The sequence below is a fragment of the Nonomuraea sp. 3-1Str genome, from assembly GCF_031570565.1.
Taxonomy (GTDB): Bacteria; Actinomycetota; Actinomycetes; order Streptosporangiales; family Streptosporangiaceae; genus Nonomuraea.
The window spans coordinates 1-57,671 of the sequence record NZ_JALHBK010000023.1; the positions used below are offsets into that span (position 1 = coordinate 1).

At 75.4% G+C, this 57,671-nt stretch carries 29 protein-coding genes (1 of these 29 running past the window's edge); 24 read left to right on the top strand and 5 right to left on the bottom strand.

All coding sequences use genetic code 11. From position 1 onward, the window contains the following. The first annotated feature begins 17 nt into the window (after positions 1 to 17). The 15 genes from MTP10_RS29760 (at position 18) to MTP10_RS29830 (ending at position 13,183) form a co-directional block, all read left to right on the top strand. Positions 18 to 281: a hypothetical protein gene (locus MTP10_RS29760; protein WP_310713237.1), complete on the top strand. Its 264-nt coding sequence runs from the start codon at positions 18 to 20 to the stop codon at positions 279 to 281. Continuing rightward, positions 278 to 1,045 (top strand): nitroreductase family protein, encoded by a 768-nt coding sequence (locus tag MTP10_RS29765; RefSeq protein ID WP_310713238.1) that lies wholly within the window; start codon positions 278 to 280, stop codon positions 1,043 to 1,045. The genes MTP10_RS29760 and MTP10_RS29765 overlap by 4 nt, the downstream gene beginning before the upstream one ends. Further along, positions 1,042 to 2,289 carry an NAD(P)/FAD-dependent oxidoreductase gene (locus tag MTP10_RS29770; RefSeq protein ID WP_310713239.1) on the top strand — a complete coding sequence of 416 codons (1,248 nt, stop codon included), beginning with the start codon at positions 1,042 to 1,044 and terminating at the stop codon, positions 2,287 to 2,289. The genes MTP10_RS29765 and MTP10_RS29770 overlap by 4 nt, the downstream gene beginning before the upstream one ends. Beyond that, positions 2,286 to 3,155, top strand: coding sequence for an alpha/beta fold hydrolase (locus MTP10_RS29775; protein ID WP_310713240.1), 870 nt, complete (start codon positions 2,286 to 2,288; stop codon positions 3,153 to 3,155). Before MTP10_RS29770 ends, MTP10_RS29775 begins: the two co-directional genes overlap by 4 nt. Before the next feature lie 80 nt (positions 3,156 to 3,235). Then, positions 3,236 to 4,141, top strand: coding sequence for an ACP S-malonyltransferase (locus MTP10_RS29780; RefSeq protein WP_310713241.1), 906 nt, complete (start codon positions 3,236 to 3,238; stop codon positions 4,139 to 4,141). Further along, the gene (locus tag MTP10_RS29785) at positions 4,138 to 4,572 is read left to right on the top strand and encodes a phosphopantetheinyl transferase (protein ID WP_310713242.1); all 435 of its coding nucleotides are present in this window, start codon (positions 4,138 to 4,140) and stop codon (positions 4,570 to 4,572) included. Before MTP10_RS29780 ends, MTP10_RS29785 begins: the two co-directional genes overlap by 4 nt. 1 nt (position 4,573) lies before the next feature. Next, positions 4,574 to 5,461: an ester cyclase gene (locus MTP10_RS29790; RefSeq protein WP_310713243.1), complete on the top strand. Its 888-nt coding sequence runs from the start codon at positions 4,574 to 4,576 to the stop codon at positions 5,459 to 5,461. A gap of 29 nt (positions 5,462 to 5,490) precedes the next feature. After that, positions 5,491 to 6,345, top strand: a complete 855-nt coding sequence (locus tag MTP10_RS29795; protein WP_310713244.1) for an alpha/beta hydrolase — start codon at positions 5,491 to 5,493, stop codon at positions 6,343 to 6,345. After that, the gene (locus MTP10_RS29800) at positions 6,342 to 6,872 is read left to right on the top strand and encodes a 4'-phosphopantetheinyl transferase superfamily protein (RefSeq protein ID WP_310713245.1); all 531 of its coding nucleotides are present in this window, start codon (positions 6,342 to 6,344) and stop codon (positions 6,870 to 6,872) included. The genes MTP10_RS29795 and MTP10_RS29800 overlap by 4 nt, the downstream gene beginning before the upstream one ends. An 11-nt stretch (positions 6,873 to 6,883) precedes the next feature. After that, positions 6,884 to 7,912 carry a right-handed parallel beta-helix repeat-containing protein gene (locus tag MTP10_RS29805; protein WP_310713246.1) on the top strand — a complete coding sequence of 343 codons (1,029 nt, stop codon included), beginning with the start codon at positions 6,884 to 6,886 and terminating at the stop codon, positions 7,910 to 7,912. Then, on the top strand, positions 7,909 to 8,853 hold the full coding sequence (locus MTP10_RS29810) for an ABC transporter ATP-binding protein (RefSeq protein ID WP_310713247.1): 945 nt from the start codon (positions 7,909 to 7,911) through the stop codon (positions 8,851 to 8,853). Before MTP10_RS29805 ends, MTP10_RS29810 begins: the two co-directional genes overlap by 4 nt. A gap of 26 nt (positions 8,854 to 8,879) precedes the next feature. Continuing rightward, positions 8,880 to 10,058, top strand: coding sequence for an ABC transporter permease (locus tag MTP10_RS29815; protein WP_310713248.1), 1,179 nt, complete (start codon positions 8,880 to 8,882; stop codon positions 10,056 to 10,058). Next, on the top strand, positions 10,055 to 11,239 hold the full coding sequence (locus MTP10_RS29820) for an ABC transporter permease (protein ID WP_310713250.1): 1,185 nt from the start codon (positions 10,055 to 10,057) through the stop codon (positions 11,237 to 11,239). Before MTP10_RS29815 ends, MTP10_RS29820 begins: the two co-directional genes overlap by 4 nt. Positions 11,240 to 11,280: 41 nt before the next feature. Next, positions 11,281 to 12,159 (top strand): glucose-1-phosphate thymidylyltransferase RfbA, encoded by an 879-nt coding sequence (gene rfbA / locus MTP10_RS29825; RefSeq protein WP_310713251.1) that lies wholly within the window; start codon positions 11,281 to 11,283, stop codon positions 12,157 to 12,159. A 22-nt stretch (positions 12,160 to 12,181) separates the two neighbouring features. Beyond that, positions 12,182 to 13,183: a hypothetical protein gene (locus MTP10_RS29830; protein WP_310713252.1), complete on the top strand. Its 1,002-nt coding sequence runs from the start codon at positions 12,182 to 12,184 to the stop codon at positions 13,181 to 13,183. A 21-nt stretch (positions 13,184 to 13,204) separates the two neighbouring features. Here the strand turns inward: MTP10_RS29830 and MTP10_RS29835 are convergent, their stop codons facing one another. From MTP10_RS29835 to MTP10_RS29845, 3 genes are all read right to left on the bottom strand, one after another. Continuing rightward, on the bottom strand, positions 13,205 to 14,374 hold the full coding sequence (locus tag MTP10_RS29835; protein WP_310713254.1) for a cysteine desulfurase family protein: 1,170 nt from the start codon (positions 14,372 to 14,374) through the stop codon (positions 13,205 to 13,207). Positions 14,375 to 14,380: 6 nt separating this feature from the next. Then, on the bottom strand, positions 14,381 to 15,283 hold the full coding sequence (locus MTP10_RS29840; RefSeq protein WP_310713257.1) for an LPD16 domain-containing protein: 903 nt from the start codon (positions 15,281 to 15,283) through the stop codon (positions 14,381 to 14,383). Between the two features lie 79 nt (positions 15,284 to 15,362). Continuing rightward, positions 15,363 to 17,105 carry a condensation domain-containing protein gene (locus tag MTP10_RS29845; protein ID WP_310713431.1) on the bottom strand — a complete coding sequence of 581 codons (1,743 nt, stop codon included), beginning with the start codon at positions 17,103 to 17,105 and terminating at the stop codon, positions 15,363 to 15,365. A gap of 212 nt (positions 17,106 to 17,317) precedes the next feature. Between MTP10_RS29845 and MTP10_RS29850 the strand changes: the two genes are divergently transcribed. Next, positions 17,318 to 17,575: a phosphopantetheine-binding protein gene (locus MTP10_RS29850; protein WP_310713259.1), complete on the top strand. Its 258-nt coding sequence runs from the start codon at positions 17,318 to 17,320 to the stop codon at positions 17,573 to 17,575. A 68-nt stretch (positions 17,576 to 17,643) separates the two neighbouring features. Here MTP10_RS29850 and MTP10_RS29855 read toward each other — a convergent pair whose 3' ends face one another. Together MTP10_RS29855 and MTP10_RS29860 are read right to left on the bottom strand one after the other, a co-directional pair. After that, positions 17,644 to 19,200, bottom strand: a complete 1,557-nt coding sequence (locus MTP10_RS29855) for an amino acid adenylation domain-containing protein (protein WP_310713261.1) — start codon at positions 19,198 to 19,200, stop codon at positions 17,644 to 17,646. 33 nt (positions 19,201 to 19,233) lie between these two features. Then, positions 19,234 to 20,628, bottom strand: a complete 1,395-nt coding sequence (locus MTP10_RS29860; protein ID WP_310713262.1) for a condensation domain-containing protein — start codon at positions 20,626 to 20,628, stop codon at positions 19,234 to 19,236. 274 nt (positions 20,629 to 20,902) lie between these two features. Here MTP10_RS29860 and MTP10_RS29865 point away from each other — a divergent pair, with 274 nt between their 5' ends. The 8 genes from MTP10_RS29865 to MTP10_RS29900 all read left to right on the top strand — a co-directional run. Next, positions 20,903 to 29,608: a type I polyketide synthase gene (locus MTP10_RS29865; protein WP_310713264.1), complete on the top strand. Its 8,706-nt coding sequence runs from the start codon at positions 20,903 to 20,905 to the stop codon at positions 29,606 to 29,608. After that, on the top strand, positions 29,598 to 34,994 hold the full coding sequence (locus MTP10_RS29870) for a type I polyketide synthase (RefSeq protein ID WP_310713266.1): 5,397 nt from the start codon (positions 29,598 to 29,600) through the stop codon (positions 34,992 to 34,994). Before MTP10_RS29865 ends, MTP10_RS29870 begins: the two co-directional genes overlap by 11 nt. 31 nt (positions 34,995 to 35,025) lie before the next feature. Further along, the gene (locus MTP10_RS29875; RefSeq protein ID WP_310713268.1) at positions 35,026 to 40,359 is read left to right on the top strand and encodes a type I polyketide synthase; all 5,334 of its coding nucleotides are present in this window, start codon (positions 35,026 to 35,028) and stop codon (positions 40,357 to 40,359) included. A gap of 33 nt (positions 40,360 to 40,392) precedes the next feature. Next, positions 40,393 to 45,525: a polyketide synthase gene (locus MTP10_RS29880; RefSeq protein WP_310713270.1), complete on the top strand. Its 5,133-nt coding sequence runs from the start codon at positions 40,393 to 40,395 to the stop codon at positions 45,523 to 45,525. A 74-nt stretch (positions 45,526 to 45,599) separates the two neighbouring features. Continuing rightward, on the top strand, positions 45,600 to 55,412 hold the full coding sequence (locus tag MTP10_RS29885) for an SDR family NAD(P)-dependent oxidoreductase (protein WP_310713272.1): 9,813 nt from the start codon (positions 45,600 to 45,602) through the stop codon (positions 55,410 to 55,412). Positions 55,413 to 55,496: 84 nt separating this feature from the next. Beyond that, a complete protein-coding gene (locus MTP10_RS29890; RefSeq protein ID WP_310713274.1) occupies positions 55,497 to 56,342 on the top strand; it encodes an FAD-dependent oxidoreductase in 846 nt (281 codons plus the stop codon). A 19-nt stretch (positions 56,343 to 56,361) separates the two neighbouring features. Then, positions 56,362 to 56,613, top strand: a complete 252-nt coding sequence (locus tag MTP10_RS29895; protein WP_310713276.1) for an acyl carrier protein — start codon at positions 56,362 to 56,364, stop codon at positions 56,611 to 56,613. Continuing rightward, positions 56,610 to 57,671 carry the 5' portion of an acyl-CoA dehydrogenase family protein gene (locus tag MTP10_RS29900; RefSeq protein ID WP_310713278.1) on the top strand. It continues 114 nt past the right edge of the window, so only the first 1,062 of its 1,176 coding nucleotides appear in the window; the start codon lies at positions 56,610 to 56,612; its stop codon lies off the right edge, out of view. The genes MTP10_RS29895 and MTP10_RS29900 overlap by 4 nt, the downstream gene beginning before the upstream one ends.

A 57,671-nucleotide genomic window follows, 5' to 3' on the forward strand; every position in this document is an offset into this window, starting at 1 on the left:
GAAAGACATGAAGGTGCGTGTCACAACTCCGGTTGGCGTCGGCCTCCACCGCGCTGGCCGGCGACTGCCAGGCCGCCACCGGCGCCATGAACATCGCCCTCGGCGCCCTCGCCGTCCGCGACGGCGTCGCCCCCGCGCTGACCGGCCTCGCCGACCCGCTCGCCGGCGACCTCACCGCGTACGTGACCAAACCGGGCCTGGACGGTCCGGTGGAGCGGGCGCTGGCGCTCACGGCGGCACCCGGCTCGGTCCGCGGCGCGGTCCTCCTGGGGTTGGCGTGAACGGCCCGCCCGCCTCCGCGGCGCTCCCAGGACACCTCACCGGCCTGCCGTTCGACGTCGCCGAGACCGACCGGCTGCTGACCACCACCCGGTCCGTGCGCCGCCGCCTCGACGTGGAGCGGCCCGTGCCCCGCGAGGTGGTGCAGGAGGCGCTGGAGGTCGCCGTGCAGGCGCCCACCGCCAACAACCACCAGAACTGGCGGTGGCTCGTCATCAGCGACGCCGCCGTCAAGCAGGAGCTGGCCGGGATGATCCAGTCGTCCTGGACGTTCCACCGCAACGACATGTGGACCAACGCCGGCCGCCGCCGCAACGACGCCCAGGCGCGCCGCAACTACGCCTCCGCGCAGGCGCTGACAGAGACCATCGCGGCGGTGCCGATCCTCGTCATCCCGTGCGTCCTCGGCCGCCCGCCCGACATCACGGCCATCAACGAGGCCTGGCGCAGGCGGATGTCCGACAAGGTCGCCGAGGACCCGGGCCACCAGGTCCAGCACGGCGAGACGCGGGCCAGCATCTTCTACGGCTCGATCTTCCCGGCCATCTGGTCCTTCCAGCTCGCGCTGCGCAGCCGCGGGCTCGGCAGCACGATCACCTGCCTGCACGTCCCGCACGAGCGGCAGGTCGCGCGGATGCTCGGCATCCCCTCGGGGGTGACCCAGGTGTGCATGATCCCCGTCGCGTACACCGTGGGCACCGACTTCCGCCCCGCAGAGCGCTACAGCGCCAAGGAACGCACCTACTGGGAGAGGTGGGGGATGTGACCGTACGACCCGAGCAGCCCGACGTCGTCATCGTCGGAGGCGGCATCTCCGGGGCGTCCGCGGCGTGCCGGCTCGCCGCGGGCGGCCTGTCCGTGGTGCTGCTGGAGAAGCAGGACGCCTACAAGGACCTCGTGCGCGGCGAGTGGCTCGCGCCCTGGGGCATCCGGGAGGCCCAGCGCCTCGGCGTCTACGACTGCTTCTCGGCCGGCGGCGCCTGGGAGATCCGCGAGTGGATGACCTGGGACGAGGCCGTGACCGACGACGAGGTCGAGGCCGTGGACATGACCAGGTTCATCCCCGGCATCGGCGGGCCGATGTCGTTCCCGCACCACGCGGTGTGCGAGCTGATGGCCGAGCAGGCCGTGGCGAGCGGCGCCCGGCTGGTGATGGACGCCTCCCGCATCGGCGTCACCGCCGGCACGCCGCCCGTGGTGACGTACCGGACGCCCGACGGCGACCACGAGCTGCGGCCCCGCCTGGTGATCGGCGCCACCGGCCGCGGCTGCACCGTCGGCCGCCAGGTCGGCATCACCATGAGCAACTCCATGCACCACTGGGGCGGCGGCATGATGGTGGAGGGCATGGCGGGCTGGCCGCCCGACGTGCAGGCCATGGGCACCGAGGGCGACGTCATGTTCATGGTGTTCCCCCAGGGCTACGGCCGGGCCCGCCTCTACCTGAACTTCCCCACGGTCAACAAGCACCGCTACCGGGGGCCGGGCGGCGTCGAGCGGTTCCTCGCCGCGTTCGAGCTGAACTGCCTGCCCGACCGCGGCAAGGCCGTCACCGAGGCGATCCCGGCCGGACCGCTGTCGGTGTGGCCGTCCGTGTCCAGCGTGCCCGAGGGGCCGCCGCTGGCCGAGGGCGTCGTGCTCATCGGCGACGAGGCCGGCAACGCCGACACGGTCCTCGGCACCGGCCTGTCGTGCGCCATGCGCGACTCGCGGACCGTCTGCGAGATCCTGCTCGCCTCCGACGACTGGTCGCACGAGGCGTTCGCCCCGTACGTGAAGGAGCGCGAGTTCCGCCTGGAACGGCTGGACTTCGGCGCCTCCATCATCAGCAGGCTGCACGTCGAGTTCGGGCCCGCGGCGGTCGAGCGGCGCCGCCGCGTCCGCAGGCTGATGGCGAAGAACTTCGCCGCCCAGGTGACGGGGCTGCTCAACATGGTCGCCCCGGAGGACGTACCGGAGTTCGGCTTCAGCGAGTTCTTCGCTGAGCGGCTGTTCAGGGAGACGGCATGACCGAGAAGAAGACCGTACACATCAACGGTGTCGACATCGCCTACGTCGACGAGGGCGAGGGCGACCCCGTCATCCTGCTGCACGGCTTCCCCGACTCCTCCTACCTGTGGCGGCATCAGATCCCGGCGCTGGTCGAGGGCGGGTTCCGGGTCATCGCGCCCGACCTGCGCGGCTTCGGCGACTCCGGCAAGCCGCAGGAGATCGAGGCGTACGGCATGCAGACGATCGTCAACGACGTCGTCGCCCTCACCATGCAGCTCGGCGTCAAGCGGCCGCACATCGTCGGCCACGACTGGGGCGCGGCCATCGCCTGGATGTACGCCTTCATGATGCCGCGCCGGCTCGACCACCTCGTCGTGCTGTCCGTCGGGCACCCCGGCGTCTTCGCCACCCCGTCGATCGAGCAGCGGGCGGCGTCCTGGTACATGCTCTTCTACCAGTTCCCCGGGGTCAGCGAGGAGCTGCTGCGCCGCAACGGCTGGCGGCTGTTCAAGGAGATCATGGGGCGGGACGGCGACTACGACCGCTACCTGCGCGACCTGGCCCGGCCCGGCGCGCTGACCGCCGGGCTCAACTGGTACCGCGCCAACCGCTCGCCCGCCTCCGAGCTGCGGCCCGCCCGCCCGTTCCCGCCGGTGCTCGCGCCCACCCTGGGCATCTGGGGCGCCGGTGACAAGGCGCTGCTGGAGGAGGGCATGACGGGCTCCGGCAAGTTCGTCAAGGGGCCGTGGCGCTACGAGCGCGTCGAGGACGCCGGGCACTGGCTGCCGCTCGACGCGCCCGACGAGGTGAACAAGCTGCTGCTCGGCTTCCTCGGCACGGAGCGGCCCGCCCACGAGGAGCGGCGGCCCCGGCGCCGGTTGTAGCCGGCGACCGGCTCGTGGAGCGACTGGCCTGTTGATGTGGCCGGCTGGTGGAACGGCCGGCCCGTGAAGGGAGCGACGTCATGCTGGGCTACCTCTTCCCCGGGCAGGGGACGGTGCGAGTCGGCATGGGCGCGTGGCTGCGCCGCCGGCCGGCCGCGCGCGACCGGCTGGAGGAGGTGGACGCGCTGCTGTCGCGCCCCATCTCGCCGCTGTGCGCGCGGGGGCCGCTCGACCGGCTGGTCGCCACGGAGCACGCGCAGATCGCGGTCACGGCCTGCAACCTCGCGGCGCTCGCCGTCCTGGAGGAGGAGGGCTACGAGCCCGCGATCGTGGCCGGGCACAGCGTCGGCGAGCTGACCGCGCTGCACGCGGCCGGCGTCCTGGGGCTGGCCGACACGGTCCGCCTGGTCGAGACCCGGTCCCGGCTCATGGCCTCGGTCGGCGTCATCGGCGGGATGCGGGCCGTGATGGGCCTGCCCGTGGAGGACGTCGAGGCCCTCGCCGCCGCGGCCTCCGCGCCGGGCGAGCCGGCCGTCGTCGGGCTGGAGAACGCCCCGGGCCACGTCGTGGTCTCGGGCGCGCTGCCGGCGCTCGACCGGCTGACGGAGCTCGCCACGGCGGCCAGCAAGATCGTGCCGCTCTCGGTGGGCAACGCCTTCCACTCGCCGCTCATGGGGCCCGCGGTGGCGGGGTGGGCGGCGGCGGTGGCGGCCGTGCCGATGCGGGAGCCGCGGGTTCCCGTCGTCCCCAACGTCACGGGCGAGCCCACCACGGACCTGGGCACGCTCCGGGAGGCGCTGGTGGCCCAGCTCACCGGGCGGGTCCGGTGGACGCGCACGATCGCCGCGGTGGACGCCACGGCCTCGGGCGTGGAGGTCGGCGACAGCAAGGTCCTCACGGGCCTGTCGCGGCGCGCGGAGGCGCGCTGCCTCAGCATGGCCGACCCGGCCACCCTGCGCCGCCTGGCCAAGGCGGTGGCGGCATGACGGGCGGCGGCCCCCTCCGGTGGGGGAGCGCGCTGGTCGGCTTCGCGGGGCTCACCCGGCCGCAGGAGCTCGTCGGCGCGATGCCGCTGGACGAGGTCTACACGGCCGCCGAGCGCGTCCGGTCCGGCGGCGCCACCGTGCAGCACTGGGCGGGCCGGCTGGCGGGCAAGCGGGCGGTCCTTCGCCTGCTCGGCCTGGCGCCCACGGCCGCGCGTCTCGGCCAGGTCGAGGTGCTGCCCCGGCCCACCGCGGCCTGCCGCGCGACGGCCGCGTGCCGCGACGGCCACCCGCCGGCCGTACGCCTGGCACCGGCGCTGGCCGAGCTGGTACGGCCGGACGGCCGCGTCCGCGTCTCCATCAGCCACACGGACCGGCGGGCGCTGGCCATGGCGATCTGCTCCACCCGCCTCCCCGAGGACGAGGAGACCTGACATGACCGCCCAACCCCCCACTCCTGCCCCTGAAGCCGCCGCGGACGTGCGGAAGGCGGCGGAGGCGCATCTGGACGCGTGGCGGGCCGGTGACGCCGGGGCCGTGGCGGCGGCGGTGGCCACCTACGAGGACCCCGACTCCGGCGGCGCGCTGGCCGGCGCTGCGCTCGCCGAGCACGTGACCCGGACGACGGCCCGCTTCCGTAACGCGCGCTTCGCCGTGGACCGCGTGACCGGCGACGCCGACGCGGCCACCGTCTCCTGGACGCTGCTGGCCGACCACCGCGAGTCCTACCTCGGCATGCCCGCCACCGGCGGCGCCGTCACCGTGAGCGGCGCCGACCTGGTCACCCGGGACGAGCGCGGAGTCCACGTGCGCCGGCTCTTCGACCGGCTCGCCCTGGCCGAGGCGCTCGGCTACACGGCCCGGTTCGTGCCCGGGGCGGACGAGGCCCGGGAGTTCGGGGTCAGCGCCCGCGCCGCCACCGGCCGCACCGACAAGCCGGGCGCGCTCGTGCTGACCTGGCTGGAGATCCGCGACGACGCCGAGGCCGCCGACGTGGACCTGCTCAGCGTGGAGATCGTCAAGTCGCTGCGGTCCTCGAAGGGGTTCCTCGGCGTGACCACGTTCGACATCGGCGCCCGCAAGTTCACGCTGAGCGCCTTCGACCGGCCCGAGTCGCTGCGCGCGGTCCACGCCCGGCCGCACCAGCGGGCCATGCGCCGCTTCTTCAAGGGCGGACTGTGCACACGGGTGCACACCAGCGTCTGGTACCCCGCCACCATCCGCGACTACGCCCGCTGCCCCGCCTGCGGAACGGTCGTGGCGGCGGGCAAGGACGCGGCCTGCGCGTGCGGATGGGCGCCGGAGGACGCGTCCACGCTGTGATCCACCCTCGCGAACCACGGGAGCACCTGATGATCGACTTCACCGCCGAGTACAGGATCGGCGACAGGACCGGCTCCGTCCCGGAGCCGCCCGGCGACGCCGGGCACGCCGCCGGCGGGCTCAGGGGCGGCGGCGACGGCAGGCCCGCGGTGGCGTTCATGTCCGCGCTGTTCGCGGGCGGCTGGATCTGGGAGCACCCGTACCGGCGCCTCGGGGCGGCCGGGTGGCCGGTGATCCGTACGCACGAGGCGATCTGCGCCCTCGACCGGCAGGTGGCCGGGTCGATCGAGCAGCTCGGCGACGCGCTGCTGCGCGCCTGCGACGCCGCCGGAGCGGACGACGTCATCGTCTGCGCCAACTCCCTCGGCGGTCTCGTCGCCATCGACCTGGCGGGCCGGTACCCCGACCGGGTCCGGGGCATCGTCGTGAGCGGCGCGCCCGGCCTCACCGCCGACCCCGACGTCGGGCTCAGCTTCGACCGGCGGGGCAGCGTGCGGCCGTTCGGCGACGAGTTCGGCGAGCGGATGGTGGCCGCGCTCTTCCACGGCGGTCGCAGCCTGTTCTCCGACGAGCGGATGTCCGAGGTGGGCGAGATGCTGCGCCGCCCCGAGGCCATGGTGAGCATGGCGCGCAGCCTCAAGGCCACCCGCCGCTACTCGGTGCGGCCCGCGATGGACAAGGTGCGGTGCCCGTCCCTGTACGCCTGGGGGCGGCACGACCGGATGACGCCCGTGGACCCGTGGCTGGAGCTGCTGGCCGACTACCCGGGCAACGAGGTGCTGGTCGTGGAGGGCAGCGGGCACATCCCGATGGTCGAGCGGGCCGAGGAGTACACCGGGGCCCTGGAGTCCTTCGTGACGCGCTGCGCGGGTGCCCTGGCATGAGCACCGTCGTCGCCCCCGCCGCCCTTCCCCGGGCCGCCGCGCCCGCTCCCGGCGAGCCGGCCGTGCTCCTCGGCGTGGACATCGTGGAGGCCGGGCGGCTGGCGCGGGCGGTGGAGCGGGGCGGCGAGGTGTTCGCGCGGCACGTCACCACCGCGGCCGAGCGGGAGGCCGCCCCCGAGGCTCCGGCGTTCGCCGTCAAGGAGTGCCTGATCAAGGCGGTCGGCGGGCGGGCGACGGGGTTCGCGTGGCACGACTTCGAGGCGGTGGCCGCGGCGCCGGACGCCTGGGCGCTCCGCCTGCTGGACGAGGCCGCCGCCGAGCTGGCCGCCTCGACCGGCGTCCGGCTGGACGGGTGCGCCGCGTACGCGGTCCGCGGCGCCTCCCGCGACGCGGCCCTGCAGCGCCTCCATCGGGGCGAGCCCGCCGAGGTGGCCGGGGTGGCTCGGTGGGGGAGCGGGGGCGGGTTGTCCGCAGCGCTGGCGATCGTCTACGTCGACAGGAAGGGAAGTGCCCGATGTCCCAGGTGAGGACGGCCCAGGTGAGGACGGTAAGACCGGGGGAGTCGATCCAGCGGGCGCTGGACGAGGCCGGTCCGGGAGCGAGCGTCGTGCTGACGGAGGGCACGTACACCGAGAGCGTGTGGATCCGGCACGGCGGCGTGTCGCTGACCGGCGCCGGCCCCGGCCGGACCGTGCTGGCGCCCGGCGGCGGCGTCCCGGCGGACGTGCCGAGGCTGCACGACGCCACCGAGGACGTCGTCAGCGGCGTCACCGTCTTCGGCGACGCGGTCGCGGGCGTGCGCGTCGAGGGGCTGACCGTCGCCGGGTTCACCGGCGCCGGCGTTTACGCGCACTCGGCCGCCGGGGTGAGCGTCCGCGACGTGGAGGCCCGCGGCAACGCCGTCTGGGGTGTCTACCTGCGGGAGTCCAGCGGCTGCGAGGTGACCGGCTGCCGCGCCTCCGGCAGCCAGTACGGCGGCGTCGCGCTGAGCTTCTGCCCTGACTCGGACGGCTTGGTCGCGGACAACGAGACCACCGCCAACGCCTTCGGGATCTTCATCGACAACTCGTCGGGCGCCCAGGTGGTGCGCAACGACTGCCACGGCAACGCGATCGGCATGCTCCTGCTCAACCAGGTGTACGAGGGCGAGCCGGCGGGCGGCGTCCGGGACTGCCTGGTGGCGGGCAACGACCTGCACGGCAACGACCTGGCAGCCGGGGCGGAGCCCGACGGGCTGGGCGCGGCCGGGCCGCCCATCTCCGGTGTCGGCCTCGCGCTCATCGGCACGCATCGGGTCACCGTCGTCGACAACCACATCCACGACAACCACCCGAGCGGCGAGTCCGTCATGGGCGCGGGCTTCGTCATCGGCTCCTCCAAGGACTGGGGCGGCGACGACGCCCTGGACAACCACGTCCTGTGGAACCGGATCACCGGCAACACCCCGCTCGACTTCCAGCTCGGCGCGGACCTGGCCCGGCAGACCTGCGCCGGGAACGTGGCCGGCAAGGGCGACCCGGCCGAGCTCCTGGACCGCGACGACGCCGCCGGGGGGTGGCGCCGATGACCGCGCCGGCCGCCCTGTCCTGCCAGGGGTTGAGCAAGCGCTACGGCGACGTCGTCGCCGTCGAGGACGTCGGCTTCGCCATCGCGCCCGGCCAGGCGTACGGGCTGCTGGGCCCCAACGGCGCCGGCAAGACCACCACGATCTCCATGCTCGTCGGCCTGCTGCGCCCCGACTCCGGCACCGTGCTGGTCGGCGGCGTGGACCTGGCGGCCGAACCGACCCGCGCCAAGGCGAGGATCGGGTACGTCCCCCAGGAGATCGCCCTCTACCCGGAGCTGACCGGCCGGGAGAACCTGCGCTTCTTCGGCCGCCTGTTCGGCCTGTCGCGCCGGCGGCTGGCGGCCCGCATCGACGAGGTGCTCGGCCTCATCGGCCTGACCGACCGGGCCGACACGAAGCTCAGCACGTACTCCGGAGGCATGAAGCGCCGCATCAACATCGGCGCCGCGCTGCTGCACCGGCCCGAGGTGCTGATCCTGGACGAGCCGACCGTCGGCGTCGACCCGCAGAGCCGCAAGGCCATCCTCGACGGCGTGGAGCGCCTGGTCCAGGACGGCATGGCGCTGCTGTACACCTCCCACTACATGGAGGAGATCGAGCGCGTCTGCGACCGCGCGGCGATCATCGACCACGGCCGGATCATCGCCGACGGCACCCGCCACGAGCTGGTCTCCCTGGTCGGCAGCGCCGACAAGGTGGAGCTGGTGCTCGACGGGGACGTGGAGACGGCCTTCGCCAAGCTGCGCGCCGTCGAGGGCGTGGTCGAGGCGGCCCGGACGGGCGCCTCGTCGGTACGGCTGATCGCCGAGGGCGGCAGGTACCTGCTGCCGGCCCTGATCACCGCGGTGGAGGGCAGCGCCACCGTCACGGCCACCCAGGTCATCGAGCCCGACCTGGAGGCCACATTCCTGCACCTCACCGGCAGCACACTCAGGGACTGACGATGGGGTCGGAAAGGGGACGGGCCATGTGGCGGGCGATGTGGACGGTGAGCGCGCTGGAGCTGCGCGCCCGGTTGCGCGACGGCACGGCGATCGTGATCGCGCTGATCGTGCCGGTGACGCTGGCGACCCTGTTCGGCCTCGCCCTGGGCGGCGACGACCCGCCGCTCAAGGCCACGGTGGGCTTCGTGGACCTGGACGGCGGCGAGTTCCCGGCGAGCGTGCGGCGCGAGGTGCTGGCCGCCAAGGAGCTGAAGGGCTCCGTGACGCTGCGCGACCTGCCGAGCAGGGACGAGGCCCGGCGGGCGCTGGACTCGGGCGCCATCGGGTCGGCGATCGTGTTCCCGGCCGGGTTCAGTCAGAGCGTGGGAGCCGGCAAGGGGGGCGACGTGGCGGTGCTGAAGACGCCCGAGTCGCCGCTGGCCGGGGTGGTGGCGGGGGCCATCGTGGACCGCATCTCGGCCGTGGTGGACGCCCGCACCCTGGCCGTACGGGCCGTGCTGCGCGCCGGGGTGCCCGGTGACCAGGTCAAGGAGCTGGTGGAGCGGAACGGCGCGGCCGGTGCCGCCCTCAGCCTGGCCGACGACCCGCTGGCCGGCGGCAAGATCGACCTGTCGGTCTACTACGGCTCCGGCATGGCGGCGCTGTTCGCGTTCTTCGTCGTGGGGGCGTCGTTCCGTGGGCTGCTGACCGAGCGGAAGCTCGGCACGCTCGACCGGATCCGCGCGGCCCCGGTCGCGGCCTGGGTGCCGGTCGCCGGCAAGGCCGTGGTCGGCTTCGCGCTGGCCGTCGTCGGGGTGTTCCTCAACTGGGGCGCCTCGGTGCTCATCTTCGGCTCCACGTGGGGCGACCCGGCGGCCGTGGCCGTGGTGCTGGTCACGCACGTGCTGGCCGCCGCGGCGATCACCATGCTGGTGACCAGCCGGGTCAGGACCGACGCCCAGGCCGACGGCGTGATCATGGTCGTGTCGTTCGTGATGGCGTTCTTCGGCGGCAGCCTGGTGCCGATCTACAACCTGCCCGGCGCGCTCCAGACGGTCGCGCTGCTCACCCCGAACGGCTGGACGTCCAAGGCGCTGACCGAGCTGGCCGGCTCGGGCGCGGGCCTCGCGGCCGTGGCCCTCCCGGTGGGCGTGCTGTGCGGGATCGCGCTGGCGGCGGGCGGCCTCGCCGTCCTCGGCTTCCGGAGAGGACTGCTGTTATGACCCCCGTGGACGTGCCCGTGGAGGCCGAGAAGCTGCGGCCGCGGCCCGTGCTGGCGCTCGTGGCCGCGAACCTGCGCCGCCACACCCGCGACCGCGTCGGCCTGTTCTTCATGGTCGTCATGCCGTTCGTCTCCATCGTCTTCGTCGGCATGGCGCTCGGCGGCGGCACGGCGGGCTCGTCCCGGCTGCCGGTCGGCGTGGTCGCCGAGGACTCCGGACCGGTGACGACCGCGCTGCTGGCCGAGCTGCGCCGCCACCCCGACCTGGAGGTCACCACCATGACCTCGGCCGCCGACCTGCGCTCCGGCGTGCGGGAGGGCTCGCTCGCGGCGGGCCTGGTCATCCCGGCCGGCTCCACGAAGCTGGACCTGGTCGTCACCGAGACCAACGGCAGCGGCATGGCCGCCCGCAGCGCCATCGACGTCGCCGTGGGCAAGGTCGCCGCCGTCGAGGAGGCCACCCGCGCCGCCAGGACCGCGGGCGCCACCCCGGAGCAGGCCGCCCAATACGTACGGCAGGCGCAGGCCGAGTCCGGCCGCGTCGCCGTGACCGACAGCTCCACCTCGGCCGGCGACCCCCGCGGCTTCGCCTACACCGCCCCCGCGAACCTGCTGCTGTTCACCTTCATCAACTCCATGGCCGTGGCCGCCGCGCTGGTGGAGAGCCGCCGGCTCGGCATGCTCCAGCGGGCGCTGACCGCCCCCGTGCGGCGGCGGTCGGTGCTGCTCGGCGAGGCGCTGAGCCGGTTCCTCGTGGCCATCGCGCAGGCCACGCTGATCATGGTGGTGAGCTCGCTCGCGTTCGGCGTCCGCTGGGGCGACCCGCTCGGAGTGGCGGCGGTCGTGGGGACGTTCGCGCTGGTCGCGACCGGCGCGGCGATCCTCGTCGGTACGCTGCTGCGCACCCCCGACCAGGCCCCGGCCATCGGGCCGCCGCTCGGCGTCGTGCTCGGCATGCTGGGCGGCTGCCTGTGGCCGCGGGAGTCCTCGGGCGACCTGATCAACGCCGTCGGTCACCTCTTCCCGCACGCGTGGGGGATGGACGCGCTGCTGGCGCTGGCCGTGCCCGGCACGGGCATCGGCGCGGTGCTGCCGCAGCTCGCCGTGCTCGCCGGGATGGCCGTCCTGCTGTTGGGCGCCTCCCTCGTCCTGTTCAGCCGCCGCACCCGGGCCCTGGGGTGAGCGCCATGCGCGACGTACCGCACCGACCACAAGGGGGACACATGAAGGGCATCTTGCTCGCCGGGGGCAGGGGCACGCGGCTGCTGCCCACGACGCTGGCGGTGTCCAAGCAGTTGCTGCCGGTCAACGACAAGCCGCTCATCTACTTCCCGCTCTCGGTGCTGATGCTGGCCGAGATCCGGGACATCCTGGTCATCTCCACGCCCGAGGACCTGCCGCAGATCCGCCGCCTGCTCGGCGACGGCTCCCACCTCGGGCTGCGCATCACCTACACCGAGCAGGACGAGCCGAACGGCATCGCCGAGGCGCTCGTCATCGGGGCCGACCACATCGGCGACGACTCGGTGGCCCTCATCCTCGGCGACAACGTCTTCCACGGCTACTCCTTCCAGGAGATCCTCCGCCAGGAGTGCCGCGACATCGACGGCTGCGTGCTGTTCGGCTACCCGGTGCGCGACCCGGAGAGGTACGGCATCGCCGAGACCGACGCGGACGGCCGGTTGCTGTCCGTCGAGGAGAAGCCCGCGGCGCCCCGCTCCAACCGGGCGGTCGTCGGCTTCTACCTGTACGACAACGAGGCGGTCGACATCGCCAAGAACCTCTCCCCGTCGGCGCGCGGCGAGCTGGAGATCACCGACGTCAACCGCGCCTACCTGGAGCGGGGCCGGGCGAAGCTGGTCGACCTCGGCCGGGGCTTCGCCTGGCTCGACGCCGGCACCCCGGAGTCGCTGCTCCAGGCCGGGCAGTACGTCCAGCTCCTGGAGCAGCGGCAGGGCGTCCGGATCGCGTGCCTGGAGGAGATCGCCCTGCGGATGGGCTACATCGACGCGGCGGCCTGCCACCGGCTGGGCGTCGAGCTGGAGAAGTCGGCCTACGGCCAGTACGTGATCTCCGTGGCGGAGCAGTTCGCCGCCCGGTGACTCGTGAGCAAGGAGGCAAGCCATGACCATGACAGCACTGTTCACCGGCCGTTCGGCGGCCGGCGGCGACCATGTGACGGACGTGTACCGCTACGCCGCCCGCAAGGGCGCGATCGAGACGGTCGAGGCGGCGGCCGAGGACCTCGGCCTGGCCGTGCGCGAGGTGCGCGAGGCGGTGGAGCACCTGGTGGAGAGCCGGCTGCTCCGCATCGACGACAACGCGGGCCTGCGGTTCGTGCCCGTGGACCCGGAGCTGGCCGCGGCCTCCCTGGTGTCCTCGGTCGAGCGGGAGATCTACCAGCGGCGCGAGCTGATCGACCAGATCAGGGAGCGGATCGGGGTGTTCCAGCAGGACTACCCCGCGGTGGAGGCGGGCACCGCGCCGCGCGCCGTGGACTACCTGGTGGGCTCCATGGAGGTGCGCGGCTTCCTGAAGACGGCCGGCGACGCCTGCCGCGACGAAGTGCTGGTGCTCCAGGCGTCCGGCGGCGTGACCGGCGACCTGTCGGAGACGTTCCTCACGCTGCTGGCGCGGGGAGTGGTGGTGCGCATCATCTGCCAGCACCGCAACCGCGGGGACGTGTCCACCCGGATGCGGATGAAGCGGCTGACCGATGCCGGCGCCGTCGTCTACACGCTGAGCCACATCCCGCGCTCGGCGGTGGTCTTCGACCGGTCGCTGGTCGTCATGTTCGGGGCGAACGGCGAGGAGGCGAACGTGGCGCGGGTGCGCGACCACGGCATCGCGCAGTTCTTCCTCGACCTGTTCAACCACCTGTGGGAGATGGCCACCCCGCTGGAGGGCATCGAGTTCGGCTACGCCGACGTGGCCGACGACCTCCAGCAGGCCATCGCCGCGCTGATGGCCAAGGGCTACACCGACGAGGTGGTGGCCAGGAAGCTCGGCATGTCGGTCCGGAGCTGCCGCCGGCACATCGCCTCGCTGATGCGCGACCTGGAGGCGACGAGCAGGTTCCAGGCGGGGGTGGCGGCGGCCAGGAGCTTCCTGCGCAACGCCGGCTGACCGCCACCCGTGGAACAGATCTCAGACGACCTGGTGACCGCGCATCGCGGCGGCCACCCCGGCCAGCCCCCGGGCCCGCTCGACGACCGTCTCGACGCCGGCCACCAGGTCCTCGTACGGCATCCGCGGGTCCAGGCAGATCCGGACGGAGCTGTTGGCGTCCTCCGCCTCCACCCCGATGGCGGTCAGCACGTACGACGGCTCCTGGGAGCCGGAGTTGCACGCCGACCCGGTGGACAGCGCGACCGTGGTCAGGCTGGAGACCAGGCTTTCGCCGCGTACCCCCGGCAGGACCACGTTCAGCACGTGCGGCACGCCGCCCCGGGGGTCGCCGTTGAGCCGCGCGCCGGGGATGCCCGCGAGGAGGATGTCCAGCGCCGTCGCGCGCAGCTCGCGCACCCGCCGCAGATCCGCCTCGGCCCGCGCCAGCGCCAGCTCCGCCGCCTTCCCCATGCCCACCACGAGGTGGGTGGGGATCGTGCCGCTGCGCAGCTCGTACTGCCCGCCGCCGAACATCACCGGCCGCAGCCGGTGCCGGATCTCCGGCCGGACGTACAGGGCGCCGACGCCCTTCGGGCCGCGCAGCTTGTGCGCCGACAGCGACAGCAGGTCGATCTCCGCCTCGCGCACGGCGACGGGCACCCGGCCGGCCGCCTGCGCCGCGTCCACGTGCAGCAGGGCGCCCACGTCGTGGCAGATCGAGGCCATCGCGTGGACCGGCTGCACGGTGCCGATCTCGCTGTTCACCCACGCGGCGGTGGCCACGCGCGTGTGCAGGTCGAGCAGCTCGGCCAGGTGCACCAGGTCCACCTGGCCGTCCCGGCCGACCCGCACGGTCCGCGCGTCCACGCCGCGGGCCGCCAGCGCGCGCCCGATCGACAGCGACGACTTGTGGTCGGTCGGGCAGAACACCCCGTTGACCGGCGCCCGGTCGTCGTGGCCGAACGCGCCCAGCAGCGCGATGTTGTTGCTCTCGGTCGCGCCGGAGGTGAACAGCACCGCGTCCGGGTCGGCCCCGATCAGCCGCGCCACCGACTCGGCCGCCGCGTCCACGGCCCGGCGGGCCCGCTTGCCGAGCACGTGCGGCGACGACGGGTTGCCGAACTCCTCACGCAGGTACGGCAGCATCGCGTCCAGCACCTCGTCGTCGACGCGGGTCGTGGCGCAGCCGTCCAGGTAGATGACCTTCATGGCGCGTCAGCTCCTCAGGGTGCTGACCGTGACGAGCTTGGCGTAGATCTCGTCGGTGGACGTCTCGCCGCTGCCGCCCGGGTCGGCGATGACCACGCGCATGTCCGGCAGGCCGTACAGGTTGAGCGCGATGTCCACGCCCGTCTGGACCGGCATGAGGCACTCGCCGGGCGCGAAGATCAGCAGGTTGCGGTAGCCGGCCTTGTGGACCTCCGACACCATCTCGGTGATCTCGCCCGCGCAGCCGGTGATGCCGCAACTGATCAGCGTGCGGTAGTTGCCGTCGGCGTCCACGAACGCCACCTCGGCGTCGCGCCGCCCGGAGCCGCCGGCGGGGTCGAGGTAGCGCTTCTCCAGCAGCCCCTGCTTGACGAACTTGTCGGCGGCCTTCTGGAAGCGGTACTTCAGCCACGTCTCGGGGAAGGCGAGATGGTGCTTGCGGCTCGGCAGCACCAGCTCCGCCGGCAGGCCGTAGTCGCACAGCGCCTTCTCGTACGAGGTCGGCAGCGTGGTGAACCGCTCGAAGAACTCGGCCCGCAGCTCGCCGGCCGGGCGGTCGTGGGCCGGCACGTACTGCCAGTCGTTGATCAGCAGCAGCAGCCGGCCGGAGACCCCCGCCTCGGCGTACTCGCCGAGCAGGTCGAGCGACAGCTCCCAGGTGTAGCCGGGGAAGATGCCGACGCGGCCGGCGACGCGGCGGCGCATGGTCTCGTCCTTCTGCTCCTCGACGACGCCCGGCACGAGCCGGCCGGTGGCCTCGTCCTCGAACAGCATGAAGTGCCCGCCCATGACGACGAGGTCGCCGAGCTCGGAGGCGGGCAGCTCGTGGGCGATCGCGTCCCGGAGCTCCTGCTCGGAGGCGACCAGCCGGTGGGTCTTGGTCACTCGGTCGGTGACGGCGTGGTTCATCGAAACTCCTTGAGGCTGAGGCTTCAGTCCTGGGGGGAAGCCGGACACCATCTCCGGGCCTTCAGGCAGGGGGAGATGGTCAAGGCTTCACTCCGAGGCGCATGAGATCTGATGGACGGTGGTCATCCGCGAGCGGCCGGATCGGGACGAGCAGGCCGGCGAGGACGCCGAGCGGGACCGGTCCGGCGAGCTGCTGGAGGGTCAGGCCCTCCCAGCCGCTCTCGCGCAGCTCGGCCAGCACCCGGGGGATGCGCAGGGCGCGGCCTCCGGCGAGGGTGTAGCTGTCGGAGAGGTCGAGAGGGGGCAGCGCGTGGACGAGCCGCACGGCGCCGGCGAGCGCGCGGGCGGCCTCATCGGCCGGGGCGCGGTCCCAGGAGGGAAGCGCGGCCGTCCCAGGAGCGGCCACCAGGGGCGGATCGGGCAGCCCGGCCAGCCGGGCCACGTCACCGAGGCGGGGACCAGCCGTCGCACTGTCGTCGCAGGCGAGGATCAGGGCCTCGTGGCCGCGCAGGAACGCCTCCACGGCCGCGCCGTCCATGACCGCGGACGACGCCTGGAGGGACACGGCGACCGCGTCGCGCCACTCGTCCACCCGCAGGTACGTCTCGGACCCGGCGTGCGCCCACGCCTCCGGCACCGGATGCCAGGCGACGGCGGTGCGCCGGCCCCCGTAGTCCTTGGTGCGCTGCTTGATGAAGTTGACCTCCGAGCCGAGGCGCACCGCCTGGCCACGCCGCGAGCCCTCCCGGGACACCAGCTCGGTCACCTCGTCGTAGGGGAGGTAGGAGTGCTCCTTGGCCCGCTCGAAGGCGGCCGCCACCCGGGCGAGCAGCTCGGCGAACGTGGGATCGCCGGAGCAGTCCACCCGCACCAGCGTCGGCGAGAACATGCAGGTCAGGACGTCCGGGTACGGGTGGGACTCGCGGTTGCTGACGAACGACAGGAGGCCGGCGGAGTCAAGGCCGGTGTAGGCGGCGGTCAGCGCGGTGTGGGCGGCCAGGTGGACCAGCGACGGCCACACGCCGTACCGGGCGGCGACCCGCCGGGTGGCCTCCAGCAGGGAGGGGGAGGTCAGCGTCGCGTGCCTGGCCGGCGGCTCATCGGTCGCACCCGGGCCGTCCCGGAGCGCGGCGAAGGGGTCCCGGCCCGCGCCTTCCCGTCGGCGCGCGCCTTCCCGGCGGCGTGCGGCGAAGGGGTCCGAGGGGAGCGCGGCGACCTGCTCCTGCCAGTACGCGACGGAGCGGGCGGCCACCACGGTGGCGTCGGCCGACGTCTCGTGACGGGCCAGGTCCGACGGCCGGTGGCGGACCGGCATGAGCGTGGCGGGCCGGCGCGCGGCCAGACCGGCGGCCTGCGTGCGCAGCTCCCGCTTCAGCTCGCCCAGCGTCCACACGTCCACCGCCAGGTGGTTGAGCACCACGACGGCGCGCTTGGCCACTCCGCCCGCCGTGATGACGACCGCCCGGACGGGCCACTCGCCGGCCAGGTCGAACGGCCGCGTGCTCAGCTCCTCGATCACCTCGGCGGGCGCGGCGGTGCCGTCCCGCTCCGCGGTGACCTCCATGACCTTCAGGGCGCCCGGCGGGTGGATCCGCTGCACGGGCCCGGTCCCGGGCTCTCCGGCGTCGAGGTGGTACGTGGTCCGCAGCGTCTCGTGCCGGCGGACCAGAGAGGTGATCATCGCGCGGCAGTGGGCGAGCGTCACACCGGGGGGCACGTCGAAGGTGAGGACGACGTGCGTCTCGTGCTGGTGCCCGGGCGGGAGCTGGTGGACGCGCAGCCACATGTAGCGCTGCCCCCAGCACAGGTTCGCGGATCTCACAGTGGACAACTCGGCCTCCACCGCCGGCGATAGTCGGACTACCGAACAAACCGAGGATTGGCTTTTCCTGGGACCGTGACAAGCGGTCCGCGCTGGCATGTTGGGCGCGCCACAAGCTGCCAGCGTGCTCTTTCCCGGCCTTCTTGACCGCTGCTCCGCCATTCCCCGAAGCTTTGTATGAATGGATTTTTCTGGCAGATCGGCGGATGACGATGTCTGAAATTCCGAACCAGTTCCAGAGCCTTCTGCGCGCGCACCTGCCGTACGCGGACGCGGCGGAGCTCTCCGCCCGGGACGAGCTCGCCGGTCTCGGCCTCGACTCGATGGGCGTCGTGCGGCTGCTGGTCGACATCGAGAACGGCTACGCGGTCGAGCTGCCCGACGAGATCCTGGACGAGACGACGTTCGCCACGGTCGGCTCGCTCTGGCAGGCGCTGACCACGCTCCCGGCGTTCCCGCCGGTCCACTGACGCACGGATGTCAGAAGGGCGGGGGCCGGTTTCGCCGGCCCCCGCCCTCTCCCGTTCCAGGCTCCTTTTCAGGCCTTCAGGGTTGTGGCCAGCGCGCGGCGGTCCACCTTCCCGTTGGCGTTGAGCGGCAGCTCGCCCAGCACGGTCACCGCGCGCGGCACCATGTAGCCCGGCAGCACCTCGGCGACGCCCTTGACCAGCGCCACCGGGTCGAGCGCCGTCCCGGTGCAGGCGGCCTCCAGCTCCAGCTCGCCGTCCGCCCCGGGCAGCGCCAGGACCACTGCCTCGTCCACTCCGGGCCTGGCCCGCAGGGCGGCCTCCACCTCGCCCAGCTCGACCCGGTGCCCTGAGATCTTCACCTGCTGGTCCAGCCGCCCGAGGTGGACGAGCAGCCCGTCGCGCCAGGCGACCCGGTCGCCGGTGCGGTACCAGAGCTCGCCGGCCATGGTGGCGGCGGCCGGGGCGGGCACCGCACGGACGCCGTCGAAGGCGACGAAGCGGCCCTCGTTGACCTCCGGGTCCGTGTACCCCGGGAAGCGCTGCGGGCCGCGCAGGCACAGCTCGCCCTCCGCCGCCGGCCGGCCGTCCGCGTCCAGCACCACGTGCTCCACCCCCCGGTACGGCAGGCCGATCGGCACGGTGCCGTTGGGCGTCTCCGGCCAGCGGGTCCGGTCGGCGGGCAGGCGGTACTCGGCGCAGGAGATGGTCAGCTCCGTCGGGCCGTACAGGTTCTCCAGCACGCTGTGCGGCGCCGCCTCCCGCCACGCGTCCGCCTGCCGCAGCGTCAGCGGCTCGCCGCAGAACAGGCTCCAGCGCAGCGACGGCATCGAGCCCGGGGCCAGCCGGCGCAGGCGCAGCGCCAGCGAGACCACCGACGGCACCGAGAACCAGTGCGTCAGCCGCTCCCTGGCCACGAACGCCACCGGCTTGAGCAGGTCGTACCGGCTCGGGACGACGAGCGTCGCCCCGCCGCCCCAGGTGGCGAACATGTCGAAGACCGACAGGTCGAAGGTCAGGTCGAACGTCTGCGACGTCCGGTCGCCCGGCCCCAGCCCGTAGCGGGGGACGACGTGCGACAGGTACGCGCCGACGGAGCGGTGGCGCAGCGGCACACCCTTGGGCGCGCCGGTCGAGCCCGAGGTGAACAGGACATAGGCGAGCCCGTCCACCCCGTCCGGCGGCGCCAGCGGCTCCGCCCGGTCGCCGCCCGGGTCGTCCAGGGTGACGGCGAGCGTTCGCGAGGGGAACGGCGGCAGCGGGCCGCGGGCGGCGTCGGCCAGGACGACGTCCAGGCGGGCGGCCCGGGCGACGGCGAGGTTGCGCGCCGCGGGCATGGCGGGGTTGAGGGGGACCGCGGTGGCGCCGATCCGCTGGACGGCCAGGTACCCGGCGTAGGCCAGGGTGTCGCGGGCCGCGTACAGGCCGACCCGCGACGGGCGCCCGCCGGGGCAGGACGCCAGGATCCGCGCGGCCAGGCGCGCCGCCAGGTCGTCCAGCTCGGCGTAGGTGTGGCGGGCGCCGCCCGCCTCCAGCGCCACCCGGTCGCCGAAGCGCGCCACCGAGCCGGCGAACCACTGGTGAAGGGTGCGTTCCACGCGGGTGCGTTCCACAAGGGTGCGTTCCACAGTCGTCTCCATGGTCGTCCCGGGCCCCCGGGACTACCCGGGGTGCCGCGGCGGGTCGGGGAGGTCGCGGGGGAAGAGCGACGGCGGGAGGTCCTGCCCGGAGCGGCCGGAGCCCTCCCACAGGTCGGCCAGCCGCCGGTCAGGGTCGGCGACGGCGAGCTGGGTGCCCAGCGCGAGCGTCCGCATGATGTCCACCATCGCCTCCGCGGGCAGGACGTCCGGGTCCGCCAGCATGAGCACGCTGGTACGGCCCCCCTGCACCGCCACCCGCACCCGGAACGCCTGCCCGTACTGCTGCGCCAGCGGCGTCCAGGCCAGCTCCGCCGGGCTCTGGTCGGCCGGGTCCGAGGGACGGCGGTCCACCTGGATGTAGTTGAACCAGGCCCGGAACAGGTGGTTGACCCAGCAGTCGTGCCCCGGGTCCCGGCCGGTCCTGGCCGCGTCGCCCGCGGCCAGCTCGGCGACGCGGTCGAAGTCGTAGCAGGAGTACCGGTACGACTTCGCGCCCGCCCAGTGCAGCCGCCTGATGTGCTCGGCGAGCGTGGCGCCGGGGTCCACGCCGGTGACGAAGGGGATGAGCTGGTTCATCGTGCCCACGTTGTGCTGGTCCTCCTGGGCGAACCGGTTGGAGGACATCAGGCTCATCGTCACCCGGTCGGTGCCCAGGTGGCGGGCCAGCCCGGCGGCGATGAACGCCATGACCACGGCCGGCGCGGTGACCCCGTGCCGGCGACCCGCCTCCGCCGCGAGCCCGCCGAGCCGCCGCGAGTGCAGCGTGAGCTCCAGCCGGTTGCGCTTGACGCGGGCCGGCAGCGTGGGCAGCCGGTCCATGAGCCCCTCGGCCAGCACGTCCTGCCAGTACCGCTCGGAGCTCTCCTGCCGGGGCCGCCACGCCTCCTCCCGCTGCCGCCGCGCCAGCTCGCGCGGGGCGAGGCCCCTCGCGGCCGTGGCGTCCGGGTCGGCCACCAGCGCCTTGAACTGGTCCTGCAGGTGGTGGATCGACCACAGGTCGAGGATGAGATGGGAGAAGGCCAGGCTGATGTAGAGGGGCGCGCCGTCGGGGGAGCGGACCAGCCGGCCCCGCCAGTTCAGGTCGCCGCTCATGGCGAACGGCCGCGCCACCAGCTCCGCCTTCGTCTGCTCGTGCTCGGCGGGGTCGGTGACGACCCGGTCCACCGTCTCGACGGGCAGCGGCGCGTCGTCGTGGACCACCTGGACCGGCCGGTCGCCGCCCGGACGGTAGGTCGTCCGCAGCGCCTCGTGCCGGTCGGCCAGCCGCCGCAGGGCGGTCGTGACCTGCCCGTTCGACAGGCCGCGCAGGTCCCATGTCGTCGCCAGGTTCGCCTCGTGCAGCCAGTCCTCCGGATACCGCTCGATCTCACGCCAGCTGAAGAGCTGGCCGTTGCTGAGAGGCGCCTCGACGGACATGTGGTCTCCTCCCGGCGGCTTTCTCCGTCCGTCATTCATTGCGCGGGCGAACGTCCGGGGTCAAGGCCGGCGGGGGTGGCCGGCGCTGGCCACTAATGGCGGCCACAAGGTGCCAGTCGGCGACCGTGTCCCCGAATTGTGCACGCCCATAGTGTCTTATCCACAACTATGCGAAAGCCGCTAGACCAGAACGCCGCGGAGTAATTATCCGCGCGGTCCCAATAAACCGGCGGCGCCGTGTCGAATGGCGCCCGAGGCTTGAGGTGGCGCATTGATGGCTGGTGAGTCGACACAGCGGGCGGGGACCGGCGGGCCGGACGCGATCGCCGTCGTCGGCATGGCGTGCCGGCTGCCGCGCGCCGCCGGACCGGCGGAGTTCTGGCGGCTCCTGAGCGAGGGTGTGGACGCGGTCACCGCCGCCCCCGAGGAGCGCTGGCCGGGGGCCGGTCACCGGCGGGGCGGGTTCCTGGAGTCCGTGGACGGGTTCGACGCCGCGTTCTTCGGCATCTCGCCGAACGAGGCCGCGGCCATGGACCCGCACCAGCGCCTCGTCCTGGAGCTGGCCTGGGAGGCGCTGGAGAACGCCCGCGCCGTCCCCACGGGCCTGCGCGGCAGCGCCGCCGGCGTCTTCCTGGGCGCCATCTCGAACGACCACGCCGCGCTCCAGGCCAGGCTCGGCGCGGAGGAGCGCGGCCGGCACGCGTACGTCGGCGCCAACCGCGCCATGATCGCCAACCGGGTGTCCTACTTCCTCGGACTGCGCGGCCCCAGCCTCACCCTCGACACCGGCCAGTCCTCGTCGCTCGTCGCGGTGGAGATGGCCTGCGAGAGCCTGCGCCGGGGCGAGACCGCCCTCGCGCTGGCCGGCGGCGTCAACCTCAACCTCCTCGCCGAGACCACCGACGCCATCGCCGGGCTCGGCGCCCTGTCGCCCGACGGCCGGTGCCACGTCTTCGACGGCCGCGCCAACGGCTACGTCCGGGGCGAGGGCGGCGGGCTGGTCGTCCTCAAGCGGCTGTCCGACGCGCTCACCGCCGGCGACGCCGTGCACGCCGTGATCCTCGGCGGGGCGGTCAACAACGACGGCGGCGGCGAGGGCCTGACCGTGCCCAGCCGGGACGCGCAGGCGGAGGTCATCCGCCTGGCGTGCGCGCGGGCCGGGGTGGACCCCGCCGACGTGCGGTACGTCGAGCTGCACGGCACGGGCACCAAGGTCGGCGACGCGGTGGAGGCCGCGGCGCTCGGCGCCGCCTACGGCGCCGCCCGCCCGGCGGACGACCCGCTGCTGGTCGGGTCGGCCAAGACCAACATCGGCCACCTGGAGGGCGCGGCGGGGATCGCGGGGCTGCTCAAGGTGGTGCTGGCACTGAAGCACCGCACGGTGCCCGCCAGCCTGCACTTCGAGGCGCCGCCGCCGGAGATCCCGCTGGGGGAGCTGCGGCTGGAGGTGGCGCGGGCACGCCGCGACTGGCCGGGGGACGGGCGGGCGGCGGTGGCGGGGGTCAGCTCGTTCGGCATGGGCGGCACGAACTGCCACCTCCTCCTGACCGAACCGCCGGCCCCCTCCTCACTCCTGCCTTCGACTTCGGGCCCGGCCATCGCCGAACTGTGCGCCCCCACCGCCCCGTCAGGCCCCGACCCCTTCGCCCTCCCGCCCATGCCCACCCAGGGGGCGCCATGGGTCGTGTCGGCGCGTGACGGGGCGGCCCTTCGCGAGCAGGCGCGCCGGCTGCTGCCTCTCGCCGAGGACGCGGCCGTCGCCCCCGATGACGTCGCCCTGAGCCTGGTGGGCAGCCGGGCGATCTTCGAGCGGCGCGCCGTCGTCCTGGCCCCCGACCGGCCCACCCGCCTGGCCGCGCTGCGCGCCCTGGCCGCCGGGCAGCCGCACGACGACGTCGTGGTGGGAACCGCCGCGAACGGCGTGATCGGGAACGCCGCGCGCGGAGACGTGGCCGGGACCGGTTCGAGCGGAGAGATCGCCTTCGTCTTCCCCGGCCAGGGGTCCCAGTGGCCCGGCATGGCCCGCGAGCTCCTGGCCTCCTCGCCGGCCTTCGCCGCGCGCCTGGCCGCGTGCGCCGCCGCCCTGGCTCCCTTCACCGACTTCTCCCTCATGGACGTCCTCCAGGAGACTCCCGGCGCCCCGGGCCTGGAGCGGGTGGACGTGGTACAGCCCGCACTGTGGGCCGTCATGGTGTCGCTGGCCGAGGTGTGGCGCTCCCACGGCGTCGAGCCCGGCACGGTTATCGGCCACTCCCAGGGCGAGATCGCGGCGGCCACGGTCGCCGGCGCCCTCACCCTGGCCGACGCCGCCCGCGTCGTCGCCCTGCGCAGCCGCGCCATCGCCGGCATCACCGGCCGCGGCGGCATGCTGTCGGTGGCCGCCCCCCTCGACCTCGTGCGGCGGGTGATCGCCGAGGTCGAGGCCCCCGTGTCGGTGGCCGCCGTCAACGGCCCCCGCTCCGTGGTGGTCTCCGGTCCGAGCGACGCGCTCGCCGTGCTCGCCGACCGGCTCTCGGAGCACCGGGCCAGGCTCGTCCCCGTCGACTACGCCTCCCACTCCGCCGAGGTCGAGGAGGTGCGCGACGAGGTGCTCGCGGCCCTGGCCCCGGTACGGCCGGTGAGCGTCGCCACGACCTTCGTCTCCACGCTGACGGGCGAGCCGATGGACACGGCCGGGCTCGACGCCGGCTACTGGTACCGCAGCCTGCGCCACCAGGTGCGCTTCGCCCAGGCGGTGGAGGCGGCGCTGCAGGGCGGCTGCTCGCTGTTCGTGGAGTGCAGCCCGCATCCCGTCCTGGTCACCGGCGCCGAGGAGACGGCCGAGGCCACCGGGCGCGACGTGGCGGTCACCGGGACCCTGCGGCGAGGCGAGGGCGGGCCGGAGCGGGTGCTGCGGTCGCTGGCGCAGGCGTTCACGCAGGGAGCGCCGGTGGACTGGTCGGGCCCGTGCGCCACGCCGGGCGCGCGGCCGGTGGACCTGCCGACGTACCCGTTCCAGCGCGAGCCCTACGGCCCCACCACCGCCCCCCTCCTCCCTGCCACGCGCATCGGCACCGCCTCCTCCAGCGGCCGCGCCGTTCCCGTGGGTGAGGCGGGAGGAGCCGCCGCGGGCGGCGGCGGCGCGGGCGTGTCCCGGGTCGAGGCGCGGGAGCTGGTGCTGGGTGCCGCCGCCCGCGTGCTCGGACACCGCGACCCGGGTGGGATCGAGGCGGGCAGGACGTTCAAGGACCTCGGGTTCGACTCGGTGGCGGCGGTGGAGCTGCGCGACCGGCTGCGCGCCGCGACCGGCCTGCGGCTGCCGGCCGGTGTCCTGTTCGACCACCCCACCCCGGAACGCCTCACCGACCACCTGCACGGCCTCCTCGCCCCCACCGGAACGCGCGGAACGGACGGGCCGGACCAGTCCGCCGAGACCGGTCCGGCCCCCGACGCCCTGACCGCGGACGTCCTGACCGCGGACGACCCGGCCGATGACGACCCGGCCGATGACGGGCCGGCCGATGACGAGCTGGTCGCCGTGGTCGGGATGGGGTGCCGCTATCCCGGCGGCGTGGCGTCGCCCGACGACCTCTGGCGGCTGGTCAGCAGCGGGACCGACGCCATCGGTGACTTCCCCGCCAACCGCGGATGGGACCTGGGCACCCTGTTCGCCACCGGCTCCGACCGGTCCGGCACCAGCGACACCCGGCAGGGCGGCTTCCTGCACGACGCCGACCGGTTCGACGCCGCGTTCTTCGGCATCAGCCCCCGCGAGGCGCTGGCCATGGACCCGCAGCAGCGCCTGCTGCTGGAGGTCTGCTGGGAGACCCTCGAACGCGCCGGCCTGGACCCGGCCGCGCTGCGCGGCTCGGCGACCGGCGTGTTCGTCGGCGCGATGGCCCCCGACTACGGCCCTCGCCTGGACCAGCCCGACAGCGCCGCCGAGGGGCACCTGCTGACCGGCACCGCGCTCAGCGTGGTCTCCGGCCGCATCTCGTACCTGCTGGGCCTGCGCGGCCCGGCCATGACGACCGACACCGCGTGCTCCTCCTCCCTCGTCTCGATCGTCCTCGCGGTGCAGGCGCTGCGGCGCGGCGACTGCGCGCTGGCGCTGGCCGGCGGGGCGACGGTGATGTCGCGGCCGGGGATGTTCGTGGAGTTCAGCAGACAGGGCGGGCTCTCGCCCGACGGCCGGTGCAAGGCGTTCTCGGCCGCGGCCGACGGCACCGGCTGGGCCGAGGGCGCGGGGATGCTGCTGCTGGAACGGCTGTCCGACGCCCGCCGCCTCGGGCACCCGGTCCTGGCCGTGATCAGGGGCGGCGCGGTCAACCAGGACGGCGCCAGCAACGGCCTGACCGCCCCGAACGGCCAGGCGCAGCAGGACGTCATCCGCCTCGCGCTGGCCGACGCCCGCCTGTCCGCGGCCGACGTGGACGTGGTCGAGGCGCACGGCACCGGCACCAGGCTGGGCGACTCCATCGAGGCCGAGTCGCTGATCGCCGCGTACGGCTCCGCCCGCGAGGGACACCAGGCGAGCGGTCCCGTCTGGCTGGGGTCGCTGAAGTCGAACATCGGGCACACCCAGGCCGCGGCCGGCGTCGGCGGCGTGATCAAGATGGTCAAGGCGCTGGAGCACCGGACGCTGCCGCGCACCCTGCACGTGGACGAGCCGACCCCGCACGTGGACTGGGACGCCTCCGGGGTGCGGCTGCTGGCCGAGCCCGTCGAGCTGCCGGACGGGCCGCGACCGGTACGCGCAGGCGTGTCCAGCTTCGGCATCAGCGGCACGAACGCGCACCTCATCCTGGAGAGCGCCCCCGGCGCCGGGGACTCCGGCGCCCCCGCCGGCGGCGACCCGCTGGTGTGGGCGTTCTCGGCGAAGAGCGCGGCCGCGCTGCGGGCGCAGGCCGTACGGCTGCGCGGCCACGCGGCGAGCCTCGCCGAGGAGGAGCTGGGCGCGGCCGGAAGGGCGCTGGCGCGCAGGGCCGGGTTCGCGCACCGCGCCGTGGTCGTCGCCCAGGACCGTGACGAGCTGCTCGCCGCCCTGGACGCCCTCGCCGCCGACGCCCCGCACGCCGCGCTCACCACCGGAACGGCCCTCGACGACCCCCGCCCCGTGTTCGTCTTCCCCGGTCAGGGCTCCCAGTGGGCCGGCATGGCCGTGGACCTGCTCGACGCCGACCCCCGCTTCCGCGAGCGGCTGGAGCGCTGCGACCGGGCGCTGGCCGCGTACAGCGGCTGGTCCGTCGTGGACGTGCTGCGCGGCGCGGACGGCGCGCGCCCGCTGGAAGGGGCGGACGTCATCCAGCCCGTGCTGTTCGCCGTCATGGTGTCGCTGGCCGGGCTGTGGCGCTCGCTCGGCGTTAACCCCGCCGCCGTGCTCGGCCACTCCCAGGGCGAGATCACCGCGGCGTGCGTCGCCGGCGTGCTGTCCCTGGAGGAGGCCGCCCGGGTGGTCGTGCTGCGCAGCCGCGCGCTCGTCCGGCTCGGCGACCGCGGGGGCATGGTGGCCGTCTCGCTGCCGGCCGAGCGGGCCGCGGAGCTGCTGGAGCCGTGGAGCGGCCGGCTGTGGCCCGCCGTCCACAGCGGTCCGGCCAGCTCGGTGGTCGCCGGTGACGCGGACGCGGTGGAGGAGCTCATCGCCGCCTGCCCCGACGGCGTGCGGATGCGCCGCGTCGCGGTCGGGTACGCCGCCCACACCCCGCACATCGAGGAGCTGCGCGAGGAGCTGCTGACCACGCTCGCGGACGTGCGTCCCGGCCCGGCCGACACGGCCTTCTGCTCCTCGTACGCCGGTGACTTCCTCGACACGGAGACCCTGACCGCCGAGTACTGGTTCACCAGCCTGCGCAACCCCGTGCTGTTCCGGCAGGCCGTCGAGACGGTCGCCGGGTCGGGCACGACCCTGTTCGTCGAGGCCAGCCCGCATCCGACGCTGATCGGCCACATCGAGGACACCCTGGCGGCGGCCGGGCTGCCCGGCGGCGCCACCGGCACGCTGCGGCGCGGCGACGGCGGCAGGCAGCGGCTGCTGCGGGCGCTCGGCCAGGCGTGGGTGCTCGGCGCGAGCCTCGACTGGACGGCCGCCCTCGGGCCGGCGTCCCGCCACGACGCGGGACTGCCGACCTACCCGTTCGAGCGCCAGAGGTTCTGGCTCGACCCCGGCCCCGCCGGCGACTCCCCGGCCTCCCGCCACCCGTTGCTGGGCACGGCCGTGCCGCTGGCGGCCGACGACGGCTTCCTGCTGGCGGGCCGGCTGTCGCGGGCCGGCGTCCCGTGGCTGTCCGACCACGCCGTGGACGGGGCGGTGCTGCTTCCGGGCACCGCGTTCGTCGAGCTGGCGCTGGAGGCCGCCGCCACGGCCGGGTGCGACACGGTCGAGGACCTGACGCTGGAGGCGCCGCTGTACCTGCCGGAGACGGGCACCGTTCACGCGCAGGTCGCCGTGGGCGGGCCCGACGCGGAGGGGCGGCGCACGCTCGCCGTCCACGCCCGCCCGGCGGACGACCCGGACGCGCCCTGGACGCGCCACGCCACCGGCCTCCTCACCACGGCCACCCCGAGCCTGCCGGGCTCGGCGGCGGCCTGGCCGCCGCCCGGCGCCGAGCCGGTGGACCTGGACGACCTGTACGGCCGGCTCGCCGGGCGCGGCTACGACTACGGGCCCGCGTTCCAGGGGCTGCGCGCCGCCTGGCGCGGGGACGGCGTCGCGTACGTCGAGGTGGAGCTGCCCGAGGCGGTGCGCGACGACGCGGAGCGCTACACCCTGCACCCCGCCCTCCTGGACGCCGCCCTGCACCTGGTGGTGCTGGAGCGGGCCGGGGACCCGGCGACGGTGCTGCTGCCGTTCTCCTGGAGCGAGGTGCGGGTGAGCGCCGGGGGCGCGAGCACGCTGCGCGTCCGCATCACCGACGGCGACGGCGACACGATCTCCCTGGCCGCCCACGACGCGGCCGGGCGACCGGTCGGCGAGGCCGCCGGCCTGGCGCTGCGCCGGGCGCCCCGCACCGGCGACGCCGCCCGCACGGGGAACGGCGCCGCCTCCTACGCCCTCGACTGGACGCCCGTGCCGGTCACCCCGGCGGACCCGGCCGGGCAGCGGTGGGCCGTCGTCGGCTTCGACGACCTGGCCGACGAGATCGACGCCGAGCTGGCGGCGGCCGGGATCGGCGCCCCCCGCTACTACGACCTGGCCTCCGTGGCCGACATGAGCACGGGGGAGATCCCCGGCCTGGTGCTCGCCCCCTGCCGGGGCGACGCCGCCGATCTGCCGTACTCCGCGCACGACACCCTGCACCAGGCGTTGGACCTGGTGCAGAGCTGGCTCGGCGACGAGCGGTTCGCCGGGTCGCGGCTGGTGTTCGTCACCCGGCCCGGCGACGCGGCGGGGGCCGCGGTGTGGGGGCTGGTGCGGTCGGCGCAGTCGGAGCAACCGGGACGGTTCGCGCTGGCGGAGCTGCCGGAGGGCTTCTCCGCGTGGGACGCGCTGGCGGGCGGGGTCGCGGCGGGCGGGACGCAGCTCGCCGCGGGCGAGGACGGCCTGCTGGCGCCCCGCCTGGTCCGCCGCGTCCCGGCCCCCGCCTCTCCGGAGGAGCGGGACGGCTGTGTGCTCGTGACCGGGGGCACCGGAGGGCTGGGCGCGCTGGTGGCGCGGCGGCTGGTGGAGCGGCACGGAGTACGGGACCTGGTGCTCGTCTCGCGCCGCGGCCCGGACGCCCCGGGAGCCGGAGCTCTGGCGGCCGAGCTGGCCGGGCTGGGCGCGAGCGCCGAGGTGGTGGCCTGCGACGTGTCCGACCGGCGCGCGCTGGCCGCCCTGCTGGAGCGGCTCCCGTCCCTGACGGGAGTGGTCCACACCGCCGGGGTGCTGGATGACGCGGTCGTCGAGGGCCTGTCGGCGCAGCGGCTCGACGCCGCCCTGGCCCCGAAGGCGGACGCCGCCTGGCACCTGCACGAGCTGACCCGTGACCTGCCGCTGACGTCGTTCGTGCTGTTCTCGTCCGTGGCCGGCCTGCTCGGCAACCCCGGGCAGGGCAACTACGCCGCCGCCAACGCCTTCCTCGACGCGCTCGCGCGGCACCGGCGCGACCTCGGCCTGCCCGCCGTGTCCATCGCCTGGGGGCTGTGGGACACCGGCGCCGACGGCATGGCGGGCGGTCTCGGCGGCGCCGACGTGGCCCGCCTGGCGCGGGGCGGCATCGCGCCGCTGACCGTCGAGGAGGGCCTGGACCTGTTCGACCTGGCGCTGCCGGGCCAGTCCGATCCGCTGCTCGTGGCGGCCCGGTGGGACCGGGCCGGGCTGCGCGACCGGGCCGAGGCCGGCGACCTGCCGCCCGTGCTGCGCGGGCTGGTCCGCGCGTCCCGCCGTGCCGTCCCGAGCGCGGCGTCCGCGCGGCCGGCCACGCTGCCGGGCACGGCCGGGCAGGGGCTCGGCGAGCGCCTGGCCACGCTGACCGAGCCGGAGGCCCACGCCCACCTGACCGCACTGGTCCGCTCGCACGTCGCCACCGTCCTCGCGCACAGCAGCCCCGAGCAGGTGGACGTGGACCGCGCGTTCAACGAGCTGGGGTTCGACTCGCTGACCGCCGTGGAGCTGCGCAACCGGCTCAACGCCGAGACCGCCCTGCGGCTGCCGGCGACCCTCGTCTTCGACCACCCGACCGTCACCGCGCTCGCCGGCTACCTCTACCGCACCCTCGCGCCCGACACCCCGTCCCCCGAGGACGCCCTGCGAACGGCGGTGGACCAGGCCGAGTCGGTGCTGCTGGCCGCCAACGGCGGGGCGGACGCGCTGCGCGGCCAGCTCGTCGCCATCCTGCAGAGCGCGCTCGGCCGCATCGGGACCGCCCCCGCCGCCGCGCCGGCCGCCACGCCGAGCCGGCCCGGCGGGGCCGCCGAGGAGATCGTCACCGCCTCCGACGAGGAGATCTTCGCCTTGATCGACAACCGGGCCATGACGGCCCCCCTGAAGCCCGCGGTGGAAAGGCCTGGCCATGGCGAGTGAGGACAAGCTCCGCGCGTACCTGAAGCGCGTCACCGTCGAGCTGGCGGAGACGCGGCGGCGCCTGGCCGAGGACGCGGGCCGCCGGCACGAGCCGGTGGCGATCGTGGGCATGGCGTGCCGGTACCCCGGCGGCGTCTCCGGCCCCGACGAGCTGTGGGAGCTGGTGGCCTCCGGACGTGACGCGATCAGCGAGTTCCCCGCCGACCGCGGCTGGGACACGGACCTGTTCGACCCCGACCCGGAGGCGCTCGGCAAGTCGTACACGCGGCACGGGGGGTTCCTGGAGGGGGCGGCCGACTTCGACGCCGCGTTCTTCGGGATGAGCCCGCGCAGCGCGCTCGGCACCGACCCGCAGCACCGGCTGTTCCTGGAGTCGTGCTGGGAGGCGCTGGAGCACGCCGGGATCGACCCCTCGACCCTGCGCGGCAGCCGCACCGGCGTGTACGCGGGCAACATGTACAACGACTACTCCTCGCGCTTCGTGCACGGCTCGATCCCCACCTCGGTCGAGGGCACGCTGCTGTCCTCCAGCACGCCGAGCGTCATGTCGGGCCGCGTCTCGTACACGCTGGGCCTGGAGGGCCCGTCGCTGACCGTCGACACGGCCTGCTCGTCGTCGCTGGTCACCCTGCACCTGGCCGTGCGGGCGCTGCGCCAGGAGGAGTGCTCGCTGGCGCTGGCCGGCGGGGTCACGCTGCTGGTCTCGCCGGACGCGTTCGTGGAGTTCTGCCGGCAGCGGGCGCTGTCGCCGGACGGGCGCTGCAAGTCGTTCTCCTCGACCGCCGACGGGGCCGCCTGGTCGGAGGGCGCCGGCGTCCTCGTCCTGGAGCGGCTGTCCGACGCACGCCGCAACGGGCACCGCGTCCTCGCGGTGATCCGCGGCTCGGCCGTCAACCAGGACGGCGCCAGCAACGGCATGACGGCGCCCAGCGGACCGGCCCAGGAGCGGGTCATCGAGCAGGCGCTGGCGGACGCGCGGCTCGGCGCCGACGAGGTGGACGTCGTGGAGGCGCACGGCACCGGCACGACGCTGGGCGACCCCATCGAGGCGCAGGCGCTGCTCGCCACGTACGGCCGGGAGCACGGCGCGGACCGGCCGCTCTGGCTGGGATCGGTCAAGTCGAACATCGGCCACACCCAGGCCGCCGCGGGTGTGGCCGGGGTCATCAAGATGGTCAAGGCTCTCGAGCACGAGACGCTGCCGCCCACCCTGCACGTCCAGGAGCCCACGCCGCACGCCGACTGGGACTCCGGCGGCATCCGGCTGCTGACCGCCGGCCGCGCCTGGCCGCGCGGCGAGCGCCCGCGCCGCGCGGCCGTCTCCAGCTTCGGCATCAGCGGCACGAACGCGCACGCCATCATCGAGGAGTACGTCCCCGAGACCGAGGCCGGGACCGGGACCGAGACCGGGGCCGAGCCGGGCCGCGTCCCGGAAGCCGGTGGGCCGCTGGCCTGGCCGGTCAGCGCGCACGGCGCCGCCGCCCTGCGCGGCCAGGCCGCCCGCCTGAGCACCCGCGTCATGGCCGCCGACGTCACGACAGGTCGGCGCCCGGACGCCGCCGACGTGGCGCACTCGCTCGTCACCACCCGTGCCCTCTTCCCGCACCGCGCCGTCGTCCTGGGCCGCGACGGCGACGAGCTGGCCGCCGCCCTCGGCGCGTACGCCCGCCGGGAGCCCACCCCCGCCGTGATCGAGGGCGTCGCCCCCGAGCACCCGCGTGCCGCCTTCCTGTTCACCGGCCAGGGCGGCCAGCGGCCCGGCATGGGGCGGGAGCTGGCCCGGTTCTCGCCGGTGTTCGCCGCCGCCCTGGACGAGGCGTGCGCCGCGCTCGACCCGTACCTCGACCGGCCGCTGCGCGAGGTGATGTGGGCCGCGCCCGGCACGCCCGAGGCGGCGCTGCTCGACGAGACCGCCTACACCCAGCCCGCGCTGTTCGCCTTCGAGGTGGCCGCGTTCCGGCTGCTGGAGTCGCTGGGCCCGGCGCCCGCGGCGGTCGCCGGGCATTCGGTCGGCGAGTTCGCCGCCGCGCACGTGGCGGGCGTCTGGTCGCTGGCCGACGCCGCCCGGCTCGTCGCGGCCCGTGGCCGGCTGATGCAGCGGCTGACCGCGCCCGGCGCGATGGCCGCCGTGGCGGCGAGCGCCGACGAGGTCCGGCCCACGCTCGACGGGCTGGAGCACCTGGTCTCCGTCGCGGCCGTCAACGGGCCCGCGAGCGTGGTCCTGTCCGGCGACGCCGACGCCTGCCTGGCCGTGGCAGACCAGTGGCGGGACCGGGGCCGTCGCACCCGCAGGCTGGCCGTCAGCCACGCCTTCCACTCGCCGCTCATGGAGCCGATGCTGGACGCGTTCGCCGCCGAGCTGGCCGCCGTCCGGTTCGGCGAGCCCCGCCTCGCGTACGTCACCGGCCTGACCGGCCTGGCCGGCACCCGCTGGACCTCGCCGGGCTACTGGCTGGAGCAGATCCGGCTGCCGGTCATGTTCCACGCCATGGTGGAGCGGCTGGAGAGCGAGGGCATCGGCGTCCTCGTCGAGGTCGGGCCGAAGGCCGTGCTGTCCGGCATGGCCCACGACTGCGTCACCCGCGAGGACACCGCCGTCATCCCGCTGCACCGGCGTGACACCCCGGAGCCGGACGCGCTGACCGCCTGCCTGGCCCGCGCCTGGGTCGCCGGGCTCCCGGTCGACTGGCCCGCGCTGTTCCGCCGCGGCACCCGTACGGACCTGCCCACGTACGCCTTCGACAGGCGGCGCTACTGGCTCGACCCGCCCGCCCGCGCCGCGGCCCTGTCCGAGGCGCTGCCCTCGGCCGGGCTGGCCGAGGCCGGTCACCCGCTGCTGGGCGCCGTCGTGGACCTGGCGGAGGACGGGCCGACCGTGCTGACCGGCCGCCTGTCGGTGGACGCCGCGCCGTGGCTGGCCGACCACCGGGTGGGCGGCACGATCGTCCTGCCCGGGGCGGCCATGGCCGACCTGGTCCTGGAGGCGGGCGCGCGGACCGGCTGCGAGCTGGTCGAGGAGCTGATGTTCGAGGCGCCGCTGGTGCTGCCCGCCCGGGGCGGCGTCGTCGTCCAGGTGGTCGTGGAGCGCCCCGACGCCTCCGGCGCCCGGCCGGTGCGGCTCCACTCCCGGCCCGCCGGCGACCCCGAGGCGGGGTGGACGCGGCACCTGTCCGGCACGATCACCGACACGGCGTCCCCCGCCCACGACGCCGCCTCCTGGGCCGTGGCGTGGCCGCCCGCCGGCGCGGTGGCGGTGGAGGTGGAGGGTGGTTATGAGCGGTTGGTGGAGCGGGGGTACGAGTACGGTCCGGCGTTCCAGGGGTTGCGGGCGTTGTGGCGGCGCGGGGACGAGCTGTTCGCGGAGGTCGTGGCTCCGGAGGGGGTCGAGGTCGCCGGGTACGGCGTCCATCCGGCGCTGTTCGACGCGGTGTTCCACCCGCTGGTGGTGGCGGCGCCCGACGGGGAGTTGCGGCTGCCGTTCGAGCTGCGGGGCGCGCGGCTGCACGCGGCCGGGGCCACGGACCTGCGGGTGCGGCTGAGGGAGATCGGCTCCGACGGGTGCGCCGTCGAGGCCGCCGACCCGTCCGGGCGGCCCGTGCTGTCGCTGGGCTCCCTGCGGGTGCGGCCGGTGCCTCCGGGCGCGCTGGGCGGGCCGTCCGCTCCGGTGTCGTACGGGGTGGAGTGGGTGGCGGCCCCTGCGGCCGGTGCCGCATCCGCTCCCGATGCCGGGGTGCCGCCGGTGGTGTGGTGCGTGCCGGAGGGGCCGGACGTGCCGTCGTCGGTGCGGGCGCTGACGGGGCGGGTGCTGCAGGCGGTGGCTTCGGCTCCGGCCGACGGGGTGGTGGTGTTCGCGACGCGGCCCGGTGATGTGGCGGCGGGCGCGGTGCAGGGCCTGGTGCGCACCGTCCAGTCGGAGCAGCCGGGCCGGTTCGTGCTGGCGGAGGTGGAGGACGGCTTCTCGGACTGGGCCCGGCTGGTGGCCCTCAGGGAGCCGCAGGTGCGGGTGGCCGGGGGCGAGGTCCTCGTGCCGCGCCTGGCCCGCCGCACACCGCCGGCCGCCTCGCCCCGCGAGGTGCCGGGTGCGGTGCTGGTGACCGGCGGCACGGGCGGGCTGGGCGCGCTGGTGGCGCGGCGGCTGGTGGAGCGGCACGGCGTACGGGACCTGGTGCTCGTCTCGCGCCGCGGACCCGAGGCCCCGGGGGCCGGCGCGCTCGTCGAGGAGCTCTCCGCGCTGGGCGCGAGCGTCAGGGTGGCGGCCTGTGACGTGGCCGACCGGGCGGCGCTGGCCGCGCTGCTGGACCAGGTGCCGTCGCTGGCCGGAGTCGTCCACACGGCGGGCGTGCTGGACGACGCGGTGGTGGAGGGGCTGACGCCGGAGCGCATGGCCACGGTGCTGGCGCCCAAGGCGGACGCCGCCTGGCACCTGCACGAGCTGACCCTCGACCGGCCCGTGGGATCGTTCGTGCTGTTCTCGTCGCTGGCCGGCGTGCTCGGCAACGCGGGCCAGGGCAACTACGCGGCCGCCAACGCCTTCCTGGACGCCCTGGCCGGGCACCGGCACGCGCTGGGCCTGCCGGCCGTGTCCGTCGCCTGGGGTCTGTGGGACACCGGCGCGACCGGCATGGGCGGCGGCCTCGACGCCGCCGACGTGGCCAGGCTCGCCCGGGCGGGCGTCGCCCCGCTGAGCGTGGAGGAGGGCCTGGAGGCGTTCGACCGCGCCCTCGGGGACGCCGAGCCGCTGGTCGTGGCCGCCCGCTGGGACACCGCCGAGCTGCGGGCCCGCGCCGAGGCCGGAGACCTGCCGGCCCTGCTGCGCGGCCTCGTACGGACGCCGCGACGGAGCGCCGGAGAGCAGGGCGGCGGCGTGGCCGGGCTGGTGTCCAAGCTCGCCGTGATGACCAGGGACGAGGCCCTGCGGCTGCTCACGGACCGCGTCCGGACGCACGTCGCCGCGGTCCTCGCCCACGGCAGCGCCGACCACATCGAGGCCGACCGGGCCTTCAACCGCCTCGGCTTCGACTCCCTGACCGCCGTCGAGCTGCGCAACCGGCTCAACGCCGACACCGGCCTGCGCCTGCCGGCGACCCTGGTCTTCGACCACCCGACGGTCAACTCCCTGGCCGAGTACCTCTTCCGCACGCTCGCGCCCCAGGCGCCGTCCCCCGAGGACACGCTGCGCACCGCCCTGGAGCACGTCGGCTCCATGCTGGCCGGCGCCAGGGAAGACGCGGACACCGTCCGCAGCAAGCTCGTCGCCGTGCTGCAGAGCAGCCTGGCCCGGTTCGGTGCGGAGCCGGACGGCTCCGGGCCCGCCGAAACGGTGGTGGACAAGATCGACTCGGCTTCCGACGAGGAGATCTTCGCCCTCATCGACAACGAACTGTGACGCCTGACTCCCGCGACCGAAGGGTTCACCGATGGGGACCGAGGACAAGCTCCGCGACTATCTGAGGCGCGCGACCGTCGAGCTGGCGGAGACCCGCCAGCGCCTCGCCGAGGACGTGGGCCGGCGGCACGAGCCGGTGGCCATCGTGGGCATGGCGTGCCGGTACCCCGGCGGGGTGTGGGGCCCTGACGACCTGTGGGACCTGGTGGCCGCGGGCGGCGACGCCATCGGCGACTTCCCCGCCGACCGCGGCTGGGACCTGGAGGGGCTGTTCGACCCGGACCCCGAGGCGTGGGGCAAGTCGTACACGCGGCACGGCGGGTTCGTGGGCGCCGTGGCCGACTTCGACGCCGCGTTCTTCGGGATGAGCCCGCGCAGCGCGCTGGCCACCGACCCGCAGCACCGGCTGTTCCTGGAGTCGTGCTGGGAGGCGCTGGAGCGGGCGGGCATCGACCCGTCGTCGCTGCGTGGCAGCCGCACCGGCGTGTACGCGGGCAACATGTACGAGCACTACTCGACCCGGTTCCTGGAGATCACCCCCGAGGCCGTCGAGGGCACCCTGTTCACCTCCAGCGCCTCCAGCGTCATGTCCGGCCGCGTCTCGTACACCCTCGGCCTGGAAGGCCCCTCGATCTCGGTAGACACCGCGTGCTCCTCGTCGCTGGTCGCCCTGCACCTGGCCGTGCAGGCGCTGCGCCGCGGCGAGTGCTCGCTGGCCCTCGCGGGCGGGGTCTCCGTCATGGCGTCGCCGGTGCCGTTCATCGAGTTCTGCCGGCAGCGGGCGCTCGCGCCCGACGGGCGCTGCAAGTCGTTCTCCTCGACCGCCGACGGCGCCGCCTGGTCCGAGGGCGTCGGCGTGCTCACCCTGGAGCGCCTCTCGGACGCCCAGCGCAACGGCCGCCGCGTCCTCGCGGTGATCCGCGGCTCGGCCGTCAACCAGGACGGCGCCAGCAACGGCATGACGGCGCCCAGCGGACCGGCCCAGGAGCGGGTCATCCAGCAGGCGCTCGCCGACGCCCTCCTCGACACCCGGGACGTGGACGTCGTCGAGGCGCACGGCACCGGCACGACGCTGGGCGACCCGATCGAGGCCCAGGCGCTGCTCGCCACCTACGGGCGGGCCCGCGCCGCCGACCGGCCGGTCTGGCTCGGCTCCGTCAAGTCCAACATCGGCCACACCCAGGCCGCGGCCGGCGTGGCCGGGGTCATCAAGATGGTCAAGGCCCTCGAACACCGCCTGCTGCCGCCCACCCTGCACGTCGAGGAGCCGACCCCGCACGTCGACTGGAAGTCCGGCGGGGTGCGCGTCCTCACCGAGGCGGTCGAGCTGCCCGCCGACGGGCCGGTGCGGGCGGGCGTCTCCAGCTTCGGCGTCAGCGGCACGAACGCGCACGTCATCCTGGAGAGCGCGCCCGAGCCCCGCCCCGCGGAGGAGATCCCCGGCCCGGACGGCCCGGTCGTGTGGGCGTTCTCCGCCAAGTCCGTCGCGGCGCTGCGGGCCCAGGCCGGCCGGCTGCGCGAGCACGCCGGCCGCGTCACCGGCGCGGAGGTGGCCGCGACCGCCCGGGCGCTGGCGAGCCGGGCCCGGTTCCCGCACCGCGCCGTGGTCGTCGCCGCGAACCGGGAGGAGCTGGCGGAGGCCCTGGAGGCCGTCGCCGCCGGCGCTCCGCACGCCGCCGCCGTGACGGGGGAGGCGCTCGCCGAGCCGCGCCCGGTGTTCCTCTTCCCCGGCCAGGGCACGCAGTGGGCCGGCATGGCCGTGGACCTGCTCGACTCCAGCGACGTGTTCCGGGCCCGCCTGCGCGAGTGCGACGCCGCGCTGCGGCCGTACACCGGCTGGGCGGCCGAGGACGTGCTGCGCGGCACCGGCGGCGCGCCCGAGCTGGAGGGGACCGACGTCATCCAGCCGGTGCTGTTCGCCGTCATGGTGTCGCTGGCCGCCCTGTGGCGCTCGTACGGCGTCCACCCGGGCGCCGTCGTGGGCCACTCGCAGGGCGAGATCGCGGCGGCCTGCGTCGCGGGCGCCCTCTCGCTGGAGGACGCGGCCAAGGTCGTCGCGCTGCGCAGCCGCTCCCTGATCGGGCTCAGCGGCACCGGCGGGATGCTCGCCGTCGCGCTGCCCGCCGTGCGGGCCGAGGAGCGGATCGCGCCGTGGGCCGGCCGGCTGTGGGTGGCCGTGCACAGCGGCCCCGCCGGGTGCGTGATCGCGGGCGAGGACGGAGCGTTGGACGAGTTCGCCGCCGTCTGCGGGGACACCGTGCGGGTGCGCCGCATCGCGGTGGACTACGCCTCGCACACCCCGCACGTGGAGGCGCTCCGCGACGAGCTGCTGGCCGCGCTCGACGGCGTCCTGCCGCGGCCGACCGAGACCGTCTTCTGCTCCTCGCTGGCCGGCGCGGTCGTCGAGCCCGCCCGCCTGACGACCCGCTACTGGTACGACAACCTGCGCAACCCCGTGCTGTTCGAGGAGGCGATCAGGGCGTTCACCGGGACGCCGCTGTTCGTCGAGGTCAGCCCGCACCCCGTACTCGGCGGCGACACCGGCGACATCTGCGACGACGCCGGGGTCACCGCGGGCGTGTGCGCGAGCCTGCGCCGCGGCGCGGGCGACTGGAGCCGCTTCCTCGCCGCGCTCGCCCAGGCGTGGGTGCTCGGCGCCGACGTCGCCTGGTCCGACGCGCTCGGGCCCGCGCCGCATCCCCGCGTCGACCCGCCCACCTACCCGTTCGAGCGGCGCCGGTTCTGGCTCGGCGACCGCGAGCGCGTCGGCCGGCCCGCCGGCGCGGGCATCGACGACGCCCGGCACCCGCTGCTCACGGCGGTCGTCCCGGTGGCCGGCGACGGTTACGTCCTGACCGGGCAGCTCTCGCTCAAGGGCGCCCCTTGGCTGGCCGACCACGCCGTCCAGGGCGGCGTGCTGCTGCCGGGCGCTGCCTTCGTCGAGCTGGCGCTGGAGGGCGGCGTCCACGCCGGCTCGCCCGTGCTGGAGGAGCTGGTCATCGAGGCGCCCCTGTACCTGCCCGACGCCGGGGCCGTCACCGTCCAGGTAACCGTGGAACGTCCCGGCGCCGACGGCCGCCGCGCCGTCGGCGTGTTCTCCCGCTCCCCTGACTCCTCGGAGGGCTGGCGGCGGCATGCCTCGGGCGTGCTCGCCGACTCCGCCCCCGCCGAGGACGCCGCTTCGTGGGCGGTGGCGTGGCCGCCCGCGGACGCGGTGGCGGTGGAGGTGGAGGGTGGTTATGAGCGGTTGGTGGAGCGGGGGTACGAGTACGGTCCGGCGTTCCAGGGGCTGCGGGCGTTGTGGCGGCGCGGGGACGAGCTGTTCGCGGAGGTCGTGGCTCCGGAGGGGGTCGAGGTCGCCGGGTACGGCATCCACCCGGCCATCCTGGACGCCGCCTTCCACCCGGTCGTGCTGGCCGGCGGCGACGGCGACGAGCTGCGGCTGCCGTTCGCCTTCAGCGGGGTGCGGCTGCACGCCGGCGAGGCGTCGGCGCTCCGGGTCCGGGTGTCCGGGTCCGGCTCCGGGTCCTTGTCCGGGGACGACGTGGTCGTCGAGGCCGCGGACCCGGCGGGCGACCGGGTGCTCTCCATCGACGGGTTACGCGTCCGCGCCGCCGCTCCCCGGTCCGTCGCCCCGTCCGCTCCGTCCTCGTACGGGGTGGAGTGGGTGGAGGCTCCGGCGGCCGGCGCCCTGGGCGGGGTGCCCTCGGTGGTGTGGTGCGTGCCGGAGGACCCGGACGTGCCGTCGTCGGTGCGGGCGCTGACCGGGCGGGTGCTGGAGGCGGTGGCCGCCGCTCCGGCCGATGACGTGGTGGTGTTCGCGACCCGGCCCGGTGACCTGGCGGCCGGGGCGGTGCACGGGCTGGTGCGGTCGGCGCAGTCGGAGCAGCCCGGCCGGTTCGTGCTGGCGGAGGTGGAGGACGGCTTCTCCGACTGGGCCCGGGTGGTGGCCCTGGGGGAGCCGCAGGTACGGGTGGCCGGGGGCAAGATCCTCGTGCCACGCTTGGCCCGCCGCCCTTCCCGGCCGTCCTCCTCCCCCGTATCGGGGGAGGTGTCCGGGACGGTGCTGGTGACCGGCGGTACAGGCGGGCTGGGCGCGCTGGTGGCGCGGCGGCTGGTGGAACGGCACGGGGTACGGGACCTGGTCCTGGTCTCCCGCCGCGGGCCCGAGGCTCCGGGGGCCGGCGCGCTGGCGGCCGAGCTGTCCGGGCTCGGTGCGTCGGTGCGGGTCGCGGCCTGCGACGTGGCCGACCGGGCGGCGCTGGCCGCCCTGCTGGCCGAGGTGCCGTCGCTCGCGGGGGTCGTCCACACGGCCGGCGTCCTGGACGACGCGGTCGTCGAAGGACTGACGCCGGAACGGATGGCCACCGTGCTGGCGCCCAAGGCGGACGCCGCCTGGCACCTGCACGAGCTGACCCTCGACCGGCCCCTGTCGGTCTTCGCGCTGTTCTCGTCCCTCGCCGGGGTGCTCGGCAACGCGGGCCAGGGCAACTACGCCGCGGCCAACGCCTTCCTGGACGCCCTGGCCGGGCACCGGCACGCGCTGGGCCTGCCGGCCGTGTCCGTCGCCTGGGGACTCTGGGACACCGACTCCGGGATGACCGGCGGGCTGACCGGAGCCGACCACGCCCGGCTGGCCCGGGCCGGCATCGCCCCGCTGAGCGTGGAGCAGGGCCTGGAGCTGTTCGACGGCGCTCTGACCGGCGCCGAGCCGCAGGTGGTGGCCGCCCGCTGGGACAACGCCGGGCTGCGGGCCCGCGCCGAGGCGGGCGACCTGCCGGCCCTGCTGCGCGGCCTCGTACGGGCGCCCCGCCGTACCGCGGGGAACGCCGGAGCCGCCGGCGGAGCCGGGCCCGCGGCGCTCACCCGGCGCCTGGCGGACCTGCCCCGCACCGACGCCCAGCGGATGCTCACCGACACCGTACGCGCCCACGTGGCGGCCGTCCTGGCGCACGGCAGCGCCGAGCACATCGAGGTCGACCGGGCCTTCAACCAGCTCGGCTTCGACTCCCTGACCGCCGTCGAGCTGCGCAACCGGCTCAACGCCGACACCGGCCTGCGCCTGCCGGCCACCCTCGTCTTCGACCACCCGACGGTCAACTCCCTGGCCGACTACCTCTTCCGCACCCTCGCGCCCCCGTCCCCGTCGCCGGAGGACACGCTGCGCGCCGTCCTCGACCGGGTCGAGGACATGATCGCCGCGGCGAACGGCGAGGGGGACGCCCTGCGCGACCGGTTCGTGTCGCTCCTGCAGAGCACCCTCGACCGGCTCGGCCCCGGCCCCGACGGCGTCGCGGACGTCGCCGACAAGATCGACTCAGCTTCCGACGAAGAGATCTTCGCCCTCATCGACAACGAACTGTGACCCGTGAAGCCCACGACCGGAAAGGCTCGCCCGATGGGGACCGAGGACAAGCTCCGCGCCTACCTCAAGCGCGCCACCGTCGAACTCGCCCAGGCCCGCCACCGCCTCACCGAGGCCGAGGAGCGCCGCCACGAACCCATCGCCGTCATCGGCATGGCCTGCCGCTACCCCGGCGGTGACACGGTCGAGGACTTCTGGCGCCTCCTGCGCGACAGCAGGAACGTCGTCCGCGAGGTGCCGCCCTCCCGCTGGGACGTCGACGACTACTACGACCCCGAGCCGGGCGTGCCGGGCGCCATGTACACCAGGTACGGGGCATGGCTGGACGACGTCTCGGGGTGGGACGCCGAGTTCTTCGGCCTGTCGCCGCGCGAGGCGCTCCGCATGGACCCGCACCAGCGGCTGCTGCTGGAGCTGGCCTGGGAGGGCCTGGAGAACTCCGGCATCTCGCCGTCCCGGCTGGCGGGCAGCCGCACCGGCGTGATGGTCGGCTACATGGACACCCTCCAGTACGGCCGGCTGCAGATGGAGCGGCAGGGTCCCGACGCCGTCTCGGACCCGTACCTGGGGCAGGGCGCGGTGTCGAGCGTGGCGGCCGGGCGGATCGCCTACCAGCTCGACCTGATCGGCCCCACGATGACGATCGACACGGCCTGCTCCTCGTCGCTCATCGCGGTCCACCTGGCCATGGAGAGCCTGCGCAGAGGCGAGTGCGACCTCGCCATCGCGGCGGGCGCGTCGCTGACCCTGCACCCCACCACGTTCGTGCAGGCGTGCGCGGGCCTGATGATGAGCGCCGACGGGCGGTGCAAGACGTTCGACGAGGGGGCCGACGGCTACGTCATGGGCGAGGGCGGCGGCCTGGTCGTGCTGGAGCCGCTGTCGAAGGCGCTCGCCAACGGCCGCCGCGTCCGCGCCGTCCTGCGCGGCTCGGCGGTCAACCAGGACGGCCGCAGCAACGGGCTGACCGCGCCCAGCCGCCGCGCGCAGGCCGACGTCATCGGCCGGGCGCTCGCGGCGGCCCGCGTCGCCCCCGACGACATCGACTACGTCGAGGCGCACGGCTCCGGCACCCACCTCGGCGACGCCATCGAGCTGTCCGCCCTGCACGACGTCTTCGGCGGACGCGGACCCGACCGGCCGCTCCGGGTCGGCGCCGTCAAGACCAACATCGGTCACACCCAGGCCGCCGCGGGCATCGCCGGCCTCATCAAGACGGCACTCATCCTGGAGAACGGGCTCATCCCGCCGAACCTCCACCTGACCACCCCGGCGACGGCCATCCCCGAGGACGGCAGCGTCCGGCCGGTCGACGATGCCGTGCCGCTGCCCCGCCAGGACCGGCCCCGGCTCGCGGGCGTCAGCTCCTTCGGCCTGTCGGGCACGAACGCCCACGTGATCGTGGAGGCGGCCCCGGACCCCGCCACGCCCGACCCGGCGGTCCCGGCCGGCGCCGGACCGGTCTCCGCGTACGTGCTGCCGGTGTCGGCGGCCGGTCAGGAGGCGCTGCGCGAGCAGGCCGACCGGCTCGCCACGTGGCTCGGCGAGCGTCCCGGGACGCCGCTCGCCGACCTCGCCCGCACCCTCCAGGCCGGGCGCGCCGAGCTGGACCACCGCCGCGCCGTCCTCTGCTCCGACCCCGGCGACGCGGTGGAGCGCCTGCGCGCCATCGCCCGTCCGGAGGGCCGTCAGGACGGCGGGCACCGGGTGAAGGGCCGCCCGCGGGTCGCGTTCCTCCTCCAGGGGGTCGGCGACCAGTACGCGGGCCTGGGCAGGGAGCTGTACGCCAGGGAGCCCGTGTACGCCCAGGCCGTGGACACCTGCGTCGAGCTGGTGTCCCGGCGCTCCGGCGTGGACCTGCGCCCCCTGTTCTTCCCCGAGGGCGACACCGGCCCCGCGCCCGCGGGCGACGACCTGGCCGCCCTGCTCGGCCGCCGCCCCGCGCCCGGCGACACGTCCACCGGGCACGACCCGCTGGACCAGGCCGCCATCGCCCACCCGTTCCTGTTCACCGTCGAGTACGCGCTGGCCAGGCTGCTCCAGCACTGGGGCGTCACCCCGGACGTGCTCGTCGGCTACAGTTTCGGCGAGTACGTGGCCGCCTGCCTGGCCGGCGTCTTCACCCTGGAGGACGCGCTGCACGTGGTCGTCGAGCGCGCCCACCTGATCAGCGCGGTGCCCGCCGGCCGCATGGTCGCGGTCGCCGCCCCGGAGGAGCGCGTCACCGCCGCGCTGACCGGCGCGGGGATCGAGGTGGACGTCGCGGCCCGCAACGGCCCCGCGATGACCGTGCTCAGCGGCCTGCCCGCCGACATCGAGGCCGCCACGGCCGCGCTGACGGGAGCCGGCATCGCGTGCCGCCCGCTGCGCTCGGCCCACGCCTTCCACTCGGCGCTGCTCCAGCCCGCCCGCGAGAAGCTCGCCGCGGTGCTGGAGTCGGTGCCGCGCCGGGCGCCCGCCGTCACCATCGTCTCCAACCTCACCGGCCGGCCGCTCACCGCCGAGCAGGCCACCAGCACCTCGTACTGGGCCGACCAGCTCGTCGGCACGGTCCGTTTCGCGGACGGCGTGCGGCACTGCGTGGGGCAGGACGTGGCGGCGTTCGTGGAGCTCGGGCCGGGGCAGACCCTCGGCGGTCTGGTACGGCAGAACCTCACCGGCGGGCCGGCCCCGGCCGTCCTCGGCACGCTGCCGCCCCGCTGGACCGCGGGGGAGCGCCGCGACGCGCACCAGGAGCTGCTGGCCGCCTGTGCCGCGCTGTGGGAGCTGGGCGTGCCCGTCGCCTGGGACCTCACCCGGCCCGGCGACGGCCAGGTGCTCGGCCTGCCGACGTACCCGTTCCAGCGCACCCGCTTCTGGCCGGACGCCGACCCGGACCTCGGCTCCGGCTTCGGCCCCGACCTCAGGCCCCGCCGCGCTTCCGGGGCCGGTATCGGGCCGCGCCGACCGGACGGGGCCGGCTCCACCGCGGCCGCCGTCGGACCGCGCCGGCCGGACGGCGCCGGTGCCCCCGAGGCGGCGGGCGCGATCCCGGCCGGCGAGCCGGACGGGGACTTCGTGTTCGTCCCGGCCTGGCGGCAGGACCCGGCCCGCGCGCCGCTTCCGGGGTCCGTGCGGCTGCCCGGCCCGCTCGTGGTCTTCGCCGACCCCGGCGGCGCCGGCACCGCCCTGGCCGACCTGGCCGAGGCGGCGGGAACGCCCGTCGTCGAGGTGGTCGCCGCCCCGCCCGGCTCCGGAACGACCGGGCCGCGACGAGAAGGGCGCCGCCTGACCATCGACCCGGCCGTGCCCGAACACCACGCCGAGGTCTTCACCGGTCTCGGCGACGGACCCGTGCACGTGGCGTACCTGTGGGGACTCGGCGACGGCTCCGCCCCCTCTGACGCCTCCGAGGCGGCTCCGGCGGCGTTCGCCGGGGACGCGGAGCTGCGCGCCGCGGTCGAGCACGGTTTCACCGGGCTCCTCCTGGCCGTCCAGGCACTCGGCGACCTGCCCGCCCGCCAGGGCGTACGGCTGCTGACCGTCACCAGCGGCGCCACCGAGATCGTCGGCCGGGACGCGCCGGCTCCCCACCAGGCGCTCGCCCACGGGCTCGGCCGCGCGGTGCGGCACGAGTACCCGGGCCTGACCTGGAGCGGCGTCGACCTCGACCCGGAGTCCGGCGGCCGGGTAACGGCACGGCCGCCCCACGAGCCCGCCACCGGGCCGGTCTCCGGACCGACGACCGGGCCGACGACCGAACCGACGACCGGGCCGATGTCCGGGCTGATGACCGGACCGATGTCCGAGCCGGCCACCGTGCTGCTGGCGGAGCTGACGGCCGCGCCGCCCGACGGCGCCGACCCCGACGCCCGCGACGCGCTCACGGGATGGCGGCGCGGCCGCCGCTGGATCCGCGCATGGGCCCAGGTCCCGGACAACACGGCCGAAGCCGTGTGGCGGCCCGACGGCGCCTACCTCATCACCGGTGGCACGCGCGGACTCGGCATGGCGCTCGCCAAGCACCTCGTCCGCGCCGGCGTGCGCCGCCTCGCCCTCGTCGGCCGCACCCCCATCCCCACGGACACCGCGCCCGGCACCCCCACGCGAGCCGCGACCGGCGAGACCGACGCGCGGGTGGCCGCGACCCTCCGGGACGTGGCCGAGCTGAAGGCCGCCGGGGCCGAGGTGCTGCTGCTCGCCGCCGACACCGGCGTCCCCGACCAGTTGCGCGACGCCCTGCGACGGGCCCGCGAGCGGTTCGGCCGGCTGCACGGCGTCGTCCACGCCGCCGGCCTCCCCGCGGGCGGCCTGACCCAGCGCCGCACGGTCGCCGACGCCACCGCGGTGCTCGCCCCCAAGGTCCTCGCCATGGGCCCGCTCGCCGAGCTGGTCGGCGGGGGCACACCCGCCGCCGAGCGGCCCGAGCTGCTGGTCCTCTACTCCTCCGCCGTCACGGCGTTCGGCGGCATCGGCGAGGCCGACTACTGCGCCGCCAACACCGTCCTCGACGCGTACGGCCAGGCGCTGGCCGCCACCGCCCCCTCGACCAGGGTCGTGTCGGTGGCCTGGGGTCCGTGGCGGCACGACGTGTGGCAGGCCGAGGGGCTGAAGACGACCGGCGGCCTGGCCGAGCGGGTGGCCGCCTACCGCGACGCCCACGGCTTCCCCGACGAGGCCGGGTGCGCGCTGCTCGACCGCATCCTGGCCGGCGGCCACGGCGGCGTCATGGCCGTACGGCAGCCGCTGCGCGAGGTCCTGAACGCCTGGTCGAGCATGCTCGACCTGGACGACCTCGTCGGCGCGGCGGTGGCGGCCGGGCCGAAGGGGGAGCGGTTCCCGCGCCCCGGGCTGCGCGCCGACTACGCGCCGCCCCGGACCGACGCCGAGGCCCGGATGGCCGATCTGTGGGGCGCGTACCTCGGCATCGACGGCGTCGGCGTCCACGACCCGTTCTTCGACCTCGGCGGCAACTCCCTGGTCGGCATGGCCATGGTGCTCGCCATCGAGAAGGAGCTCGGCCGGCCGGTGCCGCCCGCGCTGCTGTTCGAGCACGCGACCGTCGCGGAGTTCACGGCGGCGCTCGGAGCGGCGGAGGACGGCGGCGCGACCGGCCAGGAGGCGCTGGCCGGCAGTTCGGCACGGGGGGAACGGCGGCGCAGGGCCCGTTCCGGCAAACGGAGATGAGCGCGGGAGGCGAGCCCGTGGACCAGCGGCCCCCGACGCGGCCCGACAGCAGGCCCGACACGAGGACGGTAGACGTGATCGACGACATCGACGAGATCGACGGCGAAGGCTCCGGGACCGACATCGCGATCGTCGGCATGTCCGGGCGCTTCCCCGGGGCGTCCGACGTGGCCGAGCTGTGGTCCGCGATCCGGTCCGGCGCGTCCGGCGTCACCCGGTTCACCGACGCGGAGCTGCGCGCCGCCGGGGTCCCGGAGGAGCTGATCACCGACCCCTCGTACGTGAAGGCGAGCCCGGTGATCGACGGCGTCGAGCTGTTCGACGCGGGCTTCTTCGGGATCGGCCCGAAGGAGGCGCAGATCCTCGACCCGCAGCACCGGCTGTTCCTGGAGCACGGGTGGACCGCGCTGGAGGACGCCGGCTGCGATCCGACGAGGTTCGACGGGGCCATCGGCGTGTTCGGCGGGTGCGCGCACAGCTCGTACATGCAGAACAACCTGCTGCCGAGCGGCGTCGGCGCCGTCATGGGCGACCTCGCGGTCGGGCTGGCCAACGACAAGGACTCCCTCACCACCCGCGTCGCGCACACGCTCGGGCTGTCCGGCCCCAGCTACGGCGTGCAGAGCTACTGCTCCACGTCGCTGGTCGCGGTGTGCGCCGCCGCCACCAGCCTGGCGGCCTTCGAGTGCGACCTGGCCCTGGCCGGCGGCGTCGCGGTGAACGTTCCGCACCGCGTCGGCTACCTCTACCAGCAGGGCGGCATCGCCCCGCCCGACGGCGAGTGCCGCGCGTTCGACGCGGCCGGGATGGGCGCGCCCCTCGGCAGCGGCGTCGGCGTGGTCGCGCTGCGGCGGCTGGAGGACGCGCTCGCCGACGGCGACCAGATCTACGCCGTGCTGCGCGGCTGGGCGGTCAACAACGACGCCGGCCGCAAGGCCGGTTTCACCGCCCCCGGCGTGCAGGGGCAGGCCGCGGTCATGGCGGAGGCCCTGGCGAGCGCCGGGCTGACGCCCGCCGACATCGACTACGTCGAGGCGCACGGCACCGGCACCGCCCTGGGCGACGCGGCCGAGCTGGCGGCGCTGCAGCAGGTGTTCCAGGACGAGTCGGTGCTCATCGGCTCCGTCAAGACGAACCTCGGCCACCTCGACCGCGCCGCCGGCGTCACCAACCTCATCAAGGTCGCCCTCTCCCTGCGCCACGACGAGATCCCGCCCACCATCAACCTGACCGACCCCAACCCGCAGCTCGCCTCCGGCCAGGCCCGGCTGGAGATCGTCACCGGGCTGCGCGGCTGGCCGCGCGAGGCGGGCCGGACCCGCCGCGCCGGGGTCAGCGCGTTCGGGATCGGCGGCACCAACGCGCACGTCGTGGTCGAGGAGGCCCCGCTCGTGCCGCGCACCGAGGAGCCGCCCCGCCCCGAGCTGCTCGTCTGGTCCGCCCGTACGGCCGGCGCCGCCGAGGCGATGACCGAACGCCTGGCGGGACACCTGGCCGGACATCCGGCCGGACATCCGGCTGGACATCCGGCGGAGACGGAACGCCCGGCTGGGCAGGCGGCCGATCCGGCCGGCGACGGCTCCGGTCACCGGCTGGCCGACGTCGCCCACACCCTCCAGACCGGGCGGCAGGTCTTCGCCCACCGCCGGATGGTGGTGGCCTCGACCGCGGCCGAGGCCGCCGAGAAGATCCGGTCCGGGGCCGCGCTCGGCCGCGCCGAGAACCGCGCGGACCGGCCCGTCGCCTTCCTCATCGCCGGCACCGGCGAGCAGTACCCGGGGATGGCCGCCGAGCTGTACGAGACCGAGCCGGTGTTCCGCGCGGCGCTCGACAGGTGCCGCGCCGAGCTGCGCCGGCGGACGGGCGGCGACGACCCGCTCGCCGAGATGATCGGGCCGCGGCGGGACGGCGAGGGGGACGCGCTCGGCCGGCTGCTCGGCCGCGCCTCCGCTCCCGCCGCGGCGCCCCCCACCCGGGTGCTCCAGCCCGCGCTGTTCGCCGTCGAGTACGCGCTGGCCCGGCTCGTCCAGTCGTGGGGCGTCGAGCCCGCCGCCCTGGCCGGCTACAGCCTCGGCGAGTACGTCGCGGCCTGCCTGGCCGGGGTGATGTCCCTGGAGTCGGCCATCGCGCTGGTCGCCCACCGGGCGAGCCTCATCGACGAGCTGCCGCCGGGCGAGATGTGCGCGGTGCCGCTGGCCGCCGCGGACCTGCGCGAGCGCCTGGCCGGCGTCGCCGGTGTGGACGTCGCCGCGATCAGCGGCCCCCAGCTGACCGTGCTGGCGGGCGAGCCCGCGGCGATGGCCGCGGCCAGGGCGCTGCTGGCGGCCGACGGGGGGCCCTGCCGGCCGCTGGCCACGAGCCACGCCTTCCACTCCGGGATGATGGAGCCGCTGCGCGAGCGGCTGACCGCCTGGATCGCCGAGAACGTCCCCCTCCACGCGCCCCGCATCCCGTTGGTCTCCGATGTCACCGGCGAGCTCGCCACCGCCGCCCAGCTCACCGACCCGGCGTACTGGGCCGAGCACATGTGCTCGCCCGTCCAGTTCGACGGCGTGCTGAGCACGCTGCTGCGCCTGGACGGCGACACGGCGCTGCTGGAGATCGGGCCGGGGCAGTCGCTGGGCGCGATGACGCGCGGCCACCGCGACTGCCCGCCGGACCGCTGGCCGCTGGTCGTGGCCACGCTTCCCGGGGCGGACGACCCGCGCCCGGCCGGCGAGGTGCTGGCGGAGGCGGCGGGGCGGCTGTGGCTGGCCGGGGTGCCGATCGACTGGTCCGGCTACCGGCAGGACCGGCCGGTGGCCAAGGTCGGGCTGCCGACGTACCCGTTCCAGCGCGAGCGCTACTGGATCGACCCGCCGTCCGCCCAGGTGACGCGGGGAACGGCCTCGACCGGCACCGCGCCCCAGACCGCCTCGAACGGGTCCGCCTCTTCCAGCGCCCCTCTCAACGGAGCCGCCCCCCTCAACGGGATCGCCTCTCCCAACGGAGCCGCCCCCCTCAACGGGGCCGCCTCTCCCAACGGGGGCGCCTCCCTGAACGCGGGCTCCTCTCTCAATGGAGCCGCATCCCTCAACGGAGCGGGCCGTAAGAGCGGGCCCTCCCCGGCGGATGCGCCGGCCGATGCGGGGCGGCCGCACGTGGAGCTGCTCGTCCCGGGCTGGACCCACGCGGTTGCCCCCGCGATCGGGGCCGCCGAGCCGGGCGTCCGGGTGGGCCGGTGCGTTCTCGTGGCAGGCCGTACGGACGGAGAAGCCGCCGAGGCGCTGGGCCGGTCACTGCGCGCCCACGGCGTCGACGTCGTCACGGTCGCCGAGCCGGACGACCTCGCCGCGCTCACCCGGGGGTCGGACGCCGCCGCCCCGGCCACGGTCGTGGACCTCCGCCTCCTGGACGCCGTGCGCGAGCCCGCCTCCGCGCATGAGAGCGTCTCTGCCGGGATCGGGGACGCGCTCGTGCCCGTGGCGGGGCTGCTGGCGGCTCTCGGTGAGGAGGGCGGTGACGGGACCCGCGTCCTGCTGGTCACGCGCGGCGGGCAGGCGGTGGCCGACGGGGAGGTGCCCGACGCCGCCCAGGCCGCCGCGGCCACCCTGCCGATGGTCGCCAACCAGGAGTACCTCAACCTCGACTGCTCCGCCGTGGACCTCGACCCCGGCGCCGGCCCCCAGGCCGTGGCGGACGCGCTGACCGGCGAGATCCTGGCCCCGGCGGGCGAGGTCTTCGTCGCCTACCGCGCCGGCGCCCGTCTCCTCCGCACCTTCACCCCCACCGACGACTCCCCGACCGGCGACTCCGCGACCGACTCCGTGTCCGGCGACTCCGTGTCCGGCGGCGGGGCCGCTGTGCGGGCGGGAGGGACGTACCTGATCACTGGTGGGCTGGGCGACGTCGGGCTGCTGCTCGCCGGGCACCTCGCCCGCGCCGGCGCCTCGCGCCTCGTCCTCACCAGCCGCGGCGGCCTCCCCGCCGAGGCCGGCGACCCGCGCCGGCAGGCGGTGGAGAGCCTGCGCGCCCTGGGCGCCGAGGTGCTCACCCCCGCCGTGGACGTCACGGACGCCACCGCCATGCGCGCCGTGCTCGCCGGCCTCCTCACCGAAACAGCCGCCGGCGACCCGGGCGAGCAGGGCGTCCCGGGCGGGCCCGGCCGGGCCGGTCCCGCCGCCGGTGGGAGGCGGCGGCTCGACGGGGTGGTGCATGCCGCGGCCGAGACGCGGGCCGACGGGTTCCGGCCGTTGCGTGACCTCGACGCCGAGGCCGTGGGCCGCCACTTCGCCGCCAAGGTGACCGGCGCGCTCGTCCTGGAGGAGGTGCTCGGCGAGCTCCCGGCCGGCCTCGCGCCCCGGTTCTGCCTCGTGTTCTCGTCCACCTCCGCCGTCCTCGGCGGCATCACCTTCGGCAGCTACGCCGCCGCCAACGCCGCCCTCGCCGCGCTCGCCCACCGGGGCCACGCCGCGCATCTCGCCGGCCGTACCCCGACCCGGTGGGCGGCCGCGAGCTGGGACACCTGGGCCGTCACGCTCGACCGGCTGGAAGGCGGCATGGGCGCGGCGATGGCCGCCCACTCGATGAGCGCCGCGGAGTCGCTGGCGGCGTTCGACCGGCTGACGGCCGCCACCCGTCCCGGGCTGGTGGTCGCGGCGGGCGGGCTCGCCGACCGGCTGCCCCGGTCCGTGCCCGCGGCGACGGCCCTGCTCGCGGCGGTCGCGCCGGACGGCTCAGCCGGTGCAGCCGGCGCAGAGGGGCTGTCCGGCGGGGCGGGGGACCGGTTTCCGCGCCCCGAGCTTCCCCAGCCGTACAGCCCGCCGCAGTCGGCGGCCGAGCGCGGCCTCGCGGAGCTCTGGTCCGAGGTGCTGGGCGTCGAGCCGGTCGGGACCCGGGACAACTTCTTCGACCTGGGCGGCAACTCGCTGGTGGCGTTGCAGATGCTCTCCCTGGTGAAGCAGCGGTTCGGGGTCGCGGTGCCGACGGTGGCGCTGTTCGAGGCGCCCACGGTCGGCACGCTGGCCGTCATCCTCGACGAGCGCGGCGCCACGGCCACACCCGAGCCCCAGCCTCGCGAAGCGCAGGAGCGCGTGCGGGTCGTGGGGGAGCGGGCCAAGACGACCGCCACCGACGACGACCGGCGGATCGCGATCGTCGGCATGGCCGGCCGCTTCCCCGGCGCCGCCGACGTCGCCACGTTCTGGCGGAACCTCAACGACGGCGTCGAGTCCATCAGCTTCTTCTCCGAGGAGGAGCTGCTGGCCGCCGGCGCCGACCCCGAGCAGATCAAGGACCCCGCGTACGTGCCGGCCAGGCCCGTCCTGGACGACGTGAGCGGGTTCGACGCGGCGTTCTTCGGCATGAGCCCCCGCATGGCGGCCATCACCGACCCGCAGCAGCGCGCCTTCCTCGAAGTGTGTTGGGAGGCCCTCGAACAGGGCGGTTACGCGGCTCCGGAGCACCGGGGCCGGGTGGGCGTGTTCGGCGGCGCCAACATCAGCACGTACCTGCTCAGGATGGCCGACCACCTGCTCGGCGGCGGCCAGAAGGAGTTCAGCGGGTTCGAGGTGATCATGGGCAACGACAAGGACGCCCTGACCACGACCGTGTCGTACCTGTTCGACCTGTACGGGCCGAGTGTCGCGGTGCAGACGTTCTGCTCCACGTCGCTGGTGGCCGCGCACCTGGCCGTGCAGAGCCTGCGGGCCGGCGACTGCGAGCTGGCGCTGGCGGGCGGCGTGTCGATCCGCGTCCCCGACCGGGTCGGCCACCTGTACGGGCCCGGCGGCCAGGAGTCGCCCGACGGCCACGTGCGGGCGTTCGACGCCGGGGCCAAGGGCAGCATGTTCGGCGACGGGGCCGCCGCGGTGCTGCTGAAGCGGCTGCCCGACGCGATCCGCGACGGCGACCACATCTGGGCCGTCATCCGCGGCTCGGCCATGAACAACGACGGCGCGCTCAAGGTCGGCTACACGGCGCCCAGCGTCGTCGGCCAGTCCCGGGTGATCGCCGACGCGATGGCCGACGCGGGCGTCACCGGCGAGGACATCAGCTACGTGGAGGCGCACGGCACCGCCACCGAGCTGGGCGACCCCATCGAGGTGGCCGCGCTGACCCGGGCGTTCGGTACGACGCGGGAGCGGCGGTACTGCCCGATCGGGTCGGTCAAGACCAACGTCGGCCACCTCGACCGGGCCGCCGGGGCGAGCGGGCTCATCAAGACGTCGCTCGCGGCGCACCACGGGGTCATCCCGGCGAGCCTGCACTACACCAGCCCCAACCCGGAGATCGACTTCGACGGCAGCCCCTTCTACGTCAACGCCGAGCTTTCCCCGTGGCGCACCCGTGACGGCCGGCCGCGCATCGCGGGACTCAACTCCCTGGGAATGGGCGGCACGAACGTGCACATGGTGATCGAGGAGCCCCCCGCCCGCGACGAGGCCCCCGGGCCGGGCCGCCGGTACCAGGTGGTGACGGTCTCGGCCCGTACGGCCGACGCGGCGGACGAGGCGTGCCGGCGGCTCGGCGGGCACCTCGCCGACGGGCCGGGCCCGCGGCTGGCCGACGTCGCGTACACGCTCCAGGTGGGACGCAAGACGTTCGAGCACCGCAGGGCGATCGTCGCCGGTGACCTCGCGGCCGCCGCCGCGGCGCTGGACGGGCGGCGCGCGGACGACCTGCTGGGCCGCGTCGAGACCGTGCGGGGCAGGCAGGTCGCGTTCCTGTTCGGGGGCGTCGGCGAGCAGTACCCGGGCCTGGCGGGTGACCTCTACCGGCACGAGCCGGTGTTCCGCGCCGAGCTGGACGAGTGCCTGCGCCACCTGGGCGAGGCGCTGGACGGCGTCGTGGACCCCGCCGAGCTCGCCGACCTGCTGACCGGGGAACGCGGCGAGGCCGCCGGCCTGGCCGCCCTCCTCGGCAGGAGGGAGCCCGGCGAGGGCGGGCGGGAGGCGGCGCTGCGGCGGACCGAGGTGGTGCAGCCCGCGCTGTTCGCCGTCGAGTACGCCCTCGCGCGCACGCTCATGGCCTGGGGTCTCCAGCCCCGGCTCATGCTCGGCTACAGCCTCGGCGAGTACGTCGCCGCGTGCCTGGCCGGCGTGCTGTCCCTGCCCGACGCCGTCGCCCTGGTCGCGCACCGGGCCCGGCTCATCGCCCGGATGCCGGCCGGCTCCATGCTCGCCGTCTCGCTGCCCGCCGACCGGCTGCGCCGCCGGTTCCGGCTGGAGGAGCGGGGGCTCGACGTGGCCGCCGTGAACGGCCCGCAGGTCACCGTCGTCGCCGGCCCGGCCGAGGACGTCGACCGGCTGGCGGAGGAGCTGCGCGCCGCGGCGGTGCCGTGCCGCCCGCTGGAGACCACCCACGCCTTCCACTCCCGCATGCTGGAGCCCCTGGCCGACGAGCTCACCCAGTGGGTCAAGGCCAACATCCGGCTCAACCCCCCGGCCCTGCCGTACGTGTCGAACCTGACCGGCGCCGTGGCGGACGCCGAGCTGGTGCGCGACCCCGGCTACTGGGCGCGGCACATGTGCGGCACGGTCCGGTTCGCCGACGGGATCGGCACGCTGCTGGCCGACCCGGGCCTGGCCGTGGTGGAGATCGGGCCGGGGCAGTCCCTGGGCGCGATGGTGCGCGGCGCGGGCTGCCCGCCCGAGCGGTGGCCGCTCGTCACGCACACGCTGCCCGCCGCGAGCGACGCCCGGCCCGGTGACGAGGTGCTGGCCGGCTGCCTGGCGCGGCTGTGGCTGTGCGGCGTCACCCTCGACTGGAACGCCTACCACGGCCGGACCGGCGACCCGGGCGAGTCACGCCCTGGCCTGCCGGGGCGGGTGCCGCTGCCGACGTATCCGTTCCAGCGCCAGCGCTACTGGATCGACCCGCCCGCGACGCGCAGGCAGGCCGCCGAGTCCGCCGCGGACGTGCCCGCCGACCTGTTCGAGGCCATCACGAGCCTGCCCAAGCTGCCCGAGGAGCAGTGGCTGTACCTGCCGGTGTGGCGGCAGACCGCGCCCCCGGCGGCGGCCGAGCGCCGGCCGGACTCGTGGCTGGTGTTCGCCGGGGACGACGGGGTCGCCGGGGAGGCCGTGGCCGCGCTGCGCGCCGCCGTCGCCGCCACGGGCGCGCCCGTCACGCTGGTACGGCCGGGCGACGCCTACGCCGCCACCGGCGACGGCTACACGATCCGGCCGGGCGACGTGACCGACACGCTGGCCCTGCTCCGCGACCTGCGCCTCACCGGCCGCCCCCTCGACCGCGTCGTCCACCTCTGGACCCTGGACGCCGATGGCACGCAGGGCTCCGGGAAGGACGCCGTGGACCTCGGGCTGCGGACGCTCGTGGCGCTCGCCCGCGCCGCCGGGGAGTCCGGCATCGGCGCCTGGTCGCTGGACGTGGCCGTGGCCGGGACGCAGCCGGTGCTCGGCGAGGAGGTGGCCGACCCGTACGGCGCGACGCTGCTCGGCCCGTGCGCGGTGATCCCGCTGGAGTACCCCGGCGTGACCACCCGCCTGGTGGACCTGCCCGCCGAGCCCGGGGCGCGGGACCTGACCGCCCTGACGGCCGAGCTGGCCCGGCCGCAGACCGACCGGACCGTGGCGCTGCGCCGGGGCCGCCGCTGGGTGCCCGGCTACGACCCCCTCCCGGCTCCGCCCGTCAAGGAGCAGGCGGCGCTGCGCGAAGGCGGCGTGTACCTGGTCACCGGCGGCCTGGGCGGCATCGCGCTGGGCCTGGCCGAGCACCTGGTCCGCGAGTGCCGGGGCAGGCTGGTCCTGCTGGCCCGGCACGGCCTGCCGCCGCGCGCCGACTGGCCCGGCGTCCTGTCGGGGGACATCGCCGCCGGCGAGGTCACCCGCAGGCGCGTCGCCGCCGTCGCCGGGCTGGAGGCGCTGGGCGGCGAGGTCGAGGTCGTCACCGGCGACGTCGCCCGCCCGGAGGACGTGCGCCGGGCCGTGGACACGGCCGTGGCCCGGTTCGGCGCCTTGCACGGCGTCCTCCACGCGGCCGGCGTCCCCGCCATGGGGCTCATGCAGTTCAAGCGTCCCGAGGAGCTGGACGAGGTGCTGGCGCCCAAGGTGGCCGGCACGCTGGCGCTGGCCGAGGCGCTGCGCCTGGGCGGGCCGGACGAGGTCGAGCTGGACTTCCTCGTGCTGTTCTCCTCGATCACCTCGGCCACGGGCGGGGGCCCCGGGCAGGTCGACTACTGCGCCGCCAACGCCTTCCTCGACGCCTACGCGCACCGGCTCGCCGCGACGGGCCGCCGCGTGGTGTCCGTCGGCTGGGGCGAGTGGACGTGGAACGCCTGGGAGGCCGGGCTGGCCGGGTACGAGGAGGCGCTGCGCGACTTCTTCCGGCAGAACCGGGCCCGCGTCGGCATCGCGTTCGACGACGGCTGGCGCTCGCTGCTGCGGGCCCTGGCCACCGGCGAGCCGCGGGTCGTCGTCTCCACCCAGGACTTCCCGACGCTGGTGCGCGGCAGCGCGGAGTTCACCGTGGACGTGGTGACCTCCCCGGCGATGGGCGGCGCGAGCGGCGAGCGGCACCCGAGGCCCGAGCTGCTCACCGCCTACCAGGAGCCGGACGGCCACGCCGAGGAGACCATCGCGGCCATCTGGGGCGAGTCGCTGCGCCTGGACCGGGTGGGGGTGCTGGACAACTTCTTCGAGCTCGGCGGCAACTCGCTGCTCGGCGTCGCCATCGTGGCCGCCGTGCGGCGCGCGTTCGAGCTGGACGAGCTGCCGCCGCACGTCCTGTACGAGGCGCCGACCGTGGCCGCGCTCAGCCGGACCGTCGAGGCGCTGGCCTCGGGGGCGGCCCCGGTGCTGGCCGGCTCGGGCGGCGGCAGCCAGGTACGCGCCCAGCTCCGCCGTTCGGGCCTGGAGGCGTCGGCGGCGCGCAGGCGAGGACGGTGACGACATTCCTCCGACAAGACCGGCAACTCCCCCGAGAAGACCGACAAGGGATGAGAGACCAACGATGAGCGGAACGGAGCGGACATGACCGTTATCGGCGTGATAGGCGCTGGCGTCATGGGAGTCGGGGTCGCCCAGAACCTCGCCCAGACGGGACACGACGTGGTGCTGGTCGACAAGGACGAGCAGATCCTGGCGGACGCGCTGGCCACCATCGCCCGCAACACCCGGATGAGCCGGCTCATGGGCGGACCCGCCCTGGACCCGGACGATGTCCTGTCCAGGATCTCCACGTCCGTCGGCGTCGCGGGCGCGGCCAAGGCGGACGTGGTCATCGAGAACGTGACCGAGAACTGGGACGTCAAGCGGGAGGTGTACGAGGCGCTGGACCGCGAGTGCGGCCCGGACACCGTGTTCGTCGTCAACACCTCCGCCATCCCCATCACCAAGGTGGGCGCCGTCACCGGGCGGCCCGACAAGGTGATCGGCGTCCACTTCATGAACCCCGTCCCGGCCAAGCCGGCCGTGGAGCTGATCCCCGGCTTCCACACCTCGCCGGAGACGATCCAGCGCACCCGGGACCTGCTGAGCGCCATGGGCAAGAAGGCCGTGGACGTCAAGGACTCCTGCGGCTTCATCTCCAACCGGGTGCTGATGCTCACCGTCAACGAGGCCGCCTACCTCGTGCACGAGGGCGTGGCCGACGCCGAGTCGGTGGACGAGGTCTTCCGGAGCTGCTTCGGCCACCCGATGGGACCGCTGGAGACCGCCGACCTGATCGGCGTCGACACGATCCTCTACAGCGTCGAGGTGCTCTACGAGCACTACGCCGACAGCAAGTACCGCCCCTGCCCGCTGCTCAAGCAGATGACCGACGCCGGGCTGCACGGCCGCAAGTCCGGCCGCGGCTTCTACACCTACGCCCAGTAACGACTGAAGGAGCCATTCGATGACCGACACCCAGGGCCAGATCCTCGGCTTCGTCCGCGACAGGTACCCGCAGGCGGAGATCACCGAGTCGCAGGACATCTTCGCGCTCGGCTTCGTGAACTCGCTGTTCGCGATGGAGCTGGTGATGTTCGTCGAGAAGACGTTCGGCGTGACCATCCCGAACGAGGAGCTGCGGATCGACAACTTCCGCACCGCGACCGCCATGTCCGAGCTGGTGAGCCGGCTCGTGGCCGAGCCGGCCGTCGCGTGACGGTCACCGGCGTGGCGCCGCCCGCCGCCGCCCCACCGGCTTCGCCGCCGGTGGGGCGGGTCACCGACCGGAGCACCGCGCGGGCGTTCGTCGACACCCATGTGATGCCGTACACCGACGCCTACGACCGGGCGGGACGCGTCCCGGAGGAGCTGCTGCGGCGGGTGGCGGAGGCGGGGCTGTGGGCGCCGTTCCTGCCGGCGGCGGCGGGCGGCGCCGGGATGGACTGGGTGACGCTCGGCGAGGTGCACGAGGAGGTGGGCCGCGGCTGCTCGTCGCTGCGCAGCCTGCTCACGGTCCACACCATGGCGGCGTGGACCGTGCAGCGGTGGGGCAGCCCGGCGCAGCGCGAGCGGTGGACGCCCGCGTTCGCCGCGGGCGACAGCCTGGGCGCGTTCTGCCTGTCCGAGCCGGGCGCCGGCAGCGACACCTCCGGCATCACCACGACCGCCGCCGAGTCCGGCGGCGGCTGGGTGCTCAACGGCGTCAAGAAGTGGACGACCGGCGGTCAGCGGGCGGACGTGTTCCTCGTGTTCGCCCGCACCGCGTCCAGCATCGGCGCGTTCCTCGTGCCGAGGGACACGCCGGGCGTGGAGGTGCGGCCGATCGACGACATGCTCGGCACCCGTGCCTCCATGCTCGCCGAGATCAGCTTCACCGACGTCGTCCTCGACCGGGACGCGCTGCTCGGCCCGAGCGGCTTCACCGCCGGCATGGTGCTCACCGGCACCCTCGACCTCGGCCGCTACAGCGTGGCGGCCGGGTCGGTGGGCATCGTCCAGGCGTGCCTGGAGGCGTCGGCCTCCTACGCCGCGAGCCGCGAGGTGGGCGGCACGCCCCTGGCGAAGCTGCCGCTCATCCAGGCGAAACTCTCCGACATGGTGACCGACGCGCGGGCGGCCCGGCTGCTGCTGGCCGAGGCCGGCCGCCTCAAGGACGCCGGCGAGGCGTCCACGATCATGGCGACGTGGGTGGCGAAGTACTTCGCCTCCACCGCCGCCGCCCGGCACGCCTCCGAGGCCGTGCAGATCCACGGCGCCAACGGGTGCAGCACCGAG

What these genes read in the sequence shown, in the direction of transcription:
- MTP10_RS29775 (WP_310713240.1), top strand. Translation starts at nt 2,286, where the DNA reads ATGACCGAGAAGAAGACCGTACACATCAACGGTGTCGACATCGCCTAC.
- MTP10_RS29780 (WP_310713241.1), top strand. Translation starts at nt 3,236, where the DNA reads ATGCTGGGCTACCTCTTCCCCGGGCAGGGGACGGTGCGAGTCGGCATG.
- MTP10_RS29785 (WP_310713242.1), top strand. Translation starts at nt 4,138, where the DNA reads ATGACGGGCGGCGGCCCCCTCCGGTGGGGGAGCGCGCTGGTCGGCTTC.
- MTP10_RS29790 (WP_310713243.1), top strand. Translation starts at nt 4,574, where the DNA reads ATGACCGCCCAACCCCCCACTCCTGCCCCTGAAGCCGCCGCGGACGTG.
- MTP10_RS29795 (WP_310713244.1), top strand. Translation starts at nt 5,491, where the DNA reads ATGATCGACTTCACCGCCGAGTACAGGATCGGCGACAGGACCGGCTCC.
- MTP10_RS29800 (WP_310713245.1), top strand. Translation starts at nt 6,342, where the DNA reads ATGAGCACCGTCGTCGCCCCCGCCGCCCTTCCCCGGGCCGCCGCGCCC.
- MTP10_RS29810 (WP_310713247.1), top strand. Translation starts at nt 7,909, where the DNA reads ATGACCGCGCCGGCCGCCCTGTCCTGCCAGGGGTTGAGCAAGCGCTAC.
- MTP10_RS29815 (WP_310713248.1), top strand. Translation starts at nt 8,880, where the DNA reads ATGTGGCGGGCGATGTGGACGGTGAGCGCGCTGGAGCTGCGCGCCCGG.
- MTP10_RS29820 (WP_310713250.1), top strand. Translation starts at nt 10,055, where the DNA reads ATGACCCCCGTGGACGTGCCCGTGGAGGCCGAGAAGCTGCGGCCGCGG.
- rfbA (WP_310713251.1), top strand. Translation starts at nt 11,281, where the DNA reads ATGAAGGGCATCTTGCTCGCCGGGGGCAGGGGCACGCGGCTGCTGCCC.
- MTP10_RS29830 (WP_310713252.1), top strand. Translation starts at nt 12,182, where the DNA reads ATGACCATGACAGCACTGTTCACCGGCCGTTCGGCGGCCGGCGGCGAC.
- MTP10_RS29835 (WP_310713254.1), bottom strand. Translation starts at nt 14,374, where the DNA reads ATGAAGGTCATCTACCTGGACGGCTGCGCCACGACCCGCGTCGACGAC.
- MTP10_RS29840 (WP_310713257.1), bottom strand. Translation starts at nt 15,283, where the DNA reads ATGAACCACGCCGTCACCGACCGAGTGACCAAGACCCACCGGCTGGTC.
- MTP10_RS29850 (WP_310713259.1), top strand. Translation starts at nt 17,318, where the DNA reads ATGTCTGAAATTCCGAACCAGTTCCAGAGCCTTCTGCGCGCGCACCTG.
- MTP10_RS29860 (WP_310713262.1), bottom strand. Translation starts at nt 20,628, where the DNA reads ATGTCCGTCGAGGCGCCTCTCAGCAACGGCCAGCTCTTCAGCTGGCGT.
- MTP10_RS29865 (WP_310713264.1), top strand. Translation starts at nt 20,903, where the DNA reads ATGGCTGGTGAGTCGACACAGCGGGCGGGGACCGGCGGGCCGGACGCG.
- MTP10_RS29870 (WP_310713266.1), top strand. Translation starts at nt 29,598, where the DNA reads ATGGCGAGTGAGGACAAGCTCCGCGCGTACCTGAAGCGCGTCACCGTC.
- MTP10_RS29875 (WP_310713268.1), top strand. Translation starts at nt 35,026, where the DNA reads ATGGGGACCGAGGACAAGCTCCGCGACTATCTGAGGCGCGCGACCGTC.
- MTP10_RS29880 (WP_310713270.1), top strand. Translation starts at nt 40,393, where the DNA reads ATGGGGACCGAGGACAAGCTCCGCGCCTACCTCAAGCGCGCCACCGTC.
- MTP10_RS29890 (WP_310713274.1), top strand. Translation starts at nt 55,497, where the DNA reads ATGACCGTTATCGGCGTGATAGGCGCTGGCGTCATGGGAGTCGGGGTC.
- MTP10_RS29895 (WP_310713276.1), top strand. Translation starts at nt 56,362, where the DNA reads ATGACCGACACCCAGGGCCAGATCCTCGGCTTCGTCCGCGACAGGTAC.